The 57,671-nt window shown below is 52.8% G+C and carries 47 protein-coding genes, 3 tRNA genes and 2 riboswitches (2 of these 52 cut by a window edge); of the genes, 5 read left to right on the plus strand and 45 right to left on the minus strand.

Annotated features, from left to right (window positions below; all coding sequences use genetic code 11):
• From E0E37_RS17410 to E0E37_RS17480, 15 genes are all read right to left on the minus strand, one after another.
• On the minus strand, window positions 1–2,278 hold the 5' end (the start) of the coding sequence (locus E0E37_RS17410) for a beta strand repeat-containing protein (protein ID WP_130864244.1). It extends 5,948 nt beyond the left edge of the window; only the first 2,278 of its 8,226 coding nucleotides appear in the window; its start codon is at window positions 2,276–2,278; the stop codon falls past the left edge of the window.
• Window positions 2,278–2,736: a hypothetical protein gene (locus tag E0E37_RS17415; protein WP_130864245.1), complete on the minus strand. Its 459-nt coding sequence runs from the start codon at window positions 2,734–2,736 to the stop codon at window positions 2,278–2,280. The genes E0E37_RS17410 and E0E37_RS17415 overlap by 1 nt, the downstream gene beginning before the upstream one ends.
• Before the next feature lie 481 nt (window positions 2,737–3,217).
• A riboswitch (cobalamin riboswitch) is annotated at window positions 3,218–3,480 on the minus strand.
• A 109-nt stretch (window positions 3,481–3,589) separates the two neighbouring features.
• Window positions 3,590–3,901 carry a DUF2149 domain-containing protein gene (locus E0E37_RS17420; RefSeq protein ID WP_246019776.1) on the minus strand — a complete coding sequence of 104 codons (312 nt, stop codon included), beginning with the start codon at window positions 3,899–3,901 and terminating at the stop codon, window positions 3,590–3,592.
• Window positions 3,888–4,523, minus strand: coding sequence for a MotA/TolQ/ExbB proton channel family protein (locus E0E37_RS17425; protein ID WP_130864246.1), 636 nt, complete (start codon window positions 4,521–4,523; stop codon window positions 3,888–3,890). Before E0E37_RS17425 ends, E0E37_RS17420 begins: the two co-directional genes overlap by 14 nt.
• An 18-nt stretch (window positions 4,524–4,541) precedes the next feature.
• Window positions 4,542–4,703, minus strand: a complete 162-nt coding sequence (locus tag E0E37_RS17430; RefSeq protein WP_130864247.1) for a DUF2292 domain-containing protein — start codon at window positions 4,701–4,703, stop codon at window positions 4,542–4,544.
• A 170-nt stretch (window positions 4,704–4,873) separates the two neighbouring features.
• Window positions 4,874–5,091: riboswitch (cobalamin riboswitch) on the minus strand.
• 231 nt (window positions 5,092–5,322) lie between these two features.
• The gene (locus tag E0E37_RS17435; protein WP_130864248.1) at window positions 5,323–6,225 is read right to left on the minus strand and encodes a carbon-nitrogen hydrolase family protein; all 903 of its coding nucleotides are present in this window, start codon (window positions 6,223–6,225) and stop codon (window positions 5,323–5,325) included.
• Between the two features lie 89 nt (window positions 6,226–6,314).
• Window positions 6,315–7,436 carry an ethanolamine utilization protein EutH gene (locus tag E0E37_RS17440; protein WP_130864249.1) on the minus strand — a complete coding sequence of 374 codons (1,122 nt, stop codon included), beginning with the start codon at window positions 7,434–7,436 and terminating at the stop codon, window positions 6,315–6,317.
• 548 nt (window positions 7,437–7,984) lie between these two features.
• The gene (locus E0E37_RS17445) at window positions 7,985–10,219 is read right to left on the minus strand and encodes a DEAD/DEAH box helicase (protein WP_130864250.1); all 2,235 of its coding nucleotides are present in this window, start codon (window positions 10,217–10,219) and stop codon (window positions 7,985–7,987) included.
• Window positions 10,220–10,241: 22 nt separating this feature from the next.
• Window positions 10,242–11,558, minus strand: a complete 1,317-nt coding sequence (locus E0E37_RS17450; protein WP_130864251.1) for an ATP-binding protein — start codon at window positions 11,556–11,558, stop codon at window positions 10,242–10,244.
• Window positions 11,555–13,246: a TerB N-terminal domain-containing protein gene (locus tag E0E37_RS17455; protein ID WP_130864252.1), complete on the minus strand. Its 1,692-nt coding sequence runs from the start codon at window positions 13,244–13,246 to the stop codon at window positions 11,555–11,557. The genes E0E37_RS17450 and E0E37_RS17455 overlap by 4 nt, the downstream gene beginning before the upstream one ends.
• 154 nt (window positions 13,247–13,400) lie before the next feature.
• Window positions 13,401–14,285, minus strand: a complete 885-nt coding sequence (locus E0E37_RS17460) for a helix-turn-helix domain-containing protein (RefSeq protein WP_130864253.1) — start codon at window positions 14,283–14,285, stop codon at window positions 13,401–13,403.
• 134 nt (window positions 14,286–14,419) lie between these two features.
• The gene (locus tag E0E37_RS17465) at window positions 14,420–15,616 is read right to left on the minus strand and encodes an efflux RND transporter periplasmic adaptor subunit (protein WP_165445435.1); all 1,197 of its coding nucleotides are present in this window, start codon (window positions 15,614–15,616) and stop codon (window positions 14,420–14,422) included.
• A gap of 28 nt (window positions 15,617–15,644) precedes the next feature.
• Entirely contained in the window at window positions 15,645–16,316 is a 672-nt protein-coding gene (locus E0E37_RS17470; protein WP_130864255.1) for an efflux RND transporter periplasmic adaptor subunit, read from the minus strand.
• Between the two features lies 1 nt (window position 16,317).
• Window positions 16,318–18,180, minus strand: coding sequence for an ABC transporter ATP-binding protein (locus tag E0E37_RS17475; protein ID WP_130864256.1), 1,863 nt, complete (start codon window positions 18,178–18,180; stop codon window positions 16,318–16,320).
• Entirely contained in the window at window positions 18,177–19,928 is a 1,752-nt protein-coding gene (locus E0E37_RS17480; RefSeq protein ID WP_130864257.1) for an ABC transporter ATP-binding protein, read from the minus strand. The genes E0E37_RS17475 and E0E37_RS17480 overlap by 4 nt, the downstream gene beginning before the upstream one ends.
• A gap of 334 nt (window positions 19,929–20,262) precedes the next feature.
• On the opposite strand from E0E37_RS17480, the gene E0E37_RS17485 reads away from it, so the two are divergent.
• A complete protein-coding gene (locus E0E37_RS17485; RefSeq protein WP_130864258.1) occupies window positions 20,263–20,928 on the plus strand; it encodes a TetR/AcrR family transcriptional regulator in 666 nt (221 codons plus the stop codon).
• Window positions 20,929–21,214: 286 nt separating this feature from the next.
• Here the strand turns inward: E0E37_RS17485 and E0E37_RS17490 are convergent, their stop codons facing one another.
• The 8 genes from E0E37_RS17490 to E0E37_RS17530 all read right to left on the minus strand — a co-directional run bounded on the left by E0E37_RS17490 (window position 21,215) and on the right by E0E37_RS17530 (window position 29,064).
• On the minus strand, window positions 21,215–21,961 hold the full coding sequence (locus E0E37_RS17490) for a LytR/AlgR family response regulator transcription factor (RefSeq protein WP_130864259.1): 747 nt from the start codon (window positions 21,959–21,961) through the stop codon (window positions 21,215–21,217).
• 1,467 nt (window positions 21,962–23,428) lie between these two features.
• Window positions 23,429–24,652, minus strand: a complete 1,224-nt coding sequence (locus E0E37_RS17500) for a pyridoxal phosphate-dependent aminotransferase (RefSeq protein ID WP_130864261.1) — start codon at window positions 24,650–24,652, stop codon at window positions 23,429–23,431.
• Window positions 24,653–24,693: 41 nt separating this feature from the next.
• Window positions 24,694–25,254: a PduL/EutD family phosphate acyltransferase gene (locus E0E37_RS17505; RefSeq protein WP_130864262.1), complete on the minus strand. Its 561-nt coding sequence runs from the start codon at window positions 25,252–25,254 to the stop codon at window positions 24,694–24,696.
• 21 nt (window positions 25,255–25,275) lie between these two features.
• The gene (gene buk, locus E0E37_RS17510; protein WP_130864263.1) at window positions 25,276–26,358 is read right to left on the minus strand and encodes a butyrate kinase; all 1,083 of its coding nucleotides are present in this window, start codon (window positions 26,356–26,358) and stop codon (window positions 25,276–25,278) included.
• A gap of 122 nt (window positions 26,359–26,480) precedes the next feature.
• Window positions 26,481–27,023 carry a 2-oxoacid:acceptor oxidoreductase family protein gene (locus E0E37_RS17515; protein ID WP_130864264.1) on the minus strand — a complete coding sequence of 181 codons (543 nt, stop codon included), beginning with the start codon at window positions 27,021–27,023 and terminating at the stop codon, window positions 26,481–26,483.
• 12 nt (window positions 27,024–27,035) lie between these two features.
• Window positions 27,036–27,773, minus strand: coding sequence for a thiamine pyrophosphate-dependent enzyme (locus tag E0E37_RS17520; RefSeq protein WP_130864265.1), 738 nt, complete (start codon window positions 27,771–27,773; stop codon window positions 27,036–27,038).
• Complete coding sequence (locus E0E37_RS17525; protein ID WP_130864266.1) at window positions 27,773–28,846, minus strand: 3-methyl-2-oxobutanoate dehydrogenase subunit beta; 1,074 nt, start codon at window positions 28,844–28,846, stop codon at window positions 27,773–27,775. The genes E0E37_RS17520 and E0E37_RS17525 overlap by 1 nt, the downstream gene beginning before the upstream one ends.
• Before the next feature lie 11 nt (window positions 28,847–28,857).
• Window positions 28,858–29,064, minus strand: coding sequence for a 4Fe-4S dicluster domain-containing protein (locus E0E37_RS17530; protein WP_130864267.1), 207 nt, complete (start codon window positions 29,062–29,064; stop codon window positions 28,858–28,860).
• A 568-nt stretch (window positions 29,065–29,632) separates the two neighbouring features.
• Between E0E37_RS17530 and E0E37_RS17535 the strand changes: the two genes are divergently transcribed.
• On the plus strand, window positions 29,633–31,018 hold the full coding sequence (locus tag E0E37_RS17535) for an SLC13 family permease (RefSeq protein WP_130864268.1): 1,386 nt from the start codon (window positions 29,633–29,635) through the stop codon (window positions 31,016–31,018).
• A gap of 77 nt (window positions 31,019–31,095) precedes the next feature.
• Here E0E37_RS17535 and E0E37_RS17540 read toward each other — a convergent pair whose 3' ends face one another.
• Window positions 31,096–31,770: a GntR family transcriptional regulator gene (locus E0E37_RS17540; protein WP_165445436.1), complete on the minus strand. Its 675-nt coding sequence runs from the start codon at window positions 31,768–31,770 to the stop codon at window positions 31,096–31,098.
• Between the two features lie 628 nt (window positions 31,771–32,398).
• Between E0E37_RS17540 and E0E37_RS17545 the strand changes: the two genes are divergently transcribed.
• Window positions 32,399–33,796, plus strand: a complete 1,398-nt coding sequence (locus E0E37_RS17545) for an APC family permease (RefSeq protein WP_130864270.1) — start codon at window positions 32,399–32,401, stop codon at window positions 33,794–33,796.
• A 257-nt stretch (window positions 33,797–34,053) separates the two neighbouring features.
• Here E0E37_RS17545 and E0E37_RS17550 read toward each other — a convergent pair whose 3' ends face one another.
• The 18 genes from E0E37_RS17550 to E0E37_RS17640 form a co-directional block, all read right to left on the minus strand.
• The gene (locus E0E37_RS17550; protein ID WP_130864271.1) at window positions 34,054–34,773 is read right to left on the minus strand and encodes a hypothetical protein; all 720 of its coding nucleotides are present in this window, start codon (window positions 34,771–34,773) and stop codon (window positions 34,054–34,056) included.
• Between the two features lie 4 nt (window positions 34,774–34,777).
• Entirely contained in the window at window positions 34,778–35,341 is a 564-nt protein-coding gene (locus E0E37_RS17555; RefSeq protein WP_130864272.1) for a hypothetical protein, read from the minus strand.
• Entirely contained in the window at window positions 35,325–35,810 is a 486-nt protein-coding gene (locus tag E0E37_RS17560) for an RHS repeat domain-containing protein (RefSeq protein WP_130864273.1), read from the minus strand. Before E0E37_RS17560 ends, E0E37_RS17555 begins: the two co-directional genes overlap by 17 nt.
• Window positions 35,811–36,010: 200 nt before the next feature.
• On the minus strand, window positions 36,011–36,952 hold the full coding sequence (locus tag E0E37_RS17570; protein ID WP_154939154.1) for a hypothetical protein: 942 nt from the start codon (window positions 36,950–36,952) through the stop codon (window positions 36,011–36,013).
• 139 nt (window positions 36,953–37,091) lie between these two features.
• Window positions 37,092–37,811 (minus strand): hypothetical protein, encoded by a 720-nt coding sequence (locus E0E37_RS17575; protein ID WP_130864276.1) that lies wholly within the window; start codon window positions 37,809–37,811, stop codon window positions 37,092–37,094.
• An 86-nt stretch (window positions 37,812–37,897) separates the two neighbouring features.
• Window positions 37,898–38,317: a hypothetical protein gene (locus tag E0E37_RS17580; protein ID WP_130864277.1), complete on the minus strand. Its 420-nt coding sequence runs from the start codon at window positions 38,315–38,317 to the stop codon at window positions 37,898–37,900.
• 130 nt (window positions 38,318–38,447) lie between these two features.
• The gene (locus E0E37_RS17585; RefSeq protein ID WP_130864278.1) at window positions 38,448–38,909 is read right to left on the minus strand and encodes a hypothetical protein; all 462 of its coding nucleotides are present in this window, start codon (window positions 38,907–38,909) and stop codon (window positions 38,448–38,450) included.
• Between the two features lie 233 nt (window positions 38,910–39,142).
• On the minus strand, window positions 39,143–39,835 hold the full coding sequence (locus tag E0E37_RS17590; RefSeq protein WP_154939152.1) for a hypothetical protein: 693 nt from the start codon (window positions 39,833–39,835) through the stop codon (window positions 39,143–39,145).
• Between the two features lie 97 nt (window positions 39,836–39,932).
• On the minus strand, window positions 39,933–47,093 hold the full coding sequence (locus E0E37_RS17595; RefSeq protein WP_130864280.1) for an RHS repeat-associated core domain-containing protein: 7,161 nt from the start codon (window positions 47,091–47,093) through the stop codon (window positions 39,933–39,935).
• 327 nt (window positions 47,094–47,420) lie between these two features.
• On the minus strand, window positions 47,421–47,864 hold the full coding sequence (locus E0E37_RS17600; RefSeq protein WP_130864281.1) for a hypothetical protein: 444 nt from the start codon (window positions 47,862–47,864) through the stop codon (window positions 47,421–47,423).
• 73 nt (window positions 47,865–47,937) lie between these two features.
• On the minus strand, window positions 47,938–48,720 hold the full coding sequence (locus E0E37_RS17605; protein ID WP_130864282.1) for a DUF4367 domain-containing protein: 783 nt from the start codon (window positions 48,718–48,720) through the stop codon (window positions 47,938–47,940).
• Complete coding sequence (locus E0E37_RS17610) at window positions 48,692–49,231, minus strand: RNA polymerase sigma factor (RefSeq protein WP_130864283.1); 540 nt, start codon at window positions 49,229–49,231, stop codon at window positions 48,692–48,694. The genes E0E37_RS17605 and E0E37_RS17610 overlap by 29 nt, the downstream gene beginning before the upstream one ends.
• 7 nt (window positions 49,232–49,238) lie before the next feature.
• Window positions 49,239–49,583: a helix-turn-helix domain-containing protein gene (locus E0E37_RS17615; RefSeq protein WP_130864284.1), complete on the minus strand. Its 345-nt coding sequence runs from the start codon at window positions 49,581–49,583 to the stop codon at window positions 49,239–49,241.
• A 241-nt stretch (window positions 49,584–49,824) separates the two neighbouring features.
• Window positions 49,825–49,900 (minus strand) — tRNA-Met (locus tag E0E37_RS17620).
• Window positions 49,901–49,932: 32 nt separating this feature from the next.
• Window positions 49,933–50,021, minus strand: a tRNA-Leu gene (locus E0E37_RS17625).
• Between the two features lie 62 nt (window positions 50,022–50,083).
• Window positions 50,084–50,158, minus strand: a tRNA-Asn gene (locus tag E0E37_RS17630).
• Window positions 50,159–50,520: 362 nt separating this feature from the next.
• Complete coding sequence (locus tag E0E37_RS17635; RefSeq protein ID WP_130864285.1) at window positions 50,521–50,799, minus strand: 4Fe-4S dicluster domain-containing protein; 279 nt, start codon at window positions 50,797–50,799, stop codon at window positions 50,521–50,523.
• Window positions 50,792–52,741 (minus strand): FAD-dependent oxidoreductase, encoded by a 1,950-nt coding sequence (locus E0E37_RS17640; RefSeq protein ID WP_130864531.1) that lies wholly within the window; start codon window positions 52,739–52,741, stop codon window positions 50,792–50,794. The genes E0E37_RS17635 and E0E37_RS17640 overlap by 8 nt, the downstream gene beginning before the upstream one ends.
• Before the next feature lie 773 nt (window positions 52,742–53,514).
• Here E0E37_RS17640 and E0E37_RS17645 point away from each other — a divergent pair.
• A complete protein-coding gene (locus E0E37_RS17645; protein WP_165445437.1) occupies window positions 53,515–54,174 on the plus strand; it encodes a GntR family transcriptional regulator in 660 nt (219 codons plus the stop codon).
• 46 nt (window positions 54,175–54,220) lie between these two features.
• Here E0E37_RS17645 and E0E37_RS17650 read toward each other — a convergent pair whose 3' ends face one another.
• Window positions 54,221–54,868: a type 1 glutamine amidotransferase family protein gene (locus tag E0E37_RS17650; RefSeq protein WP_130864287.1), complete on the minus strand. Its 648-nt coding sequence runs from the start codon at window positions 54,866–54,868 to the stop codon at window positions 54,221–54,223.
• Between the two features lie 130 nt (window positions 54,869–54,998).
• Here E0E37_RS17650 and E0E37_RS17655 point away from each other — a divergent pair, with 130 nt between their 5' ends.
• Entirely contained in the window at window positions 54,999–55,970 is a 972-nt protein-coding gene (locus E0E37_RS17655) for a helix-turn-helix transcriptional regulator (protein ID WP_130864288.1), read from the plus strand.
• A 234-nt stretch (window positions 55,971–56,204) separates the two neighbouring features.
• Here E0E37_RS17655 and E0E37_RS17660 read toward each other — a convergent pair whose 3' ends face one another.
• Both E0E37_RS17660 and hpdA read right to left on the minus strand, forming a co-directional pair.
• The gene (locus E0E37_RS17660) at window positions 56,205–57,044 is read right to left on the minus strand and encodes a MurR/RpiR family transcriptional regulator (RefSeq protein ID WP_130864289.1); all 840 of its coding nucleotides are present in this window, start codon (window positions 57,042–57,044) and stop codon (window positions 56,205–56,207) included.
• A 20-nt stretch (window positions 57,045–57,064) separates the two neighbouring features.
• Window positions 57,065–57,671 carry the 3' portion of a 4-hydroxyphenylacetate decarboxylase activase gene (gene hpdA / locus E0E37_RS17665; RefSeq protein ID WP_130864290.1) on the minus strand. Its footprint extends 335 nt past the window's final position, so the window shows 607 of its 942 coding nt (coding positions 336–942); the start codon falls outside the window, past its right edge — the gene reads right to left on this strand; it ends in the stop codon at window positions 57,065–57,067.

Here is a 57,671-nt window from a genome sequence, read left to right on the forward strand (position 1 = left end):
CCGCGTATCCGCCGTTGTCAGGCGCTGACGCGCTTCCCACCGCCACGCCGGATACCGTATGGCCGCCGCCGTCAAAAATGCCTGCAAATCCGGAATCCCTGCTGCCCGCCGGCTTCCATTCTCCGCCGCATACGATATCTCCGCCCAGCCGCACAGTCTTTCCTGCAAAATCTACCGGTCCTGCCACGGCCGAACTGGTTATGCCGCCGCTGACTAATCCCGCGAAACCTCTGAGCTCTCCTTCTGTGCTGATCGTGTATTCACTGAGCATGGTGTCGTACCAGTAGATCGTCGGGATAGACTCGTCCAGCTCCTCCTCGCTGCCGTAGATCAGCACGACGTCGCCGCCGTTCACCCTGCATTCATAGACGCCGTTTGTGACCTGGGTCTTGGCGCCTGTCCCCCCATCCTTCACAAAAATATTTTCGCTTCCGCTGAACCGGATGGCGATGACAGCGCCGTCCGTCACATAACAGTGCAGCGCCCCCGACGCGTCCACTACGGCCGTTATTCCGCTGACGGAGGCCGTCACGGCCGTATCTGCAGAATTGGGCCGAACAGAGACGCGGTACACCTGAGAAACGGAACTCTGATCTGCAAATTCCGGAAACAGCGTTCCTTTTTTCCATACGTTTTCTAAACTGGAAGCGCCGTTCAGCCAATAGAGGATCTCGTTTCCCGTAAACTCGGCAGCGCTTCTGCCCATGCCGCCATACCCGTTTTCTGTTCCGTCCGTGTCCAGATAAAAACACAGATCTCCGATCTCCGCATTGCCGCTGATCTTCAGCGGAGTCGACGCATTGTAGTAAAAAGAAGTCTCCAGCGTACAGTACCCTTTATCGGCAGAGGTGTATCCCGCTATTCCGCCGGATATGCCGGCCCCCGAGACCCGTCCCGATGCATAACAATCCTCGATAACGCCTCTGTAGAAATATCCTGCCACGCCGCCTGCATAGTCATCACCCGCCTGCACGTCGCCCGTGTTCGCACATCTGCTAATTTTTCCCTGCGAAGAATTTGAAAAATATCCCGAGATGCCTCCCACGTAGCCGCCTTCACTGCCTACGGCGCCCTGATTGACGCAGCCGGTCAATACCTTCCCCGTAAAATAACCGGCGATGCCGCCCACGTAGGATCCGTCTGTGGCGGAAGTACTCACCTCGCCGCTGTTTGTGCAGTTTTCCGCAGAACCGGAGAGATTTCCCACGATGCCGCCTGCATAGGTCGACGTACTTGTGACAGCGCCGCTGTTCTCACAATCTTTGATTTTCCCCGAGCCGCTGCTTGCGTATCCTGCAATGCCGCCGATCCGGCCGCCGCCGGTCACCTGCTCCCGGTTGACACAGCTGCTGATCACCGTTCCGGAAAAGGCGCCGGCGATCCCGCCTGCATTCGCCATGGTGCTTGTGGACGATGTGCTTACCGCACCGCCGTTGACGCAGCTTTCCGCAGAACCGGAGAGATTGCCCGCGATGCCCCCTACATACGTAGACGTGCTCGCCACGTTCCCGCCGTTTTCACAGTTGGTGATCTGTCCATCCGCGTTGCCCGCGATCCCTCCGGTATACTGCGCCCCCTTTAGCGTCCCTTCAAAGACACAGTTGGAAATAACCGCTCCGCCGCCTGCGCTTCTGCCTATGACGCCTCCTGTATAGCTTTTTGTATTTACGATATCCACCTTGCTTGTACAGTTTTCAAAGCGGCAGCCGGCTGTTCCATAGCCCGCAACTCCTCCTGCGTTTGCACTGGCCACGTCAAGTTCGCCTCCTACGGTGACATCCTCCACCACGGCCTTGTTCAGATACCCGAAAAGTCCATAATACCCTTCTTCCTTTGCGGATATGCTCATCCCTGTGACGGTATTGCCATTTCCGTCGAAGTGACCGGAAAATGCGTTGCCTCCGGAATCTCCCACAGGGATCCATTCATTTCCTGACAGATCCACCGTGGCCGTCAGGCTGAGAGTGGCCCCGTCAAATGAAACCGCTCCGACGGTGCTTCCGTCCTCATAGAACGCCGTTCCGTTTACCAGCTCCGCCAGTTCTCTCAGATCCTGCGCCGAACCCAGTTCATACAGATCCACTCCCGCAGGAGTCACATACCATTCATACGTGCCTTCCGGAAAACTTTTTACCTGACCCTGCATCAGCAGTGCATTCTGCATTTCCTCCAGCATCTTATCCAGAAGGGCCTGATCCTCATCCGTGATCCCTCCCGGCGTTGTGGTGATCCCGCCTGATGTCGCGCCGGTCCCTCCCGGTGTTGTCGGATCATCCACTACGGAGTCTCCTCCGGTTCCTGTATCTCCTCCGGTCCCCGTGTCTCCTCCGGTCCCCGTGTCTCCTCCGGTCCCCGTGTCTCCCCCGGTTCCCGTGTCTCCTCCGGTTCCCGTATCTCCCCCAGTCCCCGTATCTCCTCCGGTTCCTGTATCTCCCCCGGTTCCCGTGTCTCCCCCGGTTCCCGTGTCTCCCCCGGTCCCTGTATCTCCCCCGGTTCCTGTATCTCCCCCGGTTCCCGTATCTCCCCCGGTTCCTGTATCTCCCCCGGTTCCTGTATCTCCTCCGGTTCCTGTGTCTCCTCCGGTCCCCGTGTCTCCCCCGGTTCCCGTATCTCCTCCGGTCCCCGTGTCTCCTCCGGTCCCCGTGTCTCCCCCGGTTCCCGTATCTCCTCCGGTTCCTGTATCTCCTCCCTGATCGGCCGCGGAAGAGCTGGCGCCTGTCCCGGCGTCCATGGCATAACTGCTCATCGCCGCTTGTGTGAACAGCAAAAGCAAACATAACATAAAGCTGAGAGCCCGTTTTGTGTTTCTCATATGTACTCCTTTCATCTGTAACAGTTTCCCCCGTCTTCCTCTTAGATCCCTGACCCCAGGTACATGCCCTCTCATCATCCCAGATGGCTTTCCCGCAAAAATCGTACCTGCAGAGTCGTTTTCATCTGACCGTGCAGCGATATGTGTTTCCGCCGCCTGAAGACCTCATATAAAGACACAAAAAAAGCTGCGGCAAAATGCCACAGCCGTATTTCTGTGATAAAGTATGTCTGGTCGCTGCACAATCGCAGCCTGTTCTGGTTCACAACAGCGCAAATAAAAGCGCGTATGCTGCATACACAAAACAATGCGCAGACTGCACATCCGTCGCCGCACGATGCTCTGGGCACGCCGGCGCTGACGCCGCTCATGTCGGCGTCTCCCTTATTCTCCTGTCTACCCGAGGAGAGGGTCCGTTTTTATGCAGGTTTCCTGGCTCGCGATCAAACATTTTTTCCACGCCTTCCCAGACTTTTGCCCAGTGACGTTCTTCTCTATATGAAAAAAGAAGAAGCTGCTGTACTATATCCCATATAGTACAGCAACAGGGGTACCCCTGTTGGAGAAAACTATCGCTTACAGTGGCGGGTCCGCGCAGGCTTCCAACCTGCTTCCCTCTTAGCCATCCGCAGATCTCCGCGGACAGAACATAAAACGTGATTCTATTGTATGAAAATTAATTACTGCGTGAAATACGATAAGATCATATGACATTACCGCATCGCTGTCGACACACCTGACCGTTTCGGACGTATCAGGCCGCTGTTCAGCCCTGACCTATTTTGATATGATATACATTTTCCCTGTCTCCGGGTCCTGATACACAAAACCCTTTGAATCCAGGTCCTCCATCAGGCTTCCGTCCTGAATGGCTTTTTCCAGATCCTCCACTTCCACCAGATCCTCTTCCGTCACCACATCCATGACCTTGCTGAGATCCACATTCCAGTGGAGGATCACAGCGATCATCAGGCCGCAGGCAAAGACAAGCATAACGTCCACCAGATTGGCCAGATTTTCCATGGGACTGACCTCTCCTCCCCCGAACCGGTCTTTCTTACGTCCTCCCAGTCCCCTACTTCTCAGCATCGGAAGCTACCTCCTCCAGGATACATTCCATAATGGATTCCATTGAGACCATGTAGCCGTTGTACCACCTCTTGCGCATGCAGGATATGACCAGAGCGACGGCCGCTGCGATCACGCCGGCGATCGTCGTGTCAAAGGCGATCCCCAAAGAGTTGGAGAGAGTGCTCGTGTCCCCCTGTCCAAGGGCTACGATCCCGGGTCCCAGGGGGATCAGCGTCCCCAGCAGACCGAACATCGGTCCCAGTTTGGCCACCAGATCGGTGACCTCCACCGCTTTCTGATAGCGTTCTTCTTCCGTGGTCAAAAGCCGCTGCGCCACCGCGGTCAGAGAAGCGCGGGGCATGCCTGCCGATTCGATCAGGACATATACTTCTTCTTTCTGTCTCAGAGGCAGAGAGCTCCGCCCGATCACCTCTTTGAGTTCATGGGTGGAACTCTCCGAGATCTGCTTCAGCAGCGCAGGCACATCGATCTTCGTCTTTCGCCGTTCTGTAAAATATTCGACGATCAGATCCCCGGTCTGCCAGACCGCCGTCACCATCAAAAAAATCAGCACGATCATACAGGGAGTCAGGATGACCTGTCCAATCGTATGTAAAATATCAGCCAGTGAAAAATTCAATTTCATCCTCCTCTCTGTTTAAAGCTCGCGTTTCCGCACGATCTCTTCTGCCCGTACCGGTTTGCCGTCATTGACAAGAATCCGCAGTTCGCCGTTTCCCATCTGCCGGATCAGCTGCAGCAGATGCTTTTCTTTATCTGTAAGCGTGCCGTTTGTCTTTACTATTTTTTTCTCCGCCATATCAGTACCTCCTCCCATCTGCCGATTCTGAAAACAAAAAAACTGTGGCGTTCCCGCCACAGCCGTATTTCTGTCGACTTATTATGCAAAATGTCCAGTACCAGACACGCTAAAAACGCGAAACCCACCGCTCTGTGCGGTTTCGCTGTCCGAAGATCCCTCTCCCGGGGAATCAGACACGTTTTTATGCAGGTCTCCTGGCTCGCGCAGTAACGTTTTGCCTCTCCTTCCCAGAAAGATCCAGTGGCCGGCGATCTGAACAAAACCCATCGCCAGTTGAGGCAGCACTACACGCTTACAGTGGCGGGACCGCGCAGGCTTCCAACCTGCTTCCCTCTTAGCCGTCTGCGTTCTTTCGCTCGACGGAACATAAAACGCAATTCAATTATGCACCCACCGGTGCTTCTGCGATACCTAGTTTATCAAAGGAACGAGAGAAATACAAGCGATTTATTTTCATATTCTGCGAAAAAGAAGGGAAGCGGACGAAACGCCGCCCTCCCACAGTCCGTTTCCGCAGCCCAAAGAGACGGCTTCGGAAGCGCATAATACGGGGCGCGGCGGCGAACGCCGCCTTCTTTCATCGCCGCATTCCCCGCCGTGCCCCGCTGTGGTATTCTTACTCGTAGAATTTCTTATAGATATCCGGACGGAAATCAGGTTCCCCGGCATATGGATTGTCGATGCACAGATGTCTCACGCCCAGAGACAGGTCGATGGTCCCCAGATGCATGCCCACCTGGTAGTCGTTGTCGTCTCCGCAGTAGCAGACCACGTCCACCTCTCCGAACGCATTGGTCTTCGGTCCGATGATCATGCTGCCGCCCCCGAAGAAGCAGGCGTCGTCATAACCCGTCAGATTGGAACTGGCGATGAAGATGGAGTTTGCCAGAACGCCGTATTCGAGATGGGGCGTATAGCAGCGGCGGAACGCCTCTCTGCTGCCCTCGTTGGGGATCTCCTCGATGACCGCCGTGGGATTCAAATACAGCCGCGCTCCTTTATACACATAATAGCGCATTAATTCAGGGAACTGATAGCTGTCGTAGCAGATGCCCAACGCGATGGGACCCCATTCCGTGTCGAACATGAAGGGCTTCTCTCCCTTCCTGCACCAGGTATTTTCTGTGCCGAAGGGATGGATCTTCTGGTAGGATCCGATGAGGCCGCCTGGGCCCAGCACAACGGCGGAGTTGTAGAGTTCTTCCGCGTCCTCCTCAAATTTTTCGGACATTCCGAAGATAATGTAAATGCCGTATTCTTTCGCGATCTTTTCCACTTCCTTCACGGAAGGACCGTTGACCGTCTCCGTCGCCGCGATCTTATCCTTCCGGTCGATCTTCTCATCTACGAAATAATCGTAGCCCATCAGGCAGAGCTCGGGAAAGACGATCATATCCGCTCCTCTTTTGGCCGCCGCCACGGAAAATTCCTTGATCCGCGAAAGATTGGACTGCTTGTTGCCGGCCGCCACTTTGAAATTGACAACGGCCAGATTGATGATGTCACGCATGTTTTCCATTTCTCTTCTCCTTTGCTGGTTCTGATTTTATTTTGCTGTACCGCAGAGAGCAGCGTCCTGTCCTTCAGGCTCCGCTCCTTCCCGCGGATCTACGACGCCTGATCCTCGGACTGCAGGGCTGCACCGGCCGGTTTCTCCGAAGCCATGTTTCTCGTCATGGCCAGAGCCAGCGCCACCGCCACCGCTCCTCCAAAGAACTTGGACAGCACCACCGGCGCGATGGCCTCGGGGTGCACGCCCGCGGTAAAGCCCAGATGATCTCCCAACGCTCCCGCCGAACACACGAGCCATGCCATGTTCACCACCTTGCCCCTGTTGCTCATATCCTTCATCATTTTAAATACCGGGATGCTGTTGGCCAGAGAGAAAAACATACCGGCGGCGGACGTGGCGTCCAGGCCGATCTTTGTCCCGATGGCGTTCAGCGGTCTGTCCAGTATTTTCGTGAGCAGGGACAGCAGGGGGAACGTACCCAGCAATACCACCGCGATGGTGCCGATGATGTTCATGGCCTCCTCGATGGGGGCCATTCCGGGAATGATCACGATACCGGTCATGAACTCAAACGCGGCCGCAGTCAGACCGATGGTAAGCAGGATCACGACGCCTTTTCCGAAAATAATGCAGCCTTTGATCATCGCGTTGGGAGCCACCTTCAGTCCCACCGCCAGCAGAATGGAAATGACGGCCACGGGGATGGTGTTCATAAGAACCATGACGATATTGTAGCCGGCCATGATACCGCCTGCGATGGATCCGATGGGGATCGTGATCATGCCGATCAACATGCCTTCCGCGAAAAAGGGCTTATCCTCGTGTTCGATCAGTCCCAGGCCTACCGGGATGGAAAAGGCCACGGTGCTTCCCAGCATAGCCGCCACGATCAGTCCCGAATACAGTCCGGCCTGCTCGTTGACCGCAAGGGACATGGCCAGAGGATACCCGCCGGAGTCATTTGCCAGAATGGATCCGAAGATGGCCGGGTCTGCGCCGACCATTGACAGCGCCGGCGCTATGACCGGCGCGATGATGTTGGAGATAACGGGCGAGAGACAGACGATCCCTACCATTCCCAGAGCCAGCGGCCCCATGGCGTTGAAACCCTCTTCAAACTTTTCACCTAACCCCAGCTTGTTGCCGAAGATGCGGTCCAGGCCTCCGATCAGCGCGCCCACCGCCATGACCCACATTGTAGCTTCACTAAACGACATAAAAACCTCTCTTTCTTATTCGCCGACGCCAACGCGTGTAGCTCCGCGGTCCATCCTGCTTTTCCCGTCATTTCCGGTTGTCCCGCCCGCGTTTCGTCAGCCCGACACTGTTGCCATAACTGCATTTATAATAACGTATCTGTAATAAGAGCAATTTTCATGCCAAAGAACCCATAGGCCGCCCCGGACCGCGCCGCCGGTTTTGCCGGTTTTCCGATCATTCCGTATTTTCAAGCATATCCGAACGTTGGATCCTCAATAATTTTTTACTCCCTCATCAGATAAAAGAAAGAGAGAGGGCCGCTTCCCCGGGCCAGCGGGCCGCCGCTTTAATTCGTATCTGATTTCAGCGATTCAAAATTGTATCAGTATTCAGACAATAGCAGTTTCACCTCATCCCGCCTTTATATTAAAAGGTAAACTTTTGCGAACCATACGGAAATATCAACGGACATATTTCCTATGTTATAAAAGATGCTCCCCGAGGGCTCCTGCAGGATGGTCCATACAGTTTGTCGCAAGAGGAGCGTCTGTGGCAGCCGCAGTCTTTACCGGCCGGTCTCCCAGCTTCGGATGCGCGCTTTCATTTCATCTATTCCCAGAATGCCATACGCGAAGCCCTTTTTCACCAGCTCGGGCGGCAAAAACTCGTCGTATTTCTCAAACATTGGGACCTCCCCTTTGTACACCAGTTCCATGGGGTCCAGCGGCTGTTCCGCCATCTCCCCCAGTACCCGGAAGAATTCCTCTCTGGAAGCCTTCATTTTAAACTGAATGAAATAAGGCCGGGATGAGTCCAATGACGACAGGGCCAGATGGGGCGCGCATTTGATCTTGATGAATCGTTCCAGCGCGAGAAACGCGTAAGTCCCCAGCCACGGGAACAGGCACCACATATCGCCGCCCAGGCAGATCAGCGGCTCCTCCGTCATGCCTGAGCCCGCCGCCGTGCTCCTGGCCTGTTCCAGCCGCACCACCGCGTTTTTCATCAGATACGGATATCCCTCCGTCTCGCGGAGCACATCCCGCATCCGTTCCAGCACTCTGGTATTGATATCCCCGGGGCATTGGCCAAAATACGCGGGGACCTTTCCCTTTACCTGCTCGCAGTAGACCAGATGACGCTTGTGGTCCACTTCTTCCACGATCCACACGTGGCCTGCCAGCGCGATCTTCTCCCCTGGGGGAGGCGGAGTCACGATCGTTCCCAGCTCCTGGGACCTGCTGCGCACGGTGTACTCCTCATTCTCTTTGAATACCGCATAAAATTTATAAGAATTGGTCTGTCTCTCCCCCGCCAGTCCCACGATGAGACCGCCTGTCTCCGTTCTCTGAATGTGCTCGATGGACAGGAGATGCCGCAGAAGAAGTCTGTAGTCTTCCTGGGAGATCCGGCGGAAACAGCTGAGCGAAAGCACTCTGGACGCCAGCGCCGCCGCCGACATTTCCCCGCAGGACGCCAGCGTGCACATGGTCTGATGGTACAGCAGACTGTAGGGAAGCCGGTCCAGCTTTGGCGGTTCCACCCAGCGTTCCTGCACGTAAAGCTGGACCAGCGCGATGCCCTGCAGCAGCGACCATGGAATAGTCACCGGCAGCATGGCCCGGGGCTCCGGCTGCTCTTCTCTCATGACGAACCACATTTCCGGCGGCAGATCCCGTCTGCCCGTGCGGCCCATCCTCTGCAGGAAGGAGGACACGGTAAACGGCGCGTCGATCTGAAAGGCGCGTTCCAGCCTGCCGATGTCGATGCCCAGTTCCAGCGTGGCCGTAGTGACCGTGGTCTGATATTGATCCTCATCCTTCATCACCGCCTCGGCCGTTTCCCGATAGGACGTAGACAGGTTCCCGTGATGGATGAGAAACCGGTCCGGCTCGTGATTCGCCTCGCAGTACTGGCGAAGGGTGGTGGTCACCGCCTCGCATTCCTCACGGGAGTTCACAAATACCAGACATTTCTTTCCTCTGGTGTGCGCAAAAATGTAGCCCATGCCCGGATCGGCGCCGGACGGCGCCCGGTCTGTCTCCCGGTCCAGAACCTGCAGCGCTCCGGGGACCTCCTTCTCATCAGCGTTCTGCGGTCCCTGAATAAAGAAGTGTTCCATGGAAAGACGCCATTTGGTCCCCTTCGTCTCGATCCGCGGGATGGCCGTTTTTCTTCCTGTGCCGGAAGAGAGGAATTCTCCTGTACTTTCCAGATCGCCGATGGTGGCGGATAGTCCGATCCTCCGGGGATTGACCCCCGCCATCCTCGACAGTCTCTCGATCAGGCACAGCGTCTGGCCGCCCCGGTCGCCCCGCATCAGGGAATGGACCTCGTCGATGACGATGAACCGCAGATCGCTGAACAACCGCGCGATATAGGCGTGCTTGCGGAGCAGCAGCGCTTCCAGAGACTCCGGCGTGATCTGCAGAATGCCGGAGGGATTTTTCAGCAGCTTGTTCTTATGGGACTGGGCCACGTCGCCGTGCCAGTGCCAGACCGGGATATCCGCTTCCCTGCACAGGTCGTTGAGACGCTGAAACTGATCGTTGATCAGCGCCTTCAGCGGACCGATGTAGACGGCCCCCACCGATTTCGGCATGTCCTCTGAAAACAGGGTCAGGATCGGGAAAAAGGCCGCCTCGGTCTTTCCCGACGCCGTGGAAGCCGACAGCAGCACATTGTCGTCCGTGTGAAACACCGCGTCCCCCGCCGCCACCTGAATGGCGCGCAGAGACTCCCAATTGTTCTGGTAGATAAAGTCCTGGACAAACGGCGCATAGCGATCGAAGATATTCATATTTCCACCCTGATCTCATCCATCATATTTCAAATTCCTCAAATTCTTTCTCCAGCGACTCCTCGTCCACCTGAGACCTGGCGTAGGCAAATTCTTCCGAAGTCAAAAGCTCCCCGACTTTGATCTGCGGATTCTGATACACGATGTTCAGCAGTTCGATAAAATCGCGGATCACCTCCCGCGGCGTGATCTTCGTATCCGCCCCGATGCGGCCGAACTCGATCCTGATAAAATTGATCAGGTCCTCCTGCCCCAGCGTCTGCTGGTAGTCGAAAAGACCGGCGTGGATATCCGCCAGCTTTTCCACCAGCACCAGCATCTCCTCGTTGGTCAGCGGGGACAGCCTGATCACCGGCGCCAGCACATCCTTCACATCCCCCCGGCTGAAGCGCCCTTCCTCCAAACGGGATCGCAGGGCCTCATAGCTGAACACCCCCCGTCTGGTATCCTCGATGCACTGAGGCGTGCCGCACATGATGATCCCCAGATACCGGGCCTTGCCCTGCAGCGTATCGTTGTACATGGTAAGTATCTTTTCATAATTATACTGTCTGGTGATACTGTTGGGGATCTTATAGATATTGACCAGTTCGTCGATGAGGATCAGCATCCCGCCGTATCCCGCCTTCCGCAGAAACATGGCGAACAGCTTGATGTATTCATACCAGTCGTCGTCTGAGATCACGATGTTGACTCCCAGTTCGGCCCTGGCCTCCGTCTTGTTGTGATACTCGCCGCGGAACCATTTCACCACCTTGGCCTTGCTTTCATCGTCCCCCGCCGCGCAGGCCCGGTAATACATGGTCAGCAGTTTCGCAAAATCGAAACCGTGGACCATCTCCTGCAGGGAGTTGACCACCTGAAAGATCTTTTTCTCCACCAGTCCGCTCAACTTCGGATCCTCAAAAGAAAGGCCGCTCTCCGCGGCGGTCTCGCTCTGCACGCTGCTGATCCAGCGGTCCAGGATCAGCGTCAGCGCGCCTCCCTCCGGTCTGGTCTTCGTGGACATATTGGAGATCAGTTCCTTGTAGGTCGCCAGGCCCTGCCCCTTGGTCCCCTGCAGCCGCCGCTCAGGGGAGAGATCCGCGTCCACCACCACGAAATTTTTATCCATCACATAATTGCGGATGGTCTGCAGCAGGAAGCTCTTCCCGCTTCCGTATCTTCCCACGATAAAACGGAAGGAAGCTCCGCCGTCCTGAATAATATCCACATCCCGAAGCAGCGCGTCGATCTCCGTCTCCCTGCCCACCGTAATATAGGGCAGGCCGATCCGGGGCACGACCCCGCCCTTCAGAGAATTTATGATCACGGTGGCTATTCTCTTTGGTATTTTCATTCCTCAATCATCCCTTTCAGTTCATCTATATAATCTTCGATCAGTTCCGGCCGCTCTCCGTCAAAGAGAATGACCGTATCGCTGAACACATCAAACAGTTTTTCATTGATCGAATCCACCAGCACAGACAGAAGCAGACCTCTGGACCGCAGCAGCCCGCCCCAGTCTTCTCCATGGATCAGACAGCGCAGCAGACCGTATTCCGCATCGTCCAGGCCTGTCCCGTTTGCTGATCCGGTCTCCATCTGGGAGCCGGACTCATCTGCAGGGTCTCTTTCACTTGGAGACCCTTTCTCAACTTGGGGACCGCCAGCAATTGGGAGACTGGACTGGATTTGAAGGCCGGCCCCACCGGCCGCAGTTTCGGCGCCGTTCCCGGCGGCCCCTGTCCCCTCCGGACCGGCGCCCGCCGCCAAATTTCCATCTGAGCCGTCATCCGCCCACGGCTCCGGTCCCCCATACAGCTCCTTCTCCGCTTCCTCCGATCCCTCCACGATCAGTTTGCTCTGGGTTTTCAGAGAAGTCCTTCTGATGGAATCCAGCACGGAGAGGTCGATCTCGATCTCCGGCGCGGCAGGCCGCTCCGGTTCTTTGCTCTCCCAGTATTTTTCCACCTCTTTTCTGACCGCATCCAGAAATATCTTTGTGGATTCCGCCCCTTTCAGATTCGACTTAAAATCATATCTGCGGCGCATTTCGAAATCGATATTCTTCAAGAGCGCGCCGATCTCCTTGTTTTTGCTCTCGCTTTTAAAATACCGCTCGCACAGCCAGCGCCCGTTTTCGCATCGGTATTTGTGGACCTGGCTGATCTCATAGACAAAGGACCTGCGTCTGATCCGATCGAAGAACACGGCGGACTGAAACATGGTATGCGGGTTGGAATAGATCCTTCCGAAGAACTTGTCCCAGAGCGTGCCTTTTCGATTTTTTTCATAATAAGCCGCCAGCTCTCCCAGCACGTTATAGACCACCTGCTTTACGTCCTCCGGATATTTCTTAAAAAATCTGGAATTTTCCATATTATACGAAGACAGTGAGTTCAGCGCGTCAAAGACCTGATCCGCGCCGGAGGTGCGAAAATGCAGAAGCGTCAGCCGGGCGCGGTCAAATCCCTGGTCCACAGACTCGGCCAGCAGAGACGCGTCCAGATCGTAGTAGACCACATAGTCCTGCATCCACGGCGCCACATAGCGGTCGATCCGCGGATCCAGCTCCCTGTACGCCGTCCAGAAATCCCTCAATTTAAAATAGCCCTCTTCCGGGGAAGCCGCGCCGATCTGATTGATCAGTTCATAGATGTACACAAATGCAAAGGAAAGGGATGTCTTTTCGATCCGCCCCTTTCTGAGCTTGGTCCTCCAGGAAAAATATCCCCGCAGCTCCCGGTCATTCATGGCCTGATAGGTGGGAAAGTACCGCACGAATTCGCCGTTAAATTCAAAATCATCCTCGAAGTCTTCCATGAATTTCCCCTGTTCATAGAACAGCCTCGCGTCATAATCATAATAAATGCCTGCGTCCTTGGCTATCTTCCGCATCTGCCGGTACCTGGGCGGCGTATAGTTTTTCATCTGAGACGCGGTCATCAGGATCGGCTCGTCGCGGTATACCTTCTCCTGGCCGCCCTTGTCCCCATGTTTCGCAGTGGACAGGATCGTCTCGATCAGCTTTTGAATGCCGGACATACTCCCACCTCCTTTCAGCTTTATTCGCTCCACCCATTATTATATGGTAACAGTCTTCCGCGCACAAGGCGGAATAACCGGTGAAGACACAAAAAGAGCCGCAGCTCCTGTTGAAGCGGCTGCGGCTCCGTATTCTTCCCAAAATGACCGAAACTCAATTTTTCCGATGCGGTTCTCCGTTCCCATCGGCGGGACGGCCCGCGGAACCGGCCCTCCGCAGCACAAACCTCTGTGTGGGATATCCGAATTCCACCAGCAGCTCCGCTTCCGCAAAACCCAGCTCCATGATCTCCCGGCGCCGGCCCGTATCTGCCTTGTCGTCCTCCCGATATGTGGTAATGGTGACGTCCCTTCCCTCCGGAAGCTCGTCGATGACTCTGGCTAGAAACTCCTGCGGGATCCCTTTCCCCCGATAAAGGGGATGGGTGCCCAAAAAGTCTATGCTTCCGGTCCGGCGGGAAAAAATCAGTATTCCCACGGCCGTTTTCCCGTCTTTTATGATCAGCGCCTCGTCCGCGCGGATCCGTCCTCTGAGGGTCCTCACATACGCTTCCTCGTCCAGGTGAGGAAAACCGTCGATCACGAGCCGAACCAGCTCCATCCAGCAGGGAATGTCCTCTTCGGCGGCTAAAGCGGTATTCCAGCGCACCTCCGTATCTTTCAGCATATCGTATCGTCCGTCAAACTCGAACTTCAGCTGCAGGGGATAAAACTCCTCGTTTTTCCGATATTGATTTGGGGTCTGCTTATACATGGCCGCAAAGGCCGATGTAAATGCCTGCTGACTCTCGTATCCTGCCGTCAGCGCGATCTCCAGAATGGGCCGGTCAGAAAACACCAGCAGTCTGGCGGCCTCGGTGAGCTGCCTTCTCTGTACATACTCGCGGACCGTCAGTCCCACGGTCCTGGAAAACACGCGGTGCAGGTGATGTTTGGAATAGTGCACCCCCCGGGCGATATCATCCAGTTCCAGCTTTCGCGTCAGGTGGCTCTCAATGTATTCGACTGCCGCCCGGACCTTCTCGATTTTTCCCTCCATAGCGCCTCCTTTCCCTGAATGTTTATTATACACCATCCAGCTGCAGGAGTTTTCATATTTCTTGCTTTTTCTCCCCCGGCGCTCTGGGCTTTGCTGTGCGCGCTCTGCATCGGTCCACGAAGTTTACATGTCCGTCAGCTCTTGATCACAGCCACTCTGGCGCCGTCTTCCAGATCGCCGCCGGCCTGTACGACGACCTCGTCGCCTTCCGCCAGTCCGTCTTCCACTTCAATATACTGGTTTTTCCGCAGACCGGTCCGCACTTCCCTCTTGCTGACCCTGCCGTCGCCGACCACGTACACAAAGGACTTTCCGTCCTCCTTCACGATGCTCTTTTCCGGCACGTAGAGCGCGGCCGCCCCTGTTCCGTCCGCCCCTGCGTTCCTGTCCGTCAGGCGTACGTCCGCCGCCATACCGGACAGCACGCCGCTGTCCGCCGGGTCGAAGACCACGGTCACCTGGAACATTCCCGTCTGTTCGTCGGCGGAAGGCGCGATCTCATGCACAGATGCCTTGCAGGTCTGGCCCAGGGACTGGACCGTGACCTGCGCCTCCATCCCCTCAGCGATCCGTTTCACATCTTTTTCCAGAACCTCCACGGCCACTTTCAGACTGCTGTTGTCCACTACAGTCATTGCCGCGGTCTGGGCCGACACCACAGAACCGCTTTCGATCTTGATCTGCGAGACCTGACCGTCGATCGGCGCTTTTACAGTGCAGTCCGCCAGTCTCTGCGCCGCCAGCTCGTAGGCCGCCCGGGCGCTTTCCACCTGAGCTGCGGCGTTGTCCGACGCGGAATTCTGCGAGATCTGCGCCGCCGCCAGCTGGGCGTCGGCGGTCTCCATCTTCGACCGGGCCGCCTCAAAATCCGCCTCCGAGATGCCGCCCGCGTCGTAGAGCTGCTTCATTCTATCGTAATTCGCATGAGCGTCCGCGCTAGCCGTCCTGGCCGGAATGACCGCGGCGTCTGCACTCTGCGAGGACCGGGCGCTTGACAGCGCCACCTGCGCCGCAGAGAGAACCGCTTCGGCCTGTTTTGCCTGAAGCTCGTATTCCGTCTCGTCCAGCCGGAACAGCACGTCTCCCGCTCTCACATTCTGTCCTTCCTTCACTTCCACAGACGCCACTTTGCCGGACACGTCCGCCGTGATCTCCTGCATGGATCTGGCCTTTACCGTACCTGTGTACGCGGTCTCGGACAGCGCGCTGTCCGTCTTGACCTTTGCCGTGGTTACATTGACCGCGCCGCCGCTGCTTCCGCAGCCGGCCGCCGTCATACAGAGAAGCAGCACCGCGGTGAGTCCCATCCATCTTTTCTTTATATTCTGCATCTTGTGCACCTGATTCCTTTCCCGCATTCTATCTCAAATGGATCGTGACCGTAGCGTTCATCCCGAAGGCCATAGGCAGCCCCTCGCCGTCCAGAAGCGTCACCTTCACAGGGATCAGCTGGGTGACCTTTGTATAAGTCCCGCTGGTGGAAAAGCTGGAAGCGCCCGAAAAATAAGTCTGCGTGGCCGGATCGATCTCCGTCACCTGGCCTCTGAAACTCTTTCCCGGATAAGCGTCCAGTTTCACATCCACTGTCTGCCCTTCATGGATCTTGGCGATCTCCGTCTCTTCCACATTGACGCCGATGTACATGTCGTCCGTATCCGCCACCACAGCCAGCGCGGACCCCTGGGAGACCATCTGATTGACGGCGGCGTCGTTTTTCACCACGGTTCCCGTCACCGGAGACGTAATGTAGGGAAGGGTCTCCTGCCGCCCTAAGATCTGATCTTTCTCCACCAGGTCCCCTGTCTCCACATCCCATTCCAGCAGTTTCCCGCCGGTGACGGGCATTACGCTGTACATCTTCGCCGTGACCCTGGCATTGTCGGTGGTAAAATAGTTGGCCCGAAGGCTGAAGTAATAATATCCCCCGCAGCATGCCGCGATCACGATGACCAGCGCCGCCAGACAGAGGATCTGCCTGATCTTTTTCTTATTTGGATCCCGCTTCTTCGATCCATCCTTTCTTTCGTCCATCTTATTCTTCCTCCTCCATGTTTCCATTTTCAAACTGGCTCATGTACAGGTCCGCGTAGAAACCTTTTTTCGCCAGCAGCGTTTCATGACTGCCCTGTTCGATAATATCCCCGTCCTTCATGACCAGGATCAGATCCGCGTCCCGGATGGTAGAGAGCCTGTGGGCGATGACGAAGCTGGTCCGCCCCTCCATGAGATTGCTCATGGCTTTCTGGATCAGTACCTCCGTCCTGGTGTCGATGGAGCTGGTCGCTTCATCGAGGATCAGGATCGGCGGATCGGATAAAAATGTTCTGGCGATGGTGAGCAGCTGCTTCTGTCCCTGAGACAGATTGCTGGCCTCCTCGTTTACCACCATATCGTAGCCCCCCGGCAGCGACCGGATGAACTCGTCGCAGCAGGCCGCTTTCGCCGCCCGGACTACGTCCTCGTCGCTCTTTCCGAAACAGCCGTAACGGATATTCTCCCGCACGGAAGCGTGGTACAGCCAGGTATCCTGCAGTACCATGCCGAACATGGACCGCAGATCCTTTCTCGTGAAATCCAGAATATCGTGTCCGTCAATGAGAATACTGCCCCCGTTCAGCTCATAAAAACGCATGAGCAGCTTTACTACGGTGGTCTTTCCCGCCCCTGTGGGCCCCACGATGGCCACCATCTGACCGGCCTTTACATCCGCCGAAAAATCGTTGATGATGATCTTGTCGCTGGTATAGCCAAAATGGACCCGGCGGAATTCCACGTGCCCCTCCACCTTATCCAGATGAATGGGATCCTCCGACTCCCCGATCTCCTCCTCCTCATTGAGAAATTCAAACACCCGCTCCGCTGCGGCCGCCGTCGACTGCAGCGTGTTGGAGATGTTGGCCAGCTGGGCGATGGGTTGGTTGAAGGACCTGACATACTGGATAAACGCCTGGATATCGCCGATGTCGATGACCCTGTGGACCGCCAGGTAACCGCCGAGGATACAGACGGCCACATAGCCGAGATTTCCCACAAAGGACATGATAGGCATCATCATGCCGGAGAGAAACTGAGATTTCCACGCGGTCCCGTACAGGCTCCTGTTCAGGCTGTTGAAGATGCGGATCGCCTCCGCTTCGCCGTTGAACGCCTGCACCACATTATGGCCGGCGTAGTTTTCTTCGATATGTCCGTTTATCATGCCCAGGTACTTCTGCTGATCGCGGAAGTATTTCTGCGATCTCTTCACCACCCCCATGATCAGTCCCATGGAAAGCGGTATGATCAGCAGCGTGACCAGCGTCATCCGGATGCTGATGGTAAGCATCATGACCAGAACGCCCACCAGCGTGGCAGCCGAGGTGATGATCTGCGTCAGGCTCTGGTTCAGCGTCTGGTTGACCGTGTCCACATCGTTGGTGATGCGGGACAGTACCTCCCCGTGGGACCGCGCGTCGAAATAAGCCAGAGGCAGTCTGTTGATCTTCTCTGAAATATCCTTTCGGAACCGGTACGTGATCTTCATGGATACGCCCGACATGATGAAGCTCTGCAGGTAGGAAAAAAGCGCCGATATCACATAGAGCACCACCAGCAGGGCGATGCAGTTCCCGATATAGCGGAAGTCCGTGAGCAGGCCCATGCCCCCCATCCACGCCATCAGCCCCTCGAAAAGTTTCGTGGTAGCCTTGCCCAGTATCTTGGGGCCGACGATGGAAAACACAGAGGAAAATGCCGCCAGGCAGACCACCAGGATCACCTGGGTCCGAAAAGCGTCGATATAGCGCAGAAGATTCTTCATGGTCCCCTTGAAGTCTTTCGCTTTCTCCACGGGACCGCCTCTCATGCCGGCCGGCCGCCGGCCCATCATGGGAGGCGCAGCTTTTTTATCCGTCATTGCAATTCCTCCTCGCTCAGCTGCGACAGCGCGATCTCACGGTAAATATCGCAGGAATCCAGCAGCTCCCTGTGGGTGCCGATCCCCTTTATCCTGCCGTGATCCAGCACGATGATCTGCTCCGCTCCCATGATCGTACTGATCCGCTGGGCCACCAGAAGCACCGTGCTATCCCCCGTCTGTTCCTTCAGCGCGGCCCGCAGGGCGGAATCCGTCTTAAAGTCCAGCGCGGAAAAACTGTCGTCAAATATGTAGATCTGCGGTCTCTTTACCAGCGCCCGGGCGATGGAGAGCCGCTGTTTCTGTCCTCCCGACACGTTGCCGCCGCCCTGGGCCACCGGCGTGTCGAAACGTTCCGGCTTCGATTCAATGAATTCCATAGCCTGAGCGATGGCGGCCGCGGAAACGATCTGTTCCTCCGACGCCTCCGGATCCGCGTAGGCCAGATTGCTTCGTATGGTACCGGAGAAGAGCACGCCTTTCTGGGGCACGTAGCCCAGCCGGTTCCGCAGATCGTGAAGGCGGAGCCGCTTCAGCGGAACGCCGTCGATGCGGATCTCCCCGCCGGTCACGTCGTAAAATCGGGGGATCAGATTCACCAGAGCAGACTTTCCGCTTCCCGTGGAGCCGATAAACGCCGTGGTCTGTCCCGGCTTCGCCGTAAAGCTGATATCGTGCAGCACATCCTCGTCCGCGTCGGGATAGTGAAAGGAAACGTGATCAAAGACCACCTCGCCGCCTCCGCGGCGGGCTCCGTCCTTTTTCTCTTCCTCAGGCAGAAGGAGGTCTTCTTCATCTTCCACCGAGGCCTCCGCAGCCAGCACCTCCGCCACGCGGTTTGCGGAAACAGACGCTCTGGGGATCATAATGAACATCATCGACATCATGAGAAACGCCATGATGATCTGCATAACGTACTGCATGTAGGCCATCATGTCCCCCACTTCCATCTGAAAGGAGGACACCTGATGGGCGCCCACCCATACCACCAGCACGGTGACCAGATTCATGAGCAGCATCATCGCCGGCATCATGCCCGCCGTGATCCGGTTGACAAACAGATTGGTAGCCGTCAGCGTTCCATTTACCTGATCGAACCGGTCCTCTTCGAAACGCTGGGTGTTGAAGGCTCTCACCACCAGCATGCCGTCCAGATTCTCCCGAACCACCAGATTCAGCCGGTCGATCAGATTCTGCACGATCTTAAATTTTGGTACCGCCGCCGTAAACATGATCATGACCAGCCCGATCAGGATCGTCACCGCGATGCCGATGATCCAGGACATGGATGTGCTTTTCGCCAGAGCGTGAAAGAAGCCGCCCACGCCCATGATCGGTGCGTAAAATACCATTCGTATCATCATCACGATCAGCATCTGTATCTGCGTGATGTCGTTGGTGGTCCTGGTGATCAGCGAGGATGTGGAAAAGCGGTCAAACTCCGCGTTGGAAAAGCTCTCCACCTTTTCGAAAATATCGATCCGCAGATCGCGGCTCACCCCGGCCGCCGCTCTGGACGCCAGCAGTCCCACAGCAACGCTGCAGGCGGCGCTGAGGAGGGAGACCCCCAGCATCTGCGCTCCGGCCTGCAGTATGTAGGATGCATTTCCCGTGGTGATCCCCTCGTTGACGATGTCCGACATAAAATCCGGCAGCGCCAGATCACAGGCCGCCTGACCGAACAGCAGAACCACGGCTCCCAGCACATACCCGAAATACGGAACGATGTATTGGATCAGAGATATCATAGCCCATTCTCCTTCTTTCCCGTACGCGCGTTTCCACGCGCAAAATTAAGTGTAGTATTTATGATACTACGGTATCATACATTTGTAAATACGTATATAAAAAAACCTTACTATATATTATTATCTTGAACTATTGTGAAACTCCTGTTAAGATAAGATCATCAGGAAGTCCCTCGATTTCCACACCAAGCCTTCCCCGACAAGGGCAGGGACGCGCCGGCCGGCTGCCGTCCGGCGCAGTTTGGCCCGCAGCCCAGGCGGGCCCGCAGCCCAGGCGCGGCGCCGCGTATCTGTCAGAGAAGGCACTCCAACGACAGAAAGGAGACCGCGCCTCATGGAACGAGAGAATAAAACGAAGAAGAGGATCCGCAGGACCGCCCTCGAACTCTTTCAGCAAAAGTCCTTCGAAAAAGTGACGCTGAATGAGATCTGCGAAAAAAGCGGAGTCAACAAACACACCTTCTACTATTATTTCAAATCGAAGGACGAGCTTTTGGACCACTACTATGAAATACCAGACGGCGTGGCATCCTGCGATCTCTCCTCGCTCCTCACCGCCGATTCCTACGTGGAGCAATTCTGGCTTCTCATAAAAAAAATGATCGATTTTATGGAAGAGTCCGGCGTCGCCATCGTCAGGCAGATCTTCATTAAAAATATGATGGAAGACGTGGGCACCTTCAACGTAGCCGAGAAAAAGAAGGAAATGATCCGCGCCCAGATCGCCATCATAAAAAAAGGCCAGGAGGCCGGCCAGTTCCGCAATCAGGCCGACGCCCGGTTTCTGGCCATTCTTTTCCACCAGATCGCCATCTCCACCGCCTTCATGTGGAGCGTGCGCAACGCCTCCTTCTCCTATTCCGGCATGATGCGCTACATGTACGAGATGGCCTTCGACGTGGCGCCTGAATATCGAAAGGCAGACGATACCCAACTGCCCGGCATGGGTTTCGGTCCTCCCTTCGGGGAAAACTGCAAAGACGATCCCCCAACGGTCTAGCAAAAATCTGCGTTTAAGACCATGTGAAACGTCGGATAGACAGGCCAGGCAAAAGACCGGCAGCCGATCATCATCTTATTCAGAATATGCGCTGTTTATGCATGTTCGGATGACCTTCTCCTGACGGGAACCCCTAAAAAAACGACCTGCAGCGAGAAACATTTTCTGTCGAAAATGGATCTCACTGCAGGCCGTTTTTCTATTCGTCCGTTCTTTGCCCATTGGTCCGTTCTTTCCGAATTCGTCGGCTCTTTCCGAGTTCGTCCGCTCTTTCGGCCCTTCCCTCTCAGCACGTTCCTCCGCTTCCATTCAGCCAGTAGTCGCCCCACCGCCTTTTCACCCCGGTGGAAAGCCCCCGGGGAAGCGACACCCGGGCCCCGTTCCTCAACGTCACCTCCGCCTTGTCCACAGAAGTCACATAATGGAGATTGACTGCAAAACTGGAACCGCACAGAACGAAACGCGGGTCGGCCAGCAGCGCTTCCACCGCCGACTGAAACGGTCCCTGGAGTGTCACGCTGTTCACAGTCTCCCCTCCCGCAAGATGGTATCGAACAGCCCGTCCCGCCAGCTCCGCATAGAGGATCTCATCCAGCAGCAAAAGCCTCAGCCCGTTTTTCACCTTGACCTGAACAGAGGCCGCACGCCGCTTCTGCAGCCGTTCTGACGCACGGTCCAGCACACTGTACAGCTGAACCGGATCCGCCGGCTTTAACAGGTAATAAAATGCCTGGGTCAAATAAGAGTCTACGGCAAAATCCGGCGATGTGGTCAGATAGACGATGGGCGCGTCCCTCCCCATTTCCCGCAGCCTGAGACCCAGGTCAATACCCGAGAGACCGGGCATGATGACATCCAGCACATAGAGGTCGAAGCCGCCCCCGTCCTCCTCCTGTTTCAGCAGCTCGTCGCCGGAGGAAAAGACCGTCAGCCGGGCCGCAAGGCCGGGGCGTTCTTCCATATACCCACGGAGCAGGCCGCCTGTCAAGGCAAGCTGTTCCGGTTCGTCGTCGCAAAGAGCAATATTTAACATGCGCAACCTCCTGTCAGGCTGTATCTCACCAGTTCTGTACCATTCAGCCGGTTTTTCACGGGCATCGTGCAGATCGAAGGGTCTTCACAGACATCATAAAAGCTTTTTTTTGCAGCGGCGTGCAAATTTTACGTAAAACGGTACCAGATCCGCACTATGCCCCACAAGCGGGCTTCTTTTCGTTAGAATATACAGTAGCAAAAGGCAGGTCCGCTGTCAAGCTGTCCAGCCAAATAAGAACATCGTACCCAAACAGCTGCCGGGTCCGCCCCCAACTGTTTCCGCAGTTCCCCGGAAATAAAAACAACAGAGCGAGAGGAGAGGAAAAAGACGATGCGAGCAGTTACCGATGCCGGCCGGCGCGCCGGGGACCGTCCTCTGAAAGAGCCGCGGACAGGCGGGAGCGTCTGGCCGCACCAATGCTGCCCTGCATTCACGCCCCGCCAGACGGCCATGGGAATAGAACGGGAATGCTGGTACTGCCGGTTTGCAGACTTCCATCTGAAGGAGCAGGTTCCTCTGGATGTAGGCATCTGCTGCTGGCCCAAAAAACAGCTCGACTGAAACGGCGTTTCTCTTTTGGCCGGCTATGAGGATCAGAAGGCCCCGTGTCACCAGCGTTGCGCCGCCTGCCGTGGATCAGAACAGCAAGCGGCCTCATCCGGCAGGGAGGCCGCTCACCTGGCTGGGTTGTCCCCCTTGAGAGTAGATGTGCCCTACGGCAGGCGACGGCTGTTAGCGCTCCCTGTCGTAGAAATCTCAGGGGAAATAGGTCAGATCTAGTTTTTTTCCCCGATCTCACCGAAACAGAGCTGTGAAATAGGTGAATACTCAACAAAAAATCAATTCTCACCCATTTGGCAGCAATTATCGAGGATTCAGCACTGATTTTCAAGTATTTTTCGGTGATTTTCTATTTTTTTTGCTCTTTTCACCTATACAGACTCTGACGCTCCTGGTCTCAACCACTGGTGGACCCGCCGATCTCGCGTCCGGCGCAGCCATCCGGGCCACACACCGATCTTGTCTCCCGGCCCAGCTGCCCTGCGGCCCACCAGTCTCACGGCTCAACTTTCATTGGGAAATATTCTGCTCTATATATAAATAAAGAAGGCGTCCCGAAAAAGTCAAATCTGATCGACTCTTGAGACGCCTTCTTGTTAAGCTTGGTCCATGTCTCTATTTTTCATTTTCCAAGTAATATTTCTATATGGCGTTGTCCGCTGCAGCTTTGCTTTCTTATTGTTTCAAACGAATGATGCCTTTTCCTGATTTGTCTCATCGCGCACTCCCTAAACCTGCTGAACGGTTTTAATAAATTTTACCACATTTAATATTGAAATGTAGCGCTCATCGTCCTAAACCCGAGCCCGCTGTCCGATCAACGAAAAAAGCAGGCGGCCGAACGTTCAGTCTACCTGCTTTTTTCGTAAAAGCTTTCGATATCATTTACACCCGATCTGCTTATTATAACGGGACGGGCTGCTTGCCCATGGCTTCCCTGGCCTCCTGATACAGCGCCTCAAAGGCGGGGATGGACGCTTCCACGGTATGACGGGACACGCAGAAGGACAGGCGCAGCCATTCGGGACAGCCGAAGCTGGCGGCGGGCACCACGAAAACATTCCGCTTGATGGCCAGATCCATGAAGTCCTCCGCGCTCATGCCGAAAGGCGCCTGGAAGAAGAGGTAAAACGCGCCGCTGGGGTCTGCGAAGCGGTAACCGATCCGGCTGAACGCCTCCCGCAGCACCTTGCGGTTATGGGCGTAGTCGGCCATATTAGGCGCCACGTCCACACAGCGTTCCACCACCATCTGAAACAACGTGGGAGCGCATACATTGGCCACATCGCTGGAAGCGCCGCGGAGACCGGCCCAAACGTCGTCGAAATCGTCGATGTTGTTGTCGGTGGCCACGAAACCGATGCGCTCGCCAGGCAGCGACAGGGATTTGCTGTAGGAATAGCAGATGATCGTGTTATTGTAATAAGCCGGAATATAAGGAACCACCTCGTCGGTGTACACCAGCTCCCGATAGGGCTCGTCGCAGATGAGATAGATGGCGTGACCGTATTCAGCGCTTTTCTTCTTTAGCAGGGCGGCCAGTTTTTTGATGGTCTCTTCACTGTAGATGACGCCGGAGGGATTGTTGGGCGAATTGATGATGATACCCTGCGTGTGTTTGCTCAGCCGGGGTTCCAGCTCGTCGAAGTTGATCTGGAAATGCTCCGTGTCCGGCGGAACCACGACCATCTTGTTGCCGCCGCAGGCCACCATGGGATAGTAGCCGGGGAAGAAGGGAGCGATGACCATGATCTCGCTGTTTTCGTCGATGTGCAGCGCCCTGCTGACGGTATGCAGCCCCGTGCTTGCGCCGGTGACCATCATGAAGTTATCCTTGGTCAGCTGTCGGCCGAAACGGCGATTGAAGGAGTCTGCAATGGCCTGCCGGCAGGAATCCATGCCCGCGTTGCTGGAATAGCCGTGGACTGCCACCAGATCGTCCGTGCCGCGAATGATATCGACGATGGCGTCCTCCACCTCCTGCGGCGGAGGCGTGCTGGGATTGCCCAGTGTAAAGTCGTACACATTTTCTCTGCCGATCTTCAGCGCCAGCTGACCGGCCGTTTCAGAAAGAGCCCGGATATCGGAACGCTTGCCTCTTGTGGCAAGATATTGAGAAGCTATCATGGGTTTTCCTCCGTTTCTCAACTGTTATTTGTTGTAATTGTTTACAGGATGACCTCAAGCATATCGCCGTTTCGACAGCCGGCGGCGTTGCCCTCTTCCGTGTCAAGATGCATTAAAAGACCCTTTCCGCCGGGTACCAGCGCCACGTTTTTGAAATCCAGCGCCCGGTCGCCCCCGGTACGTACCGTCACAAATTCGCCGTACTGCCTGCCCATATCCAAAAGCGTCTCCTTATCCACGTGGATGTGACGCCAGGCAAGGATACCGCAGCGGGCGGTGTACTCGCCGCAGGGGCCCGCAAGCGTCAGTTCCACAGCGCCGTCCAGCTTCCCGGAGTTCCTCACGGGCGGATCGACTCCCAGCTTGAAGCAGTCTGATCGGAGAAGTTCCACCTGGGTATAGGGCCGCAGGGGTCCCAGCACTCTGAATTTACCCAGCGCGCCCTTCGGTCCGCGCACTTCCACGAACTCGTTGGAAGACCAGGGGCCGCCCTCCTCCGCCAGATAGTGGGCGAAGGTGATTCCCCTGTCGCCAAAGAGCGCCTGCGAGGCCTCCTCCGTCAGATGGGCGTGATGGTTAGAGAGCATGACTACAGTTTTCATATGATCCTTCTCCTTCCCCTATCAATATTCTTCTGCAAACGTATGCGCGCTCTCCTGGCCGTTGAGCACCCGAAGGATGCCCCGCGCCAGAGCGTCCATTTCAATGGCCCCAGGTCTGACGACCACAGGCGCGATAAACTCCACCCTCCTGCGGACCGCTTCTGTCAGCATTTTGGAATGAGCGATCCCGCCGGTGAGCACGATCCGATCCACCTGACCGCAGGTGGTAACGGCCATGGTGCCGATATCCTTGGCGATATTGTAGACAAATGCGTCGTAGACCAGCCTGGCCTGCTCGTCGCCGGCCTCCACCAGCTTTTCTACCTCGCGGCAGTCGCTGGTGCCAAAATAGGCCACAAAGCCGCAGTGATCCTGAAACAGATCGCGCAGAGATTTAGCAGTGTATTTCCCGGAAAAGCACAGGCGGATCATGTCGTAATTGCCGAACATACCGGCTCTTGAGGGAGTGAAGGTACCTTCGCCGGAAGGGACCATGTCGATGACCCGGCCGTGCTTGTGCATACTGACGCTGATCCCGCCTCCCAGATGACACATGATAAAGTTCACCTGCGAATAGCTGGTCCCCATCTCCTCGGCAACTTCTATGGCCACCGCTCTGGTGTTGAGCATGTGCAGAGCGGCATTGCGCTTGATCTGCGGCAGTCCGGTCACTTTGGCCACCTCGTCCATTTCGTCCGTCATCACCACGTCGTAACAGTAAGCGGGAATGCCATACTCCTTCACCCACTGATAGGCGATGACGGGAGCGAGACACATGGGATGCACCGCGTTGACAGGCTGCATACACGCATCCATCATATCCTGATCGATCCTGTAAGCTCCGGCGTGGTAGCGGCGTCCCGAAGGACAGCCCCTGGCCGCGATGGCGTCCAGATCCGCGGGCCCCACACCCTGCTCTTCGAGATAGGCGTCGATCGCGGCCTTGCGCAGAGGCAGCTGACCGATGATATCGTCATACTTGGCCAGGTCCTCGCTGCTGTGCTCGATGCTGATCTCATTCAGCATCCTGTCGTTTTCAAAGAGGGCCAGTTTGGTGCTGGTAGAGCCCGGATTGATGCAAAGTATCTTGTAAACGTCTTTCATATTAGGGTCTGCTCCTTTCTGAAAAAATGACGGAAGCAGCGCTCCACAGAGGACCGGAGCGCCGTTTCGCCAGGCGCGCCGCAGCCGGCGGCAACCCGCGGCCAACTGCGGCGCTGTGGGGACTAGACGGCGTTGAACCCCGTTCTCATAGCGAGAACATTTGCCTCGTTGAACGATCCCTTCCCCTTATCCGCAAACATTTTGCACATGGCCTGTTCAGCGTATGCTTCGTCAAACAGGCCCATCTTTTTGATCACTGCGCCCAGCATTACCAGGTTCTGTCCCTTAACATTATGTATTTGATCAGCCAGCTCCACCACATCCAGACGCGTGACGGTCACGCCCGGGGGATAGGAATAATCCGCACTGACGGCGTTGGCGTTCACGAAGACGTGACAGTCAGGCCTGCAGAATTCCAGATAGTCCAGAGAAGGTTCGTTCATGGCGATCAGGATGTCCGCCTCCTCCATGGCGGGACTTCCCACCTTTTCCTCTTCTGTCTCTCCGTACTTGACCGTACAGTTTGCTTTGCCTCCGCGCATGGTGGGACCGTAGGATGGAAGCCAAACGGCGTTCAGACCTTTCGTGGAAGCGGCGTAGGCGAGGATCAGGCCGCCGGTCAGAACGCCCTGGCCGCCGAAACCGGCAAAAATTATTTCTTTCATCTGTGCGCCTCCTTAATCTCTGGTTTTGAATTCGCCGAGAGGATATTCGGCGATGATGGGCCCGGTGATCTGCTCGCGGCACTGTTTGGGAGACATGTGCCAGTTGGTGGGACAGGGGCTGAGGATCTCCACCACGGAGAAGCCCTCGCCGTTGAGCTGTGCCTCCAAAGCGCTGCGGATCATTCGCTTCGTCTGGTTGATGGTCTTGGCGTCGATCACCGCGCCGCGGGCGGCGTAGGCCACGTGGAAACCCTTGGAGCCGGCCACCATTTCGGGAAAATGGAAAGGCAGGCCCGTCAGCTCGGCGTTGCGGCCGGATACGCTGGTCATTGTTTTCTGACCGGGCAAGGTGGTCCAGCTCATCTGGCCGCCTGTCATGCCGAAGTTTACATTATTGATCACGAATTGAGTGATATTTTCGTTTCGGTATGCAGCGTTGAGACTTTCGGCGATGCCGATGGTATAGGCGTCGCCGTCGCCCTGATACGCAAATACCAGCACATCGGGTCTCACGCGCTTTACGCCCTCCGCGGTGGCGGCGGCGCGGCCGTGGGCGGCCTGAAAACGGTCAAAGCGCATGGCAGGTGTAGCGGTGCAGACACAGCCTACGCCGGCAATGACGATCTGATTGTTTTCCTGTCCCAGTTCTTCTATGACCTCTTCAATAAGGCGGATGACAATACCATGTCCGCAGCCGGGACACAAATCATGAGTCCCCAGCTTGGCGGGAGTCTTCTTTACAATTTCCATCAGTACATCTCCTTTAACTCGCCGGTTATGATCTCATTGTATTTTGCAAGAACCATCTTTACGCGGGGAACGCCGCCTCCACAGGGATAGCAGTAGGTGGGAACGCAGTAACCGGCCCGTTTGGCGCCCAGCGCCACGTCGTCTACCATCTGGCCCATATCGTTCATCTCCACGGAGATAAAGCCCTTGACATGAGGGTTCATGCGGTACAGCTCTTCGAATCCCTTGTGGGGAAAGGGCCACAGAATTTTGGGACGGAACAGGCCCACCTTCTCGCCGGAACCGCGGAGCTTATCCACCGCGTCCACACACACGCGGGAAGGCAGTCCGAAGGCCACAAACACATAATCGGCGTCCTCGGTCCGATACTGTTCCCAGCGCTGCATCTCGGGAATGATGCGCTCATACTTCGACAGCTCGAAGTCGATATATTCCTGACCGTCTCCCCCGGGATACTTCATGCCCTTGGAGCCGGTGCCGTCGATGCCCCAATCCAGATCTCCTTCCCTTTTCTTGAAGGGCGGCATCTCCACCCCCTCCATCATCTGTCCCAGCACGGCCTCGGAGAAGATCGTGACGCCTACTCTGTATTTCTCTGCGATATCCCATGCCTCATAAATATCGTCCACCATCTCCTGAATGCTGTTTGGCGCAAACACCACATTGTGATAATCCCCGTGGCCGCCGCCCTTACAGTCGCGGTAATAGTCGGCCTGCCCGGACTTCAGACTGCCCAGACCGGTGCCCCACCGCTGCACGTTCAGCACCACATAGGGGATGGCGTAATGAGCCGCATACGACATGCCTTCCGCCTTCAGGCTGATGCCCGGGCCGGAAGACGCAGTCAAGGCGCGCGCTCCGGCGGAAGCGGCCCCCATCACCATATTCATAGCGGCGATCTCGTTTTCAGACTGCACAAAGCGAGTCTCCATGCCTAATTCAGGCATTCTGTGAGAAAGGTATTCCAGCGTTTCGGTGGACGGGGTAATGGGATAGCCCGCGAAGAAATCACAGCCGCCGCGCAGAGCCGCCTCCGCCACGGCCACATTACCTTTTAACAGTTCTTTTGCCATTTTGTATTCCCTCACTCTTCTACCATGGTATATACATAGTCCGGGCACACCGTATAACAGGTACCGCAGCCTATGCACGCCTTTTCGTCGATAACAGCATAGTTGTAACCTGCAGGGTTAAATTCTGCGCTCAGGGAAAGTGCCTGTTTCGGGCAAACATCCACGCAAAAGCCGCACCCTTTACATGCCGCAATGTTGATTAGAGCTTTTTTACTCATGATTCCTCCCGTAAATTTACTGGCTGTTCCAGCCCTGAAAAATAGGTTACCGGGCGCTCCGTCTGTGCCGGACAGAGCGCGTGTCTGTCGGTCTGTGCACATTCCGTCTCGTGAGACGAAATCTTAATTTATACATTTTGCATTATGCATAATGTATAATCACACTGTAGCACACCGGCGAAAAGGTTTCAAGCCCTTATTCAGAAAAAATAGACAATTTATTATTTTAGAAAAAAGCCCCCTTCAGAGACTTATCCGCCCTGCGGGCTCACCTTCACAAGGCAGGCTTTTTTGTTATTCCGTCAATATCACCAAAGAAAGGCGATATTGATCGCTGCCGCCGGCAGGGCTGCCCCGTCCACATAGGGACGAAAAACATACCGTCGGAGAAGCGCGGCAGCGGACAAAAAGAGCGGCAAGGGAGGATGGATGAATAACAGCGGGCGGAAAAACCGGCGGGCAGACAAAATCGAGGAAAAGTATTGACAGGAGAAAATCATGGTGATAGGGTTAAAAATAATGCATAATCGAAAATATATAATGCATATCGAAAGGAGACGATAGGGCAATGAAGCAAAATGTGGTTAAACTGATCAAGTTTTTATTGGCGGTGGTCGTCGGACTTCTCATCGCCTTTGTGCCGCCGGCCACGGAAGCGATGAACGCCGGCGCACTGGCATTTCTCGGTATTTTCACTTCCATGATAGTTCTGATGATCTTTGGCCTGTTTCCCGACGCCATCACGGTGCTGCTGGCTCTTACGATGATCTTTGCCTGCGGGATCGCAGATTTTACCACAGTGTTTTCCGGATTTGCCTCTTCAACGGTGTGGATGGTAGTGGCGCTGGTAGGATTTGCCACAGGAGTGGTCAACAGCGGACTCATGAAACGGGTGGCCTTTCAGATCATGAAGTTGTTTCGGCCCACCTACAACAGCCAGATCCTTGCGGTGATGATGACCGGGGTTGTGCTTACGCCGTGTATTCCCAACATGTTGGCTAAAGTTGCCATCGTAGCGCCGTTTACCACCCAGATCGCCAGTGAGTTCGGCCTGCCAAAAAACAGCCGCGGAGCGGCCGGTCTTTTCAGCGCGCTCCTCTACCCCTCCAACGTCTTCGGACTTTGCTTCCTCACAGGCTCCACCATGGTCTACATGCTGATCGGGATCATCGGTCAAAGCTATTCCTGGCTCAGCTGGACCGGAGCTACCATCGTTTGGGGCGTCGTGTGCCTGATCGGCTTTTACTTCTTCAATATCACCTATTACAAGGCGGACGTGAAGGAGCTGCCGGCGGATCTCACACAAAAAGAGCTGGCCAAACTGGGTCCCATGACGGAAAATGAAAAGTACGCGGCCGCAGTGCTGGCGCTGGGGATCGCGGCCTGGATGACCACATCTCTGACGGGACTGGACAGCTTTGTCATTGCCGTGGCGCTGTGGCTGCTGATGATCATCAAAGGTCTGTTTACTATCGAAGAGCTGTCTCTGAAGATCCCCTGGACGGTGATCATCATCGCCGGCGGAATCACAGGTCTGTCCACGCTCTTCTCCCTTACAGGCGTCAGCAGCTGGCTGCAAATGGTTCTGGAACCTGTTCTCAGCACTTTTGTGACCGGCGGCTTCATGCTCGTACTTACCGTCACCATCTCCACTTATCTGCTTCGCTATTTCGTGGTGTCCATGATCGCCACTGTGACCATCATGTTCGCCATCTTTTCACCGGTCTGCACGGCGCTGAGCATTTCGCCCTTTGTGGTGGTATGGTGCGCCTATACGGCGGCGCAGGTCTGGAGCCTGTCCTTTAACAACACCACCTTTATCATGGCCCAGGGCGTATCCGACCAGCTGGCCAACTGGCGCAGCGCCGTGCCCTCCTGCTACTGCTACATGTTCTTGAACCTGCTGGGCAATCTGTGCTGTATCCCCGTGTGGCATCTGATGGGCGTCATGTAACGAGCGTACCGTCAAAACGGGCCTGCCGCAGATTTTTATTCTGCGGCAGGCCCGTTTTGTATTCGTCCGCTCACGGATCAGATCTTTTCATTGTGCAGCTGCGCGATGGCCTTGGCTTTGGAGGCGTCCATATGGCGGCGCAGCGCTTCCTCTGCAGCAGCGTCGTCGCCGGCCTCCAAAAGCTGAAGGATCTGTTCGTGTTCCTGATGGATCAATAACTGATTTTCCGGTTCCTTCTGATACAGATTGGAAAAGATCGACAGCTGCGTACGGGTCTTTGTGGCCGCGTCACTCAGTCTGGCATTGCCCGCATGGCTGTAAAACACCATGTGGAACCTGTTGCTCAGGTCCTCCCACTGTTCCAGCTCTCCGTCCTGCAGCCGTCTGCTGGCCTTGTCCTGCAGACGGCGAAGATCCTGGATCATTCCCGCCCGGTCCTCCGACCTGCAGGCGAACCGCAGCGCCACGCATTCCAGCTCCTGCATCAGCGCGAAGATATCCTCCACATCCTTGGCGGTAAAGACCATAACGCTCATGCCGACGTTTGGCTGGTATTCGATGAGACCCTCTTGCTGAAGGCGGGTCAAAGCTTCCCGGATCGGAGAAGAGCTGACGCCCAAACGCTCCTGCAGGAACTTCATGGTCAATTTTTCACCAGCCTTCAGGTTGTGAGTCAGAATATCCGTGCGGATCAGATTGTAGATCTGCTCCGTAATCGTCATGATTCCACCGTTCATAATGCTGTTGCTCATATTTTTATCCTCCGTACTGTGTAACGGCCCATCCGGGCATAATGTTTTCATATTTTGCATTTTCAAATATGTAATGTGGATAATTCTAGCATAAGAAAAAGCAAAATGCAAATGTTTTCTGCCCCTATTGACGTTCAATGGGTACAGAAAGCATTTGCAAAGGAAACTGATCTCACACTCGGCCGATACAGGTCGAGTGAAAATATTTAGGCAAAACATTAAAACCATCAGGTTGTCCAGTAAAAAATCTCGTCTGATGCGGACAAAAAACTAAAAAATCAAGTTCGGCGATCTTATTTTATGCATAAAGCATATTGCACAAACGAAAATATAATGCTATAGTTGAGGTGTCTGATCGGCTTGTGCAAAAGCAAAAGAAAGAAGGGTGTATCTGCAGCAATCAATGCGCTGATATCTGTCAGTGCGATATTATGCTGCCCAGCCCGGAAAAGGAGAAACACCCTGCCGCCGCCTGTCCCGGCCAGTGTCATTACTGCGAGCCAGTGTGAAGGCACGACCCCGGAAGGGCGCCGTCAGGCGGCGGCATCCCGTTATGAACCGTGCATCATTCGTCCCGGTTAAATCAGTGCCCCAGACATGGGACACAAAAACAGGAGGATAAACAACTATGAGCAATAGCAAGGCCACTGTGAAAAAAATCGGTCTGATCAGCTGTATTGCCACAGGCATCGGCTGTATCGTCGGTTCTGGCATTTTCGGTTCCCTCCCCACTGTCATCAACGATATCGGCCCCAGCGTCATTATCGCGCTGATCGGCGCCGTGATCTATACCTTAGCTAAGATGATCCCCAATGTTTACGTTTCCGCTGTAGTTCCCACCTCCGGCAGCTTCTTTGTTGCGCCTACCAAGCTGGTCCACCCTGCGCTGGGCATGTTTATGGCCGCTCAGAACCTGCTGCAGCCGGTCCTGGTTTCGGTATTCGCCGTACTGTTTGCTGATTACTTCGTAGCTTTATTTCCTGCCCTGGCCGGTAAAGAGACCATTGTCAGTATCGGTATTTTGATCGTATACGCGATCCTGGGCTATCTGGGAAATCACACCTTCGCCTCTATCAACAGCATTATGGTCGGCGTTCTGCTGGTGGCCATGGCTCTGTATATTTTCGTGGGCATCCCCAACATCCAGCCGGAACGATTGACGATGAGCGGTATACTGGCTCCCGGCATCAGGGTCACTACCCTGGGCGCAGCCATTGCGGTCCTGTCCTCTTCGCTGTCCGGCGGCGCCTCTATCACCCAGATCGCCGACGACGTGAAGAATCCCCGCCGCAACATCCCTCTGGCGCTGATCCTGGCTCCCACGCTGGTAGCCGTGATCTACATTCTGATGGCCGTAGTCACTCTGGGCGCGATGACCACTCCGCAGATCACCACTCTGGCTGAAGTGGGCGGCCATTTCCTGAGCAGGAGCCTGCTGACCTTCTTCATTGTGGGCGGTCCCCTGTTTGGCGTTCTGACCTCCATGGTACCCGTTATCATGCTGTGCTGCGCGCAGATCCAGGCGGCCAGCGACTGCGGGTTGTTTCCCGCCTTCGTGGGAAAGAAAAACAAGTACGGCATCGCACCGGCGAGTCTGGGGTTCGTAATGCTGTTTGCCATTTTGCTGTGCGCCACAGGTTCTACCTTCGGCGTACTGATGACTATTTTTTCCTTCGTCAACTGCGTAGGCGATATCGTGCTGTGCATCCTGCCCTTCTTCCTGAAGAAGCGCTATCCCTATGCCTGCCTCTATCCCGGTTTCAAGCTTCCGTCGTGGATGGTAAACGTACTCTCCATTTTCGCAGTCTGTGTAGCTGCCTACCTGTCCTTCTCCGCGCTGGCAACGCTGGACGCCGTGGTATGGATCCTCATCGCCGCCTTCGCCGTGCTGTTCTTCCTTTACATGTATCTGCGACTTCGCTACCTCAAAAAGTTCGGCAGCGATCTCATTGCAGAACTGAAAGCGCCCTATGCGCCCTGGGAAGCCCGCGAGGCAGAGTGCAAAGCTATGAGCAAGGCCGGGTGATCGCTTCGATTCAGTAAAATGTTTTCTCTTACAGGCTGCCGCATGGATGACTGAATGCATGCGGCAGCTTCCGTAAAACGACTGCAGTCTGTTATTGTTGAGAAAATGCCCCATTGGTCGAAGTATCGCACTTTCTTTTGGGGCGACTACATTAGGAGCAGCAGTTCAAAAAATGTGTAACGTACCCATCATAAAACGAAAAACCGGGAAGGAGCTGCCTGTCCTTCCCGAAAAAATGAATAAAGCTTACACAGACTCTATTCTTCCACTTGTTCCGGCTGTAATAGCCCCAGTGCTTTCTGTTCCTCGATCCAACGTTTTTCCTGTATTCTAAACCAATCATCCTGCCGCATCCAATAATTACATACAATGATTTTTTGTCTCACTACTACTGCAAATTCTTCTACACTTGTCTGTCGATCACCAAAGTCTTCATAATTGCGTACAGTGTAGTATCCCCCCGATGGCTCCTCTGGAAATGTATCTGCAAGTTTATGTTCGATCCTCTGCTCGCCAGCCCATGATACATTATACATATATCCATAGTAATCACTTCCGAAATATGGATCTTCTGTCATGAGGACCGGCTTAAATTCTGGATATTCTCTTAAAATAATCTGCATGACCAGATCCACAGCCTGCTCCTTGCTGATCATCTGCCCATCTGATTGAAAAGAATAGATTCCGTCTTCTATCTCCTCCCCCAGTTCAACATAACTGCTCGGTGAAGACAGTTCCTCTTCACTGAATGATTCTAATACATCATCGATCGGAAGCTCTTTTTCTGTTGCCAATGGAATCTCCGATCCTGATTCAGTCGTTTCTACCGGAGGGAGCGTAGGATCTTTCTTTTCCTCGATCTCCTGGATCGCTGAACAGCCCGCCAGCAAAAGGCAAACTGTTACGATGTAGATCTGTTCTATAACATATCCCAGTTCCTTCTTTCGCTGATGCTCACATACGGAAAGCTCTGCCATCGGATCAGCCTGCCCTTCCTGTCCGCTCCGCCGTCCTTTTTATGATCAGATCATACACCTGATCAACCTTTCTGATATTTTCAAAGGCCCTCGGTCTCCATGCATTTCCCAGGTAATACTCCGCCTGAAAAGCGTAGGTCATCAGATAGGTCATAAACGGTCCGAAAAAAATCGTTCCCACGCCGTCTTTGCGCTCCCTCTTTTTCAGCTGAATGATATTGGTGTAGAAAATGGAATCGATCCCTCTGGCGTTTATGAAGATCAGTCTCCGATCTGTGGCAAGATAGCGGCAGGAACGAAGCCGTCTCTCATTGATAAAAAAACGTCCCACCAGCAGATACAGACCGATCAGTAAAAATCCAACGCCCGCCACACATAAGATCATGACGCCCATTTTGAAAGCCAGAATTCCCCACACCACCATGAATACACACCAATAGATACTGAGTGGTATCAGCAGGATATCCGCACGCTCCAAATAAATTTTCGGTTCCGGCTCTCCCTCCCATAGCACCTGCTCACCCCGCTGCAGAATATTCTCCGTGTATATTTTATTCTCGCTGTCCACGTTCCTTCCCTCCCTTCCTACGCCCCATGAGATGGCATATTCTATTTTCTTCAAATATGCGTAATAACCGCCTTACTCTCATATGTCCGATCCGCTTCCAGCCCTGCCCGCCAGCTTTGTTACAGCGGCTGTTCGCCTGTTTACCATCATTGTAATTGATATTCGTCGCCAGATCAAGATAATTGTAAGAATATTCCGTCATATTGCCGTCTACGTCGGTGGTCTGGACCAGGTTTCCGTTGCCGTCGTAAACGTTCAGCGTTTCCTTCCCGACTGCATCGAGGACCTTTGTCACCTGTCCGTTGCCGTCATGCTGGTATATGGTAATCTGGTACTCGTCAACATCGTGCAGGCCGTCAATCCGGTGCAGGGCGCTCTTCACCAGCTTGCTGGCAAACTTTTTATTTCTATAATGGTTGACCAATGAGAACTTGGAATGAGTCCATAGTTTTGACTGAAAGTATTTCATAACAACCTCTATTCACTGTTAGCGCCGGTTCAGGGAGCTGTACTGGTGGTCCGAATAGTGACTGCCGTTGTGTCCCGTCTCGTAGATTTACCCAATCGGCATACGCATTTGCTGTGGCTAATGATAATTTTTTTGTCTTTGACATACTGCACAAGTTGTTAGACCATGTATTTGCTCTCAACAGTGTTGAGAATTCCGGTTTATCGTTCGCATACTTGAATCTGCTTATCGCCATCTGTTTCCAAGGCATGATGATAATATAAACAGTTTCCAATCACACATAAGTCATCCGTCTGTATATCTAAAAGCTTTTGCTGCTCAGCGGTTTCCATATTAACGCTATAAGTCCCATCCTGAGCTGAGAAGTATAAGAATTGTGTATCTGCAGCGCATTGATCCAAGAGGAATTCATCTTTGAAAATGGGCTCCCTGTTTTTATCTATCAATATTTCCGGTTTTTTATTGCATGATAACTTGTAAACCACGCTTTCATCTTCGCATAGCAGATCATTATTAATGAGAAGCACATCATATATCTCATCTGCTGGAATACCTTCTAATAAATATTCCGTATGAGTTTCAGTCACTGGATCAAAGGCATACAGCATGCTGTCCTTTTTCAGTTTATAACACATTCTGTTATCCGGCGCTTTTGCAAATGCATAATCAGCAGCAATTAACTGTAACTCATCATTCTTAACACAATATAAATCATCTATACTATCTTCATATAATCCTGGTTCCCAAAAGGCAATAAATAGGTTAGAGGCTGTCCAATAAAATCCTTGTACGCATTTATTTACTTGTCGACACAATTGATAAATATGTTGATCCTCCTCTTGTATTTCATTGGTTTGTAAATTTACAGAAACATAATCAACCTCCCAATACTCCGTTCCTTCTATTGTTTCACTGATTTTCTCAATATATAATATGTCATTTTGTACAGTAAGCCTCATTAGTACCTGCTCACTGCTATAAAGAATTTCCTTATTTTCAGTTCCTCCTGAGTATATTCTCACCACAAAATATTTACCGTTCTTCCTTTCAATACCCAGACATGAATCTTGATATGAAATGATTTTTCTATTTTGAAACTGCACATTTCTGTCTTCTGCTATTTCGTTGTCTGTTCTTCCCATCTGTATCTCACTTTTATTTTTACAAGACGAGAAGCAAAATAACATACAAATCACTAGTATGATGCATCCAAAATTCTTAATCCGCATGATCACCACTCCTTTTTCAGGACTATTAATGAATGGGACTATTACAGATTGATTAAACAGCACGTAGAATTTTACATAAAAAGTCCGTGTGGTAATACAGCTTCACCGCACCGTTTTCCATGATCGCTCCCGCCGCCTGCTCGATGGGGCTCACCTTCACCGACAGCCGGTGTTCGTTCATCCCGTAGCCGTAACGGTAGGTCAGGCCTTCTTCTTCCGTCTCCAGAAGCACATTGGCCAACTCGCTGGTGTAATCCAGTACGAAGTCCTTCTTTACCACCTCATGGTTTTTCAGCGTGGTGGGCACGGAGGGCTCCAGATCGTCGAAGCCGTGGTAGCCGTAAGCGTTCTTTCTCACGCTCCACTCGTTTCCAACCAGATTGCCCATGCCGTCTCTGGTGTAGAGGGAGATCTCCCCCGCTCCGTTGGTCCCCTGGGTCAGCTTGTTCGTCTCGTCGTAGACGTAGGTTCCAGTGGCTGTGACCTTTTTGTTCTTTCCGTACAGCTCCTTCACCTGGTTGCCGCGGCCGTCGTACTCATAGGTATAGACGTTCTTGTCCTTATCCACCTGCTTTCTCACCAGCTGATTCAGCACATTGTATTGGTAATCCACGTAGTGGCTGCCGTTGTCTCCCCTCTCGTAGATCAGGTTCCCGGCGGTGTCGTACTCGTAGGTCCTGGTCTTGTTGCCGTAGTTCTCGTGGGCCTGCACCACCCGGTTCAGCGCGTCATAGGTGTAGTGTAGACAGCGTTGCCCTCTAGCGTCGGACATATTTTCAGTGCATCAGTCGCCAGAACCACATTCCCGGCTGCAACAATTGCATTTTATCATTCTTCATGATTTGTATCAATTTACTATTATTTTACATATGTATAATCATCTAACAGCCATTCTTCCTCGATTCTAACAACAGCTATTTTATCTCCATTTTCATCTGGTGTACCATAGTAGAAAATTTGCCAGTAATCATTCCATCTCGAAATTTTTGCAGGAAATGCGATCTCTTCATCTTGTAAATCAATGCGTAATACATTGCGTATTGATTCATCTTCTATACTAATTATCACCAATAGCGGTTCTGTTTTTTGGCCCAACGATACTGCCGCTATTCCGATGGTATTTTCGTTTATAAAAAATACTGTTTCACTGTTTTTCTCCAGCTTCAAGCCGTTCAGGATATCAGTAACATTAATTTTTTTATCACCTTCCTCAAATTCATATCTAAACAAAACCACATATGAAATTCTATTGCTTGCGTTGATACCGCCTGCTATCATATAATTGTGGTATATACCACCGCTATAAAAAAGACAGTCATCAAGATATATTTTTATCGGCGTTTGTTAGTCGTCTCCCTCAGTACCCACTAGCAAGGTTGTTTTACCACTATTTGATGTAAAGTAACAGTTAAAGTCCCCCAATTCCCAGACTGCAAACATAACTAATTAAATCGGAATCCGGATTTACTGAATTAAGAACAGCATAATCGCACACTTCGCCTCCAGCCAATGCCGCGACTTTATATGGGACATTCACTCTTTGAATTTCTGATAGTTCTTCATCAATCCATATGAGAAAATTTTGGTCTTCCAGATCGTTCGCTCCTGCTAGAATCTGCTTTTCTGAGCTGCCATATAATATACAGTTGATCTGAAAATCAAATTCTTTCTTTTTTATCTCACCTGTATCAGTATTTATCCGTTTTACAACACTTTTCTGTGGCACCACAAATGTATCATAATCATCGCCTCTATATATTTTAGTATATTCCGGCGAGATTATTGTAAAGTCATGATCGCCGCTTGCCACACAGGCGCTGAAGAGAAAAAGTTGAAGAACCAGTACTACCAAAAACTTATAAATTTTCATTTCAAATTATCCCCCTCGCCTGTAATATAAAATATCAAGTCCGGCAAAATTATGGAATTACAAAAAATGTGTCGGGGGGGGATAATTATCCCTTCCCTCACATCGCCAAAAAAGAAAGCCGTCAGCGGATCTGTCCGCCGTATGTACTGGATTTAGTCTGTAAAAGTTGTCATTGACTCAATGTCTGACTTATTTGAAATGAACAGCTCATCGTAGCCTACGTTTTATTCTCCTCATCTCCCCGTAAACGGCATATATTCTTTTAATAATTTTTTATCACCCTTGATTTCCTCATATTTTTCTAAATCCCCAGAAGTCGTGATTCGATCGAACAAAAGATCTCTGCATATCCTGACAAAATCAAACTCCAGACGATCCTCTGACACATTCATAATTTTATTTATCTGATCTTCATTCAAATTAACATCTTTAAATTTCAAAACATTTCCGTCTATGCTTATTTGATTGAATCCGGATATATCTTTTCCCATATAACGATCCGCTATTAGTCTAAGCTCAATCAATCTTCCAATTTCATTTTTATGAATAGTAAGCGCCGATAATATTTCTTCCTCATCTGCAAATAATGAGCTTTGCATTTCATTATCTACTATTTTGTAAAGTTCCATAATCCCACGCATATAGGTCTCGTCTGTTATGTGATTGGTTAATGTCACAATGTCCTTAATATTATCGTTTATATCCGGTTTTATATAAGGTCTGACTCCATTTATGAGTTGTCCTTCAACAAATTCTGTTATCTCCATGTATTTACTATAAAAAGCCGCTTGATATTTGCAGCATTCTTCATACTCTTTCAATTCCCGATTTTCTTGAATTACATATATTGCAAGCACGCAAATGATACCTATTATTAATAAAAAGAACGACCACAGATGTTTTTTATTTTTTAGCTGATGCAACATAAGAGAGTTCCCTTCTTTTTTCAAGTCGATTGGCAAGTGTGATTTTTTACACTTGCCAATCATATTTCATGACAATCATTTTAAAAATAGAACTTTTTTACTTTAATACATCCTTTACCAGTTCATTTCTCATGGAAGGCAGAACATTTAAACGAACAACATTCAGCAGATAGTTCAGTTCTATTTTTTTAATCGGCTCAGTCTCGCTATAATTTACCACCGTCTGAATATAATCTGCTGCCTCCTTCATATAACTTCTTCTAATTGCTCTGTATGAATCAGTGTCCAAATTATTAGGGTCAATTACAAAGGCCAGCGACGAATTAACAACTTTTTCAAATTGTTTCACAAGTTTCTGTTTCTTTTTGTTAGTTGCCCACTCTGCAAGAGAACTGTATGCCGGAACAGTTGAGGGATACCCTATCTCTCCTCCAATCAACACTTCAAACAAAGCCTGCCCACCAGACGCCGCCAGTATACCTAACTGTGTGTAGACATCTGCCGCTCCAGCGGAATTCATCATCTCGTTATAGTCATAGACCCATGTCTGGGCTATCTCTATTGCTGTTCCAAGCACTTTAAACAATGTCCCTGTGTCATCTGCGCACAGAAGCTTTTCATAGTAAGTTCCTAAGTAGGTATGGGAGACATATGGAGACCTTTTATCTGTTATTAAATAAGTCAACCCTAACCGCGCATAAGAGAACCCCTGAAGGATATCCTGCATTGTAAAGTTAGTCATATCATTTTCCAGATACAGTCCCAGCACTTTCCACGTTGTTTCACCCACTATTCCTCTTACATTATCCTCTTTATTTCCCCCGGGAAGCACCTTATCCTTAAATCGATTAACCGCTTCCAAAGTGACATCATCAAACTTCCCAAAATTGACTTTTGTTATATCCAAATACTTCAATCCAATCAGCCGAATTTGCAGATCGACAACATCCTTCGTTTGTTGAGTTACTTTACCAAACTCATACCACTTGCTTCCATCACCTATTTTTAATTGATCGCCACGCTTTAATAGCCCCAGCGGATCCACATAATTCACCGGATTACTCCCCACATACGCATACCAGTTCTCTCCATCCCGGATCGGGTCGATCTGCGTGAACCGCCGGTTCCCCGCGTCGTACATCCGGTTCTTCGCATAGTACAGATCCAGTACAGAATCGTACTCATATCCCGTGTAGTTCTTCACCAGATCCAGCTCCCGGTGGCCGCACTTCAGTACTGCATTGTGCGTGATCTCTCCCCACTCGTTGTACATGGTCCAGCTGGTGACCTTCCCGGTCTTATCGCTGGTCAGGTAGTCGGTGGTCCCCAGATAGTCCGTGTGGTAGTACAGCTTCACCGCGCCGCTTTCCATGATGGCTCCCGCCGCCTGGTCGATGGGGCTCACCTTCACCGACAGCCGGTGTTCGTTCATCCCGTAGCCGTAGCGGTAGGTCAGGCCTTCTTCTTCCGTCTCCAGAAGAACATTTGCCAGCTCGCTGGTGTAATCCAGTACGAAGTCCTTCTTGACCACCTCATGGTTTTTCAGCGTGGTGGGCACGGAGGGTTCAATGTCGTCGAAGCCGTGGTAGCCGTAGGCATTCTTTCTCACGATCCACTCGTTTCCAACCAGATTCCCCATGCCGTCTCTGGTGTAGACAGAAATCTCTCCGGCTCCGTTGGTCCCCTGGGTCAGCTTGTTCGTCTCGTCGTAGACGTAGGTTCCAGTTGCTGTGACCTTCTTGTTCTTCCCGTACAGCTCCTTCACCTGATTGCCCCGGCCATCGTACTCATAGGTATAGACGTTCTTGTCCTTATCCACCTGCTTTCTCACCAGCTGGTTCAGGGAGTTGTACTGGTAATCCACATAGTGGCTGCCGTTGTTCCCCGTCTCATAAATCAGATTCCCGGCGGTGTCGTACTCGTAGGTCCTGGTCTTGTTTCCGTAGTTCTCATGGGCCTGCACCACCCGGTTCAGCGCGTCATAGGTGTAGTGGACGTCCTCCTTCGCGCTTCCCGTTCCGTTTCCTCTCTTGTACTCGGAGAGCTTGTTCCCGTTGGCGTCATAGGTGTAGCTCTGCTTGATGGTCTTCAGATCCTTGTCGGAAGGATCCGTGTCGTTCACCGCCAGCAGCTTTCCAGCCGCGTCGTAGGTGTAGAATTCCTCCCAGTCGTTGGGATAGAGCATGGAGGTCAACCGGTCCGCCAGATCGTAGCGGTACTCCGTCACCTTATTCTCCGGCTCCGTCACCTTCGTCATCCGGCCCAGAAGGTCGTACTCGTAGTTCGTCGTGCTGCTGTCCGGATACACAATTTCGGTCTGGTTTCCTACAGCGTCGTACGTGTAGCTGGTGGTCTTCCCCTTCGCATCCATCGTCTTGGTGATCCGCTTCAGCAGGTCCACCTCGAAGGTCGTCGTGCCGTTCCAGTCCGTCATGGACACCAGTTCGCCCACCTTGTTGTAATGATAGCTCACCTGCTTGCCATCATTGTAATTGATATTCGTCGCCAGATCAAGGCTGTTGTACGAATATTCCGTCACATAGCCGTCAGCGTCTGTGGTCTGGATCAGGTTGCCGTTGCCGTCGTAGACGTGCAGCGTTTCCTTCCCGGCTGCGTCGATCACCTTTGTGACCAGGCCGTTGCCGTCGTACTGGTAGATGGTGGTCTGGTACTCGTCCACCTTGTGGCGGCCGTCTACCCGGTGCAGCGTGCTCTTCACCAGTTTGCCGCCGGCGTTGTACTCCAGTACCGTCTCGTTTCCGTTGGCGTCGATGGTCTTGACCACATTTCCCAGTCCGTCGTAGACATACTTTGTCACATTGCCCTTGGCGTCCGTCACCGCCGTGATCTGCCCCTTCGCGTCGTAGGTGAAGGTCTGGGCCGACCCCGCCGGATCCGTCGTGCCCGTGATCCGGTTCAGCGCGTCGTAGGTGTAGACCGTGGTCTCTCCCTCGCCGTTGGTCTCGCTGAGGAGATTGCCGTTCTTATCGTAGATGTAGGTGATGACGGCTCCCTCCGCATTGGTCAGCTTCGAGATCAGCCCGGTGGGCGTGTAGTCAAAGGTGGTGGTTCCCTCCTTGGCGTCCACGATCTTTGTCACCCGGTCCATAGCGTCGTAGGTCATGGAGGTGCTGTTTCCCAGGGCGTCGGTCACAAGGACCACATTGCCGTTTTCATCGTAGCCGTAGTGGGTGACTGCGCCTTCTTCATCTGTTACTTTCACCACCCGGCCGTCCTTGTCGTACTCCACAGAAGAAGCGTTTCCCTCCGCATTGATCCGCTTCACCGGCAGGTTCCGTCCGTCGTATTCATAATTCGTTACGTTGCCGTTTCCGTCGGTCAGCCGGATCAGATTCCCGTTGGCGTCGTACACATAGCTGACCACATTCCCTTCTGCATCCGTAGTGGAGGTCAGGCGGTCCAGAAGGTCGTAGCTGTAGGTCACGGCATTGCCGTCGCCGTCCACGATCTTCGTCACATTGCGCGCCGCGTCGTAGGACAGGGTCGTCGTGTGCCCTTCCGCATCCGTCAGGCTGGTCAGACGGTTCAGCGCGTCATACACATATGCTGTCACATAGCCCAGGGCGTCCGTCTCCTTCACGATGTTTCCGTTGGCGTCGTATTCCGTGGCCGTCACGCCGCCCATAGCGTCCGTGGTGGACAGGAGCTGACCGATTGCGTCATAGGCAAACCCAGTCACGCCGCCCATGGGATCGGTCATGGTGAGCAGATTTCCGTTCTTGTCGTAGGTGTAGCTCCAGCCGTCTCCGTTTTCATTGACCGTGGACAGCAGCAGCCCGTTGGCATCGTAAGTATAAGCGGTTGTGGTGCCGTCCGCATTCGTAATCTTTGTCACCCGGCCCAGAAGATCGTACTCGTAACTGGTCTCGTTTCCTCTGCAGTCGGCGTCTGTTGTGATCTGACCCACTTCGTCATAGCTGGCGGCGGTGGCGTTTCCTTCCGCGCTGATGGTCTTCACCAGGCGGCCGGCCGCATCGTACTCATAGCGGACCGTGTTTCCCTCCGGATCCTTCACCGCAGTCAGACGGTTCTCCGAATCGTAGGTGTAGCTCGTCACGTTTCCGTTTCGGTCTGTCTCCCGGATCACGTTTCCGTTTCCGTCGTAGCTGTACCGAACGGAATGGCCCAGCGCGTCCTTCACCTCCGCGATCCGGCCCGCGCCGTCGTAGCTGTATCTGGTCCCCGCTCCCCGCTCATTCTCCACGGTGCTGACCCGTCCCATGGAATCATAGGTCATGGAGCTGGTTCCGCTCAGCGGGTCTGTGGTGCGGACCAGCTGGTCATTTGCATCGTAGCCGTAGCTCCAGCTGTTTCCCCGGGCGTCGGTCATGCCCGTCATTCTTCCCTGAGAATCGTAGGAATAGCGGACAGCGTGCCCCAGAGCGTTGGTCTCAGTCACCAGATTTCCCCGGATATCGTAGCCGTAGGTCGTCTCCGCTCCCATCCGGTCTGTTACCGAGACGGGCTGATTCTGGTCGTTGTAAATCGTGTGCATGAGGTTCCCGGCGAAATCGCTTTCCGCTGTGGTGAAGCCGTTGCCGTTCACCTCATAGGTCTTGATCTGGCCCGCCGGGTCGGTTACCTTCACCAGCTTGCCCGCCGTGGTGTATTCGTAGGCGGTCACAGTACCGTCCGCCAGCGTCTCCGTCAGAACCCGTCCCGCGTCGTCGTAGGTCCAGGCCGTCACATTTCCCAGCGGATCTGTGGCCGTCAGGCAGTTCCCTGCCGTATCATAGGTATAGCTGGTGATCCCGCCCATTCCGTCTGTAACAGAGGTCAGATTATTGCTGCTGTCGTAGGTGAAGCTTCTGACCACTCCGTTGGCGTCGGTGCTCTCCGTCATCCGGCCTTTTTCATCATAGGTATAGCCGGCGGTTCCGCCCGCTCCGTCCATATACCGGGTCAGCAGATTCTGGTCGTTGTATTCAAACGTTTCCTGACTGCCGTCCGGGTGCCGGATCTCGGTCAGATTAGCCCGGTCGTCATAACGGTACTCCCTGCGGTTTCCGTTCTTGTCCGTTTCCGCTGTCCGCTGATGAAGCTCGTTGTATTCGTAGGTCCGCGTTCCGTAATTGTCCGTGTATTCCGTGATCCGCCCGTACTCGTCGTAGACGATGGAAACCGCGTACCCGTTTTCCCCCTCCACGCGGTTCGTCCGGTTTTCAGGATCGTAGGTAAAGACAGAGGTTCCTCTTCCCTCCACATACTGTTCCGTCACACGGTTGTCCCCGTCATAGGTGTTCTGAATGTATACCGTGCCGTTGAAATCCTTTATGGTCTCGATGCAGCCCTTTTCATTGTACGTATACCGCAGATCGTCTCCGTCCGGATTCACCGCGGAGACCAGATGCGCTCCGTCGTAGGTATAGGTGACGGTGCGGCCCGCACTGTCCGTCACGGCCGCGATGTGGCCCCCGCTCCATGTAAAGGAGAAGCTGCCGGAGTCATTGCTGACTGAGGCCAGCCGGTCTCCATTGTAAGTGTACGCATAGGACTCGCCGTCCACGTTGACAATGGAGACAAGATTCCCTTTCCCATTGAAGGTATAGACCGTTCCGTCCTTATGGCTCAGCACGTATCCGTCCCCGGTTTTCTCAAAGGTGAAAGAGGAACCTGCAGGCGGCGAGTAGGTATCATCCTGATTCAGGCTGAAATACAGGCCGTCCCCGTTGGGAAGGATCACTTTCGCATACAGGATTTCTTCCTGCACCTGGTAGAACAGGTTATTCGTCCACCCTTTTCCCAATCCATAGTCGTTTTCCGCATACTTGGACGCGTAGTGGCGGCTGAATTCCAGATTCGTCCGCCCGTTCAGGGCGAAGTCTGTGTAATCCCACTCGAAGCTTCCGGTCAGCAGATCCACCGGATCTTCCAGTTTGACGACCGCCAGGCCCGTATAATCGATGGGGGACAAGAAGTCCGTCTGGCAAGTCGTATTGAACGCGATTCCCAGAAAGCTGTTGTAGGCCCGGTTTCTCTCGTCCACCGGTTCAATGACCAGCACATAGACGTCGGTTTCGCTGATCGTATGCTTATTTCCGTCTTTATCTGTATATCTGCCGTCCCACAGAAGCAGATTGTGGATGAATGCTTCCGAACCCGGCTCGGTCTCTTCCAGCACCTGCAGCATGGCTTCGTATTCAGCCTGCGTCATCGCCTCCGGTTCTTCGATGACCGGCTCCGTCGGTTCGATGGCTGGCTCAGTCGCACCCGGTGTCGCCCCCTCTTCGTCCGGCTCCGGCGGCAGACCCTCTTCTGTGCGTTCTGTAATGGCAGGTTCCGTCACGGTTTCCTCCTCAATGGCAGGCCCGGACGAGGCTTCTGGTTCTTCCGGCGTATTTTCATCAGAAGACAGCTCCGGCTCATTTCCGTCGACGCTGAGACTTCCAAGAAGCGAGACGAACCTCATACCCACCGTTTCTCCCTGCTCTGCGGCCGGTTCCTCCGGCTCTGACGGCGTCTCCGGTTCGGTCGCTTCGACTGATGGTTCCGCGTGAGTCTCTTCGGGTTCTCCGGCCGGCTCTCCCGGCACAGCGGCTTCCTCCTCCGGCTCCGTCGTCGGCGCGGCGCTCTCTTCCTCCGGCTCAGGCTCCGGAAGGAGGTTCCGCTGTCTCATCAGTGTGCGGACCTCCTCCATCGTCTTTCCGGTGTAGCCGATGAAGGTGGTGCTGCCGTTCATAGTCTGGAAGTCCTGTTCCTTTACCTTCCCGACCGTCTCCACCAGTTCGTCGCCGTTCAGCGGGTTTGATATCGGATGATCCGTATCCCAGCCCTGGATATTGTCCCGCACAGGCGCTGCGTACAAATATCCCAGACGTTCGCCCAGAAACGGCTCCGTTTCATCCGGATTTTTGCTGAACATCATGTCCATTGGATTGGGAATCATCTTATCCTCGACCGGATCAATGTACTGATCGGGGTTGATCCGGTACAGCGATATGGCCGCCTGCTGGGTATGGGACAAGCTGAATTCCAGCATCATCCTCCCGCCCACGCTGGGATTGACGATACGCTGGATCAGATTTTCATGGTTTTCATTATAGTATGAGATCGGCGTCCAGCTCCCGTCGGCGTTGAACGCGCGGAAATACTTGAAACGTCCTTCCTTGTCGATGTTCGGATTGTCTGATTCTCCGTCTCCCGCCGCAAACACGGTGACAGGAATCATTGTTAAGATCATGGCAATGGTCAGAAGAACAGAAAGTAATCGTCTTCCTCTTTTTTTCAGATCATTCATGAGAATCCTCCTTCCTCATCTGCACTAAGAAATTTGGTAAGACCGCCGGCATGTACACACATCACACCCTTTCCACTTCAAACAACCGTAAGCGTTCCCTCCCGATCCTCTTTGATAAAGTAAAGGTTTCCCCCCCTCAGCCCTGATCTCCTCCTTTTCTATCCCTTTGTTATATATAACGTAATTCATCCATTCAAACGGGACACGATTTCAGAATTTTTTTATAATTGTTTTCAAAAAAGTATGATCCTTCAGCCCCAGACACCGGGCAAAAAGAAAAAGCCGCCGGTAAAAACTACCGGCGGCGGCTTAAAAATTGATTTACATTTAAAAGGTTACATTTGGGCTGTCATATGCAGCAGTGTCGATCACAGTGCCATTTTTATAGGCTTCTATGCTTGCGGACATGTAATATTCCCCCCGTCTGCTGGGAGTATAGGTTTCACCAAACACAAAATCCCCCATTCCATCTGCATACAAAGTCTGACTCCATTTTTTCACCGAATTATCATTAACGTCCCGAATATGTACGACTACCTTAACATAATCGATCGTTCCGTTCTTATACGGTGTGACGATTAGATACGCATGAAGCTTCCCCGATTCCAGATAATACTGCGGCGAAATACTCGCAATGGCAGTCCATCTGGGGCTGATTCCATCCCCTGATACACTCGCCGGACTATCGATCGGCCCCTCCATAGCCGAACACGTAAGTCCACTTGATAAAAGCATGATGAAACAAGTGAAGATTATAGCAATTTTTTTCATCCGTTTGCCCTCCTTTCGCTTCACTACTATATATAACGTAAAACACAGGTTGAAATGGGACAAAAACAAAAAATTATTTTTGCATCAGATGAATATTTTCTGCTATTTTTTCCGCTTCTGATAAACTTCCATCTGTTTTTATGTAAAACGTGCTGTTCTCATTCCTCCAGTATAACTGAAAACAACCTTCGAAAGCATACCAGGTTATGTCGTCTCCATCATGATCCAGTACGCCCGTCTCTGTAAACTCCATATCTACGAGCATTGGCATTTCTTTATCATTTACTTCTTTTTGATTGAAATATATCGTTTGTTTTCCATCAGAAAAAGCCAGTCTGTATTCATTTCCAACTTTTTTAGCAGAAATTAGTGCAGTTCCTTCCGGGAGCCATTCAGGATAATAATACCTCTTCCACTCATCAGGAAGCACTTGATCTGCATTCACATCATTAAAATTGATGACTGCGTAATCTTCACCCTCTTCTTCAACAAAAAATCTGTAAATTCTTTCTCTGATCGCTTGAACTTCTGGTATTGTAATAAAAGAAACAACAGTCACCGCTGCAAGCAGCAGAATACTGATTTTCACGATTTTTATAATACGCCTTTTTCTCCGTCTCCTTTTGGATTCAAACAGCAGACTTTCTTTCGTTTTTTTCAGTCGTGAATTCAAACGATCCGGCAGCACCATATGCCGGGCTTCTTCCAGTTCATCAGCAGCTTGTTTTTCCAGGTTTTCATCAATAACAGCGGCAATATACCGCAGATTGGCCTCTGCCTTCTCTTCTACAGCTTTTTTGTATCCTTCTTCGCGCTTGTCAACCATCTTATACCCCGGCGTTCCCTTTCTTTTCAATGACTTCCCTTAGATGCTTTTTGGCCCGATATAGACGTTTCCTGACTGTTTCTTTTTTTAACCCATAAATTTTTGCAATACCATCAACATCATATCCAATCTGATACGTCATCCATAGGATATCCTGATCTGCTTGATCTAAAACTTCTAACCAAACATCAACGTGCGCTCCAATTTTCACTTCGCCAATGGCCTCGACAATATCAAATTCTTCTGTAATATATCGTTCAAATTCATCAGGATCTACGTAGGTCACATTTGAATTTTGGTTTTGTTTACGCAAATAATCTATCGCTTTATTCCTTGAAACAGTCATTACAAATTTAATCATATCATTCTCGTCAATTTTCTGTAAAACATCCTGACAATTTAGCAGAGTCAAAAAAACATCATTCACGGTTTCTTCTATGAGACCCTCGTCATCCAGATATTTGCGAGTATTATTTACGACTAAGTTCCAGTAATTCTGCATCAGACCCTCGAACCAATCCTCAGAATTAAATTTTTTCATTGAATCTTTACCCTTGCTGCTTCTTCATCAAGTTCTCAAAAACATCAATTAACTTATTTAGATCCTGTCGCTCTATCCTGCCTAAAATACGTTTGACACGTTCATCTAACTCTGGAGCAGCATTTTTATTGCCAGTTTCAATTTTCAGAAAAAAATCAGAGAGTGTCATTCCAAATCCATTGCATAATTTATTTAGAGTTTCTATTGTAGGGCAATATTCATTGGGATGATATAAAATCGACTTTATTGTATTTGCCGATACATCTGATTTTGTCGCCAATTCATTGATGGAAAAACAATTTTCCACCATTAATTCTTTCAGCAAATATCCAATTTTTCCGCTGTTAAACATTTATATCCTCCCTATTTCCTATATTTTTACGTCTAATACTATTATATGTTATATCATTATACTTCGATATGATGAGCAATTTGTATTTTTAGTATGAGTATTAGAACTGAACAGGAACGCTCTCCTAAAACGGTCAAGTCAAATCCTCCCTGCTTTATCCTTTCATCGCCCGTTCTAAACTTTAAAACAAAAAAATCAAAAGCCTTGAAAGCAACAGCTTTCAAGGCTTTTAGGAAATTTTTGGTTGCGGGAGCAGGATTTGAACCTACGACCTTCGGGTTATGAGCCCGACGAGCTACCAGCTGCTCCATCCCGCGATATCAGATACATCGCAATGTATTTAGTTGATTGGTGCCGGAAACCGGGGTCGAACCGGTACGATCGGTAAGGATCGCAGGATTTTAAGTCCTGTGCGTCTGCCAATTCCGCCATTCCGGCCTGGTCGGCTCCGAAGCGGGACCGCCCTTGCTGAACAGGCCCCGTATCCGGTTCCTCTAGTTTGGCTCCAAGGGTGGGGCTCGAACCCACAGCCTATCGGTTAACAGCCGAGTGCTCCACCATTGAGCTACCTTGGAACATTTGAACACGATCTCTCACAACAAAACTAATTATACATCACATCACAACTGTATGTCAAGAACAATATTTCAGTTTTTCTCAATATTTCTTACATGCCCCTTGTGACCTCTCTATCATATGCAGTTTCCACACAATTATACATGAAAGTTAAATAAAATTGTGTCGCTGTTATGATCACACCAGATCGGCCTCAGACGTCCAAGATACCATTCTTGCACGGTCTCTGCCGCGCACAAAATCGTACCATAAGCCTGTAAAGGTTATTATACCAGAAACGCGGTCCGGATCAAAGCTCATCATGATCCAGACCGCCTCTTTCATAAAAAGGTTTCCTTCGGAAATCGAATTCGTTCTTCCCTTACCCCCTTGCCGGCACGAACTTGGCCCGGTTCATCAGCGGGTGCTGGAGCCGCAGCGCCCGATCCACCGGACATTCCATTACGCAGCTGCCGCAGTAATAGCATTCTCCGGGGTACAGAACCACAGGCGGCCGGCCCTTTTCCGGGTTGGGGATCATGATATCCACCTGACACACTTCCACGCAGCGGTTGCACCCCGCGCAGAGCGTTTCGTCAAACAGCAGCGGCTGCGCGCTGCAGGGCACCACGGCCGCGGTCAGTCTATTTTTCTCATTCATTTCCCCGGCCTCCTTCGTTTTGTACATAGTCACGATTGTGCTCCAGATAGCCTTCCTCCACATCGCCGTAATAACCGTGAGGAACGTCGCCACGGATCACGCGGCCCTCCTCCTGACGGATCGTAATAAAGTGATCGTCCCGCTGCGGATCTGTCTCCGGGTAATCGCTGCGCTGGAAGCAGAGCGGCTTCGAGCTGGATTTCCGCAGCAGACAGGCGTTCAGGATCATCTTGGAGACCTCCAGTATATCCAGCACTTCGTGAGTCCGCATGAGATCGTGAGGATTGCGGCAGCTGAGCTGAGGTACGATCTCCTCACTGTAGCTGTCCAGCAGGTTCAGCCCCTCCTGCAGCAGATCGTCGCACTTCACGCCGCCGCAGTAATTCTGCATGGCCTTGGAGATCGCCATGTTCAGCTCCTTCCATCCCATTCCTTCCTTATTATAGATCGGCGCGTACAGCCGGTTCCGCTCCCGCTGAATCTCTTCGCGGTCCGGCTCGGTCAGCTGCACGGTATCCGCGTAATCGCAGGCCTTCCGCCCGGCGTAATAGCCGGTGGAAGCCGCGAAGCCGCAGCAGTCCGCAGCGAAGAGCTGATCGCCGGCGGCGTAAATGCCATCAATGTTAGTCTTCAGATCCCAGTCGTGGAAGATGCCTCCGGGCGCTCCGAAGAGCTGACGCTCCTGATCCAGAAAGCTGGCGGACTGCCAGCCGGAACCGTAGCTCTGCAGCATGTGTTTCTCCGGATCGAAGCCGCGTTCCGTATAATTCTGCAGGATGGGGATCTTCGTCTTCCCCTCCTCGCCCACCATCAGACCCCAGATCACCTTTCGCTCCATCTCGGGCATTTTGCTCAGATCCGCGTAAAAGGGCAGCTGATAGCCCCGCTTCATCAGCTCGTCAAACTCCATAGTCTCAGGACCGCGCCAGTCGTACTTCGCCTCGTCGATGACGCCTCCCTTCAGGAAGAATTTCTGTCCGGACGCCGGCTGATATCGCTCCGATACGGTCTTCAGCACGTTTCCGTCCCGGTCCACATAAGGGATCTCCACGCCCCGGGCGTCCACCATGGTCGCCGCGTACCAGGTATTGTGATTGTTGCCCGCGCCGTAGGGCGGAAAGCTGCGGCCCGCCGCGGAAAACTCGCCGCGCACAGATTTTTCCATCATCGTAAACTCCAGCCCTGCCCGGTATCCCATAGCGTGGCCGCTGCCGATGCTCTGGGGCGGCCGGAATTCACAGAGACCCACTAGGTCCGGGTTGAACAGCCAGACCCGGGCCGGCCGGGACATGGTCATGATGGTGGCCTTCGCTTTCAATACGCAGAGCTTTCCCGTACGGACGTTCATGCCCACCGCGCCCACGCCCCGCTTTTTGCCGTTCACCCATGCCGTCAGCAGGGCCGTGGCCTCCGTGCGCTCCACAAGACGAACCTTCAGCCGCTTCAGCTCCCTGTACAGCGCCGGCTTGAAGGTAGATCCCCACACTCTCATGAAAAACTTGTTTTTATAATCGTAGGCAAACAGAAAACCTGTGTCGTCGTCCCGAAACTCAGCGCCCTTAAATTCTCCTTCCGTGTCCCGCACCTTGCCGCCGAAGGCTTCCATGTCCAATAGACGGTCGTATCCCTCCCGGCATTCAATGTAATGCGCAATGCCATTGCTGTAATGGTCCTGCTCCTCTATGTACGCTTCGGCGATCTCCTTGGGCGTCACCTGGGAGCAGGGATTCGTGCAGGCCACCTCCCAGTGATCGAAGCCGCTGCCCGCGGACCCGCTGCGGACGATGGCTCCCTTTTCGACCAGCGTAACGCTCTTCCCCCTCCGCGCTGCCGCGATTGCAGCGTAACAGCCTGCAATGCCGCCTCCCAGGACCAGCACCTCGGACTCCATCGTCTCCACCGCTCCAAACTCATCTTTGTAAGGCCAGTCGTACTGACTCATAATCGTCACCCTCTCTTTCCTCCTCTCCTGCACCCGCATAGCGCGTTTTCCATTCGATCCGATCCGATCTCGCTTATTTGTTCCGCATCGCGCTGATTCCAAGCTTATTCAGCATATTATTCGATGCGTGATGCATCACTTTTCCTTCATCATCATACTACCACCCGTGCCATGTCTTGTCAACGTTACTATCAGAATCTTTGTGCAATACTGGCGATTCGAGCCCATTCAAAAGGAATCTGAATGTTATTTTGCAGATGCGTCATTCTGTTCCCTAAAGTGTACGGCCACTTTTTTCTTTTTTGATCTTTTAACGACACAAAAAGAAAAAATCAGCCGGCTTATCAGAGGTTTTACTAGGATTTATTTCTAAATAGAGACGATTTTTTCTTTTTGCATACTTTTTTATACACAAAAACGAAAAGCGCACCCTTTAAATTTGATTTTTAGCAAAAATAATACATTATTTTTTTCTTTTCCCGCTTCATTTCAATGCAAAAAGAAAAAATTGCCCATATGGGTATGCCGTTTTTTCGTTTTTCCGCTTATAGACCTTTCCTTTTTTTCTTTTAGAACACGATTTCGGTGAAAAAAGAAAAAAATCGCTTCGGCCGGCAGGCAGATTCTTGGAAACAGACTCGCATCATTGACATTCCCTCCCACAGCCATTAGAATTTAAGAAAACCAGGAACGGCGTCGTACCACTTGCGGCATGCCTGAAAAGCCGGTCGTCAGCGACGGCGGCGCAGCGGATTTTAATGGAGTAGATGAATTTGATAAATAAAAAAAACCTCAGCGAACAGATCTACGAAGCGATCAAATCGGATATCCTCACGCAGAAGATCGGTTTCGGCGAAAAACTGACTAACCGCGGGCTTCAGACAAAGTTTGGCGTCAGCTCCACGCCCGTGCGCGACGCCATCAACCGGCTGTACCTGGACGGCATACTGGAGGACATATCCAACGGCGGCGCCCGTGTTATCCCCTTCGATATCAAGATGGCTCTGGAGGTCAACGAGATCATCGCCCTGCTCAGCCGCGACGCCCTGGGCCTGACGGTCTCAAGGCACAACCAGGACAAGGTCATCCGCCGCCTGGAACACGTCATCGGCAAACAAAAAGAATATCTGGAAACGCCCAGATACCTGACTTACGACAAGCAGTTTCACCGTACCTTCTTTGAATACTGCGGAAACTCCAGGCTGATAAGGGCTTACGACGAACACAGCGTACTCTGGGACATGCACATCCAGATCTACCATCAAAACTCAGAATCCACCCGCGCCCACGCCCTGGCCCAGCATCAGCAGATCCTGGACACCTACCGGAGCGGCGACTGTCTCGAAGCCCAGCGTCTCCTTGCCTCCCATTTTCTGGACGCCGTAGGCTCTCTCGAACGGCAGCTGACGGAACAGGGATCAAAACAGAAATAGGCTGATTTTCTTCAAAAAACACTGACCGCTGTCTTTCCATTTCTTTTCATGGGGTCTCCAGTCCATTTCCAGAGGGCAGGGTCTGCATGAGAGCAAAGAAATGTTCAGGGTCGCCGGTACTGAAATAGCGATACCAGGATTCCAATGTGTCCGATCGAAAAACGCCTAAACGTTCTATCATTTGCTTCGCCCACAGCAAGGCCCCCACAGAGCTGGCAGTGATCAGGCTGCCGTCTGCCACAGAAGGCTTGTCTATATAAAAGCTTTGTCCTTTATAACTGGGAGAAAACATCTCAAGGAATCCCGGGCCATTGCTGGTATGCGGGCGCTGATCCAGCAGCCCGAAGTTGGCAAGCGCTACGGTGGCCCCGCAGATCGCGCACACCGAAGCCCCCGAAGAGAGAAATTCGCCCGCTTTTTCGATGACTGCGCCATGCTTTGGGTCGTTCCATGTATCTGCGCCCGGCAGCAGCAGCATGCTGGTTTCACTCACAGCCATATCATCGATGATGCAGTCTGGCACGATCGTCAGCCCGCCCATGGTTCGAACTGGTTCCTTTGAAAGACTGACCGTTTTGAGCGTTACATGCGGCGCGTCTCTTTTGAAAAATCGGCCGGAATTCAGCTCCGCAGTCACATACCCCAGCTCCCAGTCGGCTAACGTGTCAAGAACGTAAACATACACCTTATACATAAATTCCCTCCATTTTGATAAGCAGATTGATCGGTCTGTTTTATTTTGCTCTGTGAACATTATACGTTGTCATTGCTGACACCTGTATGGCAGCAATCGATAATGAAATATTTCGGAAGGCGGCGATCAGATGAAAGTTGACAGGCTTCTCAGCATTATCCTCATACTCCTGGATAAAAAGCGTATCGGCGCGCAGGAGCTGGCAGATATGTTTGAAGTTTCACCCCGTACCATCTACCGTGACATCGAGACGATCAGCATGGCGGGTATTCCTGTTCGCGGGACTTCGGGCGCGGGCGGCGGATTTGAAATCATGCAGAACTATAAGCTCGACAGAAAGGTTTTTTCCGCCGGCGAGCTTTCCGCTCTCCTTGCCGGGCTTTCCTGTCTTTCCAACACGACACAGGGAGATGAGCTGGTACATGCTCTTGCGAAAGTCAAGAGTCTCATCCCCGCCGACAGAGCGAAAGACATCGAACTGAAAACAAATCAGGTATGCATAGATTTGAGTCCATGGATGGGCAACGAAAACATGCAGCCATATTTAGAAATGATCAAAACAGCGCTGGAGGAAAGCAGGCTGCTTTCATTTGAATATACGGCCCATCACGGAATTAAGACCGCGCGGACAGCGGAGCCGTATCAGCTTGTATTAAAAAACAGTCATTGGTATCTGCGCGGGTATTGCCATAAGAGAAATGATTTTCGCTTATTCAGACTATCCCGCATGTCAAATCTGCAGATGCAGAAGGAATCTTTTACACCGCGGGACTATTTAAAACCGGAGCTGGATTTTACCGATCTTTTGGCAGCAATGCAGACAAAGATCAAGCTTCGCATCCATGGATCGATCTTGGACAGAGTCCTTGATTTCTGCACGTTCGAACACGTTTTTCCAGACGGGGACCAGCATTACATCGTCTGGTTTCCTTTCATAGAAAATGAGTACTGCTACGATATTCTTTTGAGTTTTGGAGATAAATGCCAGTGTTTAGAGCCGGCGCATGTCCGCGCAGAAATGAAGCGCAGAATACATGATCTGGCTGCCGTATACGAAAACCACAGCGAAGGGTGTGAACAGGACGGAAGAACAGAGCCTTAGTGAAGCAAAATCCTATGATAACAAGAAAAAAAGACGGGGCGATCGGCGTCCCGTCTTCTTCTGTTCTGCATCATCGTCGCTTGTCTGCGCGGCTGACCGTACCGGTTCGATAAAAGGAGCCGATCATCTCAAATGCTGATCAGCTTTTGTTTCCAAACCCCAGCCCGGTCTGCAGCAGATCTGGATCCGATCCGCCGCCGGCATCCGCCCTGCAGCCGCAGGCCCGTTCCCGCCCTACAGGCAGAACAGGTTCCGGCTGCTGCACTTCTCCACCTCCCGCTCCAGAGAAGCGGCGACGGCCTCGGGGCTCTTCTTCGCCAGACAGTTGGCGATCAGGTTGACCATGGCCAGAGTGGCCACGTGGGTATAGTCCACCGCAACTCCCTTGACGGGCGCCACCAGCACGTAGTCGCAGGCGCAGGCCAGGGGGTTGGCGGAATTGTCCGTGACAGCCACCGTGGCGGCTCCCTGTTTTTTTGCAAAGGACACGGCCTCCACCACCTCCCGCAGCACGCGCTGACTGCTGAAGGCGATAAATACATCGTTCTCCCCGATCTCACTGAATTCCATCTTCTTTGACAGGCCCACTCCCAGCAGCTCCACGCTGGGTTTCCCCAGCCGCCACAGGTAGTGTCCCAGCGCCCGCACGGCGATCTCGCTGGCGAACATGGCTGCCATGTAGACTGTGCCGCATTTGTCCACCACGTCCACCACGGACTCCAGCACGCTGGGATTCAGCAGCTTCTCCATATTGGACAAGTTTGCCATATCCTGAATGACGGAGGTCTGGATGACCTCTGTCATCTCTCCTTCGGTGAGAAAACTCTGAAACATATCGTAGGGAGAAGTGGTCTTCTTATAAAGCTCCTCCAACTGATCCTTAAACTCTGTAAATCGCTCGTAGCCCAGCTTCCGCACCAGTCTGGTGATAAACGGCGCCGAGACGCCGCACTCCTCCGCCAGCTGTACGCCGCTGAGAAAAGCTGTCTTGTCGATTTCCTTGGTGATGTGCTGAACGACCAGCCTTTCTTTCTGAGATAAATTTGCGTTCTTGATCCTTGTTGTCAGCTCCATAAGCGATCCCGTCCTTCTTGTCAGTAGACAACTTCACTCCCTATATAACAGGCGATATCGCAAAACAGAAAAAGCTGCTGAATCTCCTTCAGCTTTTGTTCACTCCCAGGCGGCTGGCGACCGTAGGGGTATTCCAGTCCCAGCTGCGTCCATTTCGTCGTCCCCATACGGTGAAACGGCAAAATATTGATCTCGAACAACCCGTTCATCTTCATGAACCGAATCACTTCTCTGATATGCTCCGCACCGTCATTATACCCCTCAATGACCGGAATACGCAAGATTAATCTTCCATTCCAGGGGGAAGTGCTCAGACGGGAGATATTCTGCAAGATCCGTTCGTTTCCCACTCCTGTCTCTCTTTTATGCAGGCCGCTGTCCATGTGCTTGATATCCACAAAGGCCAGATCGATGTAGGACATGACCTCCAGAAAGTCTGCCGTTTCCGCATAGCCCGCCGTCTCGATGGCCGTGTGGATGGCTTCCTTTCTGCAGCGTTTCAGCACGTCGAGCAGGAAATCCTTCTGAAACAGCGGGTCGCCGCCGGAGAAGGTCACCCCGCCCGCGGACCAGAACTGGCGGTCCCGTCTCAGGACCTGCATCAGTTCCTCCGCTTCGTACCATCGG

This window comes from Bacilliculturomica massiliensis, assembly GCF_900605495.1.
In the GTDB taxonomy this organism is placed as follows: Bacteria; Bacillota; Clostridia; order Peptostreptococcales; family Anaerovoracaceae; genus Bacilliculturomica; species Bacilliculturomica massiliensis.

Coding starts and splice junctions, on each gene's coding strand:
- E0E37_RS17415 (WP_130864245.1), bottom strand. CDS start 2,736: ATGCCATGGACGCCGGGACAGGCGCCAGCTCTTCCGCGGCCGATCAGG.
- E0E37_RS17420 (WP_246019776.1), bottom strand. CDS start 3,901: ATGCTGAGAAGTAGGGGACTGGGAGGACGTAAGAAAGACCGGTTCGGG.
- E0E37_RS17430 (WP_130864247.1), bottom strand. CDS start 4,703: ATGGCGGAGAAAAAAATAGTAAAGACAAACGGCACGCTTACAGATAAA.
- E0E37_RS17435 (WP_130864248.1), bottom strand. CDS start 6,225: ATGGAAAACATGCGTGACATCATCAATCTGGCCGTTGTCAATTTCAAA.
- E0E37_RS17440 (WP_130864249.1), bottom strand. CDS start 7,436: ATGTCGTTTAGTGAAGCTACAATGTGGGTCATGGCGGTGGGCGCGCTG.
- E0E37_RS17445 (WP_130864250.1), bottom strand. CDS start 10,219: ATGAATATCTTCGATCGCTATGCGCCGTTTGTCCAGGACTTTATCTAC.
- E0E37_RS17450 (WP_130864251.1), bottom strand. CDS start 11,558: ATGAAAATACCAAAGAGAATAGCCACCGTGATCATAAATTCTCTGAAG.
- E0E37_RS17455 (WP_130864252.1), bottom strand. CDS start 13,246: ATGTCCGGCATTCAAAAGCTGATCGAGACGATCCTGTCCACTGCGAAA.
- E0E37_RS17460 (WP_130864253.1), bottom strand. CDS start 14,285: ATGGAGGGAAAAATCGAGAAGGTCCGGGCGGCAGTCGAATACATTGAG.
- E0E37_RS17465 (WP_165445435.1), bottom strand. CDS start 15,616: ATGCAGAATATAAAGAAAAGATGGATGGGACTCACCGCGGTGCTGCTT.
- E0E37_RS17470 (WP_130864255.1), bottom strand. CDS start 16,316: ATGGACGAAAGAAAGGATGGATCGAAGAAGCGGGATCCAAATAAGAAA.
- E0E37_RS17475 (WP_130864256.1), bottom strand. CDS start 18,180: ATGACGGATAAAAAAGCTGCGCCTCCCATGATGGGCCGGCGGCCGGCC.
- E0E37_RS17480 (WP_130864257.1), bottom strand. CDS start 19,928: ATGATATCTCTGATCCAATACATCGTTCCGTATTTCGGGTATGTGCTG.
- E0E37_RS17485 (WP_130864258.1), top strand. CDS start 20,263: ATGGAACGAGAGAATAAAACGAAGAAGAGGATCCGCAGGACCGCCCTC.
- E0E37_RS17490 (WP_130864259.1), bottom strand. CDS start 21,961: ATGTTAAATATTGCTCTTTGCGACGACGAACCGGAACAGCTTGCCTTG.
- E0E37_RS17500 (WP_130864261.1), bottom strand. CDS start 24,652: ATGATAGCTTCTCAATATCTTGCCACAAGAGGCAAGCGTTCCGATATC.
- E0E37_RS17505 (WP_130864262.1), bottom strand. CDS start 25,254: ATGAAAACTGTAGTCATGCTCTCTAACCATCACGCCCATCTGACGGAG.
- buk (WP_130864263.1), bottom strand. CDS start 26,358: ATGAAAGACGTTTACAAGATACTTTGCATCAATCCGGGCTCTACCAGC.
- E0E37_RS17515 (WP_130864264.1), bottom strand. CDS start 27,023: ATGAAAGAAATAATTTTTGCCGGTTTCGGCGGCCAGGGCGTTCTGACC.
- E0E37_RS17520 (WP_130864265.1), bottom strand. CDS start 27,773: ATGGAAATTGTAAAGAAGACTCCCGCCAAGCTGGGGACTCATGATTTG.
- E0E37_RS17525 (WP_130864266.1), bottom strand. CDS start 28,846: ATGGCAAAAGAACTGTTAAAAGGTAATGTGGCCGTGGCGGAGGCGGCT.
- E0E37_RS17530 (WP_130864267.1), bottom strand. CDS start 29,064: ATGAGTAAAAAAGCTCTAATCAACATTGCGGCATGTAAAGGGTGCGGC.
- E0E37_RS17535 (WP_130864268.1), top strand. CDS start 29,633: ATGAAGCAAAATGTGGTTAAACTGATCAAGTTTTTATTGGCGGTGGTC.
- E0E37_RS17540 (WP_165445436.1), bottom strand. CDS start 31,770: ATGAGCAACAGCATTATGAACGGTGGAATCATGACGATTACGGAGCAG.
- E0E37_RS17545 (WP_130864270.1), top strand. CDS start 32,399: ATGAGCAATAGCAAGGCCACTGTGAAAAAAATCGGTCTGATCAGCTGT.
- E0E37_RS17550 (WP_130864271.1), bottom strand. CDS start 34,773: ATGGCAGAGCTTTCCGTATGTGAGCATCAGCGAAAGAAGGAACTGGGA.
- E0E37_RS17560 (WP_130864273.1), bottom strand. CDS start 35,810: ATGAAATACTTTCAGTCAAAACTATGGACTCATTCCAAGTTCTCATTG.
- E0E37_RS17570 (WP_154939154.1), bottom strand. CDS start 36,952: ATGGGAAGAACAGACAACGAAATAGCAGAAGACAGAAATGTGCAGTTT.
- E0E37_RS17575 (WP_130864276.1), bottom strand. CDS start 37,811: ATGTCCGACGCTAGAGGGCAACGCTGTCTACACTACACCTATGACGCG.
- E0E37_RS17580 (WP_130864277.1), bottom strand. CDS start 38,317: ATGATAGCAGGCGGTATCAACGCAAGCAATAGAATTTCATATGTGGTT.
- E0E37_RS17585 (WP_130864278.1), bottom strand. CDS start 38,909: ATGAAAATTTATAAGTTTTTGGTAGTACTGGTTCTTCAACTTTTTCTC.
- E0E37_RS17590 (WP_154939152.1), bottom strand. CDS start 39,835: ATGTTGCATCAGCTAAAAAATAAAAAACATCTGTGGTCGTTCTTTTTA.
- E0E37_RS17595 (WP_130864280.1), bottom strand. CDS start 47,093: ATGAATGATCTGAAAAAAAGAGGAAGACGATTACTTTCTGTTCTTCTG.
- E0E37_RS17600 (WP_130864281.1), bottom strand. CDS start 47,864: ATGAAAAAAATTGCTATAATCTTCACTTGTTTCATCATGCTTTTATCA.
- E0E37_RS17610 (WP_130864283.1), bottom strand. CDS start 49,231: ATGAAAAAATTTAATTCTGAGGATTGGTTCGAGGGTCTGATGCAGAAT.
- E0E37_RS17615 (WP_130864284.1), bottom strand. CDS start 49,583: ATGTTTAACAGCGGAAAAATTGGATATTTGCTGAAAGAATTAATGGTG.
- E0E37_RS17635 (WP_130864285.1), bottom strand. CDS start 50,799: ATGAATGAGAAAAATAGACTGACCGCGGCCGTGGTGCCCTGCAGCGCG.
- E0E37_RS17640 (WP_130864531.1), bottom strand. CDS start 52,741: ATGAGTCAGTACGACTGGCCTTACAAAGATGAGTTTGGAGCGGTGGAG.
- E0E37_RS17650 (WP_130864287.1), bottom strand. CDS start 54,868: ATGTATAAGGTGTATGTTTACGTTCTTGACACGTTAGCCGACTGGGAG.
- E0E37_RS17655 (WP_130864288.1), top strand. CDS start 54,999: ATGAAAGTTGACAGGCTTCTCAGCATTATCCTCATACTCCTGGATAAA.
- E0E37_RS17660 (WP_130864289.1), bottom strand. CDS start 57,044: ATGGAGCTGACAACAAGGATCAAGAACGCAAATTTATCTCAGAAAGAA.